At 62.3% G+C, this 57,218-nt stretch carries 54 protein-coding genes (2 of these 54 cut by a window edge); 25 read left to right on the top strand and 29 right to left on the bottom strand.

What is annotated here, in order from left to right:
- The 4 genes from ACPWR9_RS17070 to purH all read left to right on the top strand — a co-directional run.
- Positions 1-180 carry the final stretch of a UbiH/UbiF/VisC/COQ6 family ubiquinone biosynthesis hydroxylase gene (locus ACPWR9_RS17070; protein ID WP_426299544.1) on the top strand. 1,200 nt of this gene lie to the left of the window's left edge, so only the last 180 of its 1,380 coding nucleotides appear in the window; its start codon lies beyond the left edge, outside the window; the stop codon is at positions 178-180.
- 78 nt (positions 181-258) lie between these two features.
- Positions 259-1,287 carry a tRNA dihydrouridine synthase DusB gene (gene dusB / locus ACPWR9_RS17065; RefSeq protein ID WP_426299542.1) on the top strand — a complete coding sequence of 343 codons (1,029 nt, stop codon included), beginning with the start codon at positions 259-261 and terminating at the stop codon, positions 1,285-1,287.
- A complete protein-coding gene (locus tag ACPWR9_RS17060; RefSeq protein ID WP_058376120.1) occupies positions 1,284-1,517 on the top strand; it encodes a Fis family transcriptional regulator in 234 nt (77 codons plus the stop codon). Before dusB ends, ACPWR9_RS17060 begins: the two co-directional genes overlap by 4 nt.
- Before the next feature lie 148 nt (positions 1,518-1,665).
- A complete protein-coding gene (purH, locus tag ACPWR9_RS17055; protein ID WP_426299540.1) occupies positions 1,666-3,231 on the top strand; it encodes a bifunctional phosphoribosylaminoimidazolecarboxamide formyltransferase/IMP cyclohydrolase in 1,566 nt (521 codons plus the stop codon).
- 401 nt (positions 3,232-3,632) lie between these two features.
- Here purH and ACPWR9_RS17050 read toward each other — a convergent pair whose 3' ends face one another.
- The 12 genes from ACPWR9_RS17050 to ACPWR9_RS16995 form a co-directional block, all read right to left on the bottom strand.
- Positions 3,633-4,688, bottom strand: a complete 1,056-nt coding sequence (locus ACPWR9_RS17050; protein ID WP_426299538.1) for a porin — start codon at positions 4,686-4,688, stop codon at positions 3,633-3,635.
- 79 nt (positions 4,689-4,767) lie between these two features.
- Entirely contained in the window at positions 4,768-5,763 is a 996-nt protein-coding gene (locus tag ACPWR9_RS17045) for an XdhC family protein (RefSeq protein ID WP_426299536.1), read from the bottom strand.
- Positions 5,763-7,997, bottom strand: coding sequence for a molybdopterin cofactor-binding domain-containing protein (locus ACPWR9_RS17040; RefSeq protein ID WP_426299935.1), 2,235 nt, complete (start codon positions 7,995-7,997; stop codon positions 5,763-5,765). The genes ACPWR9_RS17045 and ACPWR9_RS17040 overlap by 1 nt, the downstream gene beginning before the upstream one ends.
- A gap of 61 nt (positions 7,998-8,058) precedes the next feature.
- Positions 8,059-8,502, bottom strand: a complete 444-nt coding sequence (locus tag ACPWR9_RS17035; RefSeq protein WP_150680989.1) for a (2Fe-2S)-binding protein — start codon at positions 8,500-8,502, stop codon at positions 8,059-8,061.
- A gap of 209 nt (positions 8,503-8,711) precedes the next feature.
- Positions 8,712-9,653, bottom strand: coding sequence for an AraC family transcriptional regulator (locus ACPWR9_RS17030; RefSeq protein ID WP_426299534.1), 942 nt, complete (start codon positions 9,651-9,653; stop codon positions 8,712-8,714).
- A gap of 181 nt (positions 9,654-9,834) precedes the next feature.
- Complete coding sequence (locus ACPWR9_RS17025) at positions 9,835-10,458, bottom strand: HutD/Ves family protein (RefSeq protein ID WP_426299532.1); 624 nt, start codon at positions 10,456-10,458, stop codon at positions 9,835-9,837.
- A 15-nt stretch (positions 10,459-10,473) separates the two neighbouring features.
- Positions 10,474-11,742 (bottom strand): glutamate-5-semialdehyde dehydrogenase, encoded by a 1,269-nt coding sequence (locus ACPWR9_RS17020; RefSeq protein WP_426299530.1) that lies wholly within the window; start codon positions 11,740-11,742, stop codon positions 10,474-10,476.
- Between the two features lie 13 nt (positions 11,743-11,755).
- Positions 11,756-12,823, bottom strand: a complete 1,068-nt coding sequence (gene holA / locus ACPWR9_RS17015) for a DNA polymerase III subunit delta (protein ID WP_426299528.1) — start codon at positions 12,821-12,823, stop codon at positions 11,756-11,758.
- A gap of 29 nt (positions 12,824-12,852) precedes the next feature.
- On the bottom strand, positions 12,853-13,368 hold the full coding sequence (lptE, locus tag ACPWR9_RS17010) for an LPS assembly lipoprotein LptE (protein ID WP_426299526.1): 516 nt from the start codon (positions 13,366-13,368) through the stop codon (positions 12,853-12,855).
- A gap of 82 nt (positions 13,369-13,450) precedes the next feature.
- Entirely contained in the window at positions 13,451-16,042 is a 2,592-nt protein-coding gene (leuS, locus tag ACPWR9_RS17005) for a leucine--tRNA ligase (protein ID WP_426299524.1), read from the bottom strand.
- A gap of 305 nt (positions 16,043-16,347) precedes the next feature.
- Positions 16,348-17,145 (bottom strand): 4-hydroxy-tetrahydrodipicolinate reductase, encoded by a 798-nt coding sequence (gene dapB / locus ACPWR9_RS17000; protein ID WP_426299933.1) that lies wholly within the window; start codon positions 17,143-17,145, stop codon positions 16,348-16,350.
- A 28-nt stretch (positions 17,146-17,173) separates the two neighbouring features.
- Positions 17,174-17,887 (bottom strand): outer membrane protein assembly factor BamE, encoded by a 714-nt coding sequence (locus ACPWR9_RS16995; RefSeq protein ID WP_426299522.1) that lies wholly within the window; start codon positions 17,885-17,887, stop codon positions 17,174-17,176.
- A 164-nt stretch (positions 17,888-18,051) separates the two neighbouring features.
- On the opposite strand from ACPWR9_RS16995, the gene fur reads away from it, so the two are divergent.
- Positions 18,052-18,483, top strand: coding sequence for a ferric iron uptake transcriptional regulator (gene fur, locus ACPWR9_RS16990; RefSeq protein ID WP_023594193.1), 432 nt, complete (start codon positions 18,052-18,054; stop codon positions 18,481-18,483).
- A gap of 166 nt (positions 18,484-18,649) precedes the next feature.
- Positions 18,650-19,519 carry a hypothetical protein gene (locus ACPWR9_RS16985; protein ID WP_426299520.1) on the top strand — a complete coding sequence of 290 codons (870 nt, stop codon included), beginning with the start codon at positions 18,650-18,652 and terminating at the stop codon, positions 19,517-19,519.
- A gap of 108 nt (positions 19,520-19,627) precedes the next feature.
- Here ACPWR9_RS16985 and gap read toward each other — a convergent pair whose 3' ends face one another.
- Complete coding sequence (gene gap / locus ACPWR9_RS16980) at positions 19,628-20,638, bottom strand: type I glyceraldehyde-3-phosphate dehydrogenase (protein WP_426299518.1); 1,011 nt, start codon at positions 20,636-20,638, stop codon at positions 19,628-19,630.
- A 28-nt stretch (positions 20,639-20,666) separates the two neighbouring features.
- Entirely contained in the window at positions 20,667-22,679 is a 2,013-nt protein-coding gene (gene tkt / locus ACPWR9_RS16975; RefSeq protein ID WP_426299516.1) for a transketolase, read from the bottom strand.
- 23 nt (positions 22,680-22,702) lie between these two features.
- On the opposite strand from tkt, the gene ACPWR9_RS16970 reads away from it, so the two are divergent.
- From ACPWR9_RS16970 to ACPWR9_RS16955, 4 genes are all read left to right on the top strand, one after another.
- Positions 22,703-23,818, top strand: coding sequence for a hypothetical protein (locus ACPWR9_RS16970; protein ID WP_426299514.1), 1,116 nt, complete (start codon positions 22,703-22,705; stop codon positions 23,816-23,818).
- 110 nt (positions 23,819-23,928) lie between these two features.
- Positions 23,929-24,351 (top strand): VOC family protein, encoded by a 423-nt coding sequence (locus ACPWR9_RS16965; RefSeq protein WP_426299512.1) that lies wholly within the window; start codon positions 23,929-23,931, stop codon positions 24,349-24,351.
- A 216-nt stretch (positions 24,352-24,567) separates the two neighbouring features.
- Entirely contained in the window at positions 24,568-25,305 is a 738-nt protein-coding gene (locus ACPWR9_RS16960) for a 16S rRNA (uracil(1498)-N(3))-methyltransferase (protein WP_426299510.1), read from the top strand.
- A gap of 47 nt (positions 25,306-25,352) precedes the next feature.
- The gene (locus tag ACPWR9_RS16955) at positions 25,353-25,991 is read left to right on the top strand and encodes a YidB family protein (protein WP_426299508.1); all 639 of its coding nucleotides are present in this window, start codon (positions 25,353-25,355) and stop codon (positions 25,989-25,991) included.
- A gap of 145 nt (positions 25,992-26,136) precedes the next feature.
- On the opposite strand, the gene ACPWR9_RS16950 is transcribed toward ACPWR9_RS16955, so the two are convergent.
- The 3 genes from ACPWR9_RS16950 to ACPWR9_RS16940 form a co-directional block, all read right to left on the bottom strand.
- Positions 26,137-26,685 carry a barstar family protein gene (locus ACPWR9_RS16950; RefSeq protein ID WP_150681004.1) on the bottom strand — a complete coding sequence of 183 codons (549 nt, stop codon included), beginning with the start codon at positions 26,683-26,685 and terminating at the stop codon, positions 26,137-26,139.
- A 7-nt stretch (positions 26,686-26,692) separates the two neighbouring features.
- On the bottom strand, positions 26,693-27,088 hold the full coding sequence (locus ACPWR9_RS16945) for a ribonuclease domain-containing protein (protein ID WP_426299931.1): 396 nt from the start codon (positions 27,086-27,088) through the stop codon (positions 26,693-26,695).
- A gap of 305 nt (positions 27,089-27,393) precedes the next feature.
- Positions 27,394-29,697, bottom strand: coding sequence for an NADP-dependent malic enzyme (locus tag ACPWR9_RS16940; protein WP_426299506.1), 2,304 nt, complete (start codon positions 29,695-29,697; stop codon positions 27,394-27,396).
- Positions 29,698-30,050: 353 nt separating this feature from the next.
- Here ACPWR9_RS16940 and thiL point away from each other — a divergent pair, with 353 nt between their 5' ends.
- Genes thiL through ACPWR9_RS16925 form a run of 3 tightly spaced genes read left to right on the top strand, consistent with a single transcriptional unit; the run spans position 30,051 to position 32,142 of the window.
- Positions 30,051-31,064, top strand: a complete 1,014-nt coding sequence (gene thiL, locus ACPWR9_RS16935) for a thiamine-phosphate kinase (protein ID WP_426299504.1) — start codon at positions 30,051-30,053, stop codon at positions 31,062-31,064.
- Positions 31,061-31,582 (top strand): phosphatidylglycerophosphatase A family protein, encoded by a 522-nt coding sequence (locus tag ACPWR9_RS16930; RefSeq protein ID WP_426299502.1) that lies wholly within the window; start codon positions 31,061-31,063, stop codon positions 31,580-31,582. The genes thiL and ACPWR9_RS16930 overlap by 4 nt, the downstream gene beginning before the upstream one ends.
- A gap of 56 nt (positions 31,583-31,638) precedes the next feature.
- Entirely contained in the window at positions 31,639-32,142 is a 504-nt protein-coding gene (locus ACPWR9_RS16925) for a CinA family protein (protein WP_150681008.1), read from the top strand.
- Positions 32,143-32,310: 168 nt separating this feature from the next.
- On the opposite strand, the gene pyrF is transcribed toward ACPWR9_RS16925, so the two are convergent.
- Both pyrF and corA read right to left on the bottom strand, forming a co-directional pair.
- Complete coding sequence (gene pyrF, locus ACPWR9_RS16920; RefSeq protein WP_426299500.1) at positions 32,311-33,123, bottom strand: orotidine-5'-phosphate decarboxylase; 813 nt, start codon at positions 33,121-33,123, stop codon at positions 32,311-32,313.
- Positions 33,124-33,221: 98 nt separating this feature from the next.
- The gene (corA, locus tag ACPWR9_RS16915) at positions 33,222-34,184 is read right to left on the bottom strand and encodes a magnesium/cobalt transporter CorA (RefSeq protein ID WP_426299498.1); all 963 of its coding nucleotides are present in this window, start codon (positions 34,182-34,184) and stop codon (positions 33,222-33,224) included.
- 232 nt (positions 34,185-34,416) lie between these two features.
- Between corA and ACPWR9_RS16910 the strand changes: the two genes are divergently transcribed.
- Positions 34,417-35,271 carry a mechanosensitive ion channel family protein gene (locus ACPWR9_RS16910; RefSeq protein ID WP_426299496.1) on the top strand — a complete coding sequence of 285 codons (855 nt, stop codon included), beginning with the start codon at positions 34,417-34,419 and terminating at the stop codon, positions 35,269-35,271.
- Positions 35,272-35,334: 63 nt separating this feature from the next.
- On the opposite strand, the gene mtgA is transcribed toward ACPWR9_RS16910, so the two are convergent.
- The 7 genes from mtgA to mpl all read right to left on the bottom strand — a co-directional run bounded on the left by mtgA (position 35,335) and on the right by mpl (position 43,417).
- On the bottom strand, positions 35,335-36,078 hold the full coding sequence (mtgA, locus tag ACPWR9_RS16905) for a monofunctional biosynthetic peptidoglycan transglycosylase (RefSeq protein WP_426299494.1): 744 nt from the start codon (positions 36,076-36,078) through the stop codon (positions 35,335-35,337).
- Positions 36,079-36,087: 9 nt separating this feature from the next.
- Entirely contained in the window at positions 36,088-36,987 is a 900-nt protein-coding gene (aroE, locus tag ACPWR9_RS16900; protein WP_426299929.1) for a shikimate dehydrogenase, read from the bottom strand.
- 91 nt (positions 36,988-37,078) lie between these two features.
- Positions 37,079-37,975, bottom strand: a complete 897-nt coding sequence (gene lpxO / locus ACPWR9_RS16895; protein ID WP_426299493.1) for a lipid A hydroxylase LpxO — start codon at positions 37,973-37,975, stop codon at positions 37,079-37,081.
- Positions 37,976-38,047: 72 nt separating this feature from the next.
- Entirely contained in the window at positions 38,048-39,028 is a 981-nt protein-coding gene (locus ACPWR9_RS16890; protein WP_426299491.1) for an energy transducer TonB family protein, read from the bottom strand.
- Complete coding sequence (locus tag ACPWR9_RS16885; protein ID WP_426299489.1) at positions 39,022-41,226, bottom strand: ribonuclease catalytic domain-containing protein; 2,205 nt, start codon at positions 41,224-41,226, stop codon at positions 39,022-39,024. The genes ACPWR9_RS16890 and ACPWR9_RS16885 overlap by 7 nt, the downstream gene beginning before the upstream one ends.
- A gap of 130 nt (positions 41,227-41,356) precedes the next feature.
- Positions 41,357-41,968: a YqiA/YcfP family alpha/beta fold hydrolase gene (locus ACPWR9_RS16880; protein ID WP_426299487.1), complete on the bottom strand. Its 612-nt coding sequence runs from the start codon at positions 41,966-41,968 to the stop codon at positions 41,357-41,359.
- Positions 41,969-42,034: 66 nt separating this feature from the next.
- The gene (gene mpl, locus ACPWR9_RS16875) at positions 42,035-43,417 is read right to left on the bottom strand and encodes a UDP-N-acetylmuramate:L-alanyl-gamma-D-glutamyl-meso-diaminopimelate ligase (protein ID WP_426299485.1); all 1,383 of its coding nucleotides are present in this window, start codon (positions 43,415-43,417) and stop codon (positions 42,035-42,037) included.
- 215 nt (positions 43,418-43,632) lie between these two features.
- Here mpl and ACPWR9_RS16870 point away from each other — a divergent pair, with 215 nt between their 5' ends.
- From ACPWR9_RS16870 to ACPWR9_RS16825, 10 genes are all read left to right on the top strand, one after another.
- On the top strand, positions 43,633-44,280 hold the full coding sequence (locus tag ACPWR9_RS16870) for a UDP-N-acetylmuramate--alanine ligase (RefSeq protein ID WP_426299483.1): 648 nt from the start codon (positions 43,633-43,635) through the stop codon (positions 44,278-44,280).
- 16 nt (positions 44,281-44,296) lie between these two features.
- Positions 44,297-44,821 (top strand): TlpA family protein disulfide reductase, encoded by a 525-nt coding sequence (locus ACPWR9_RS16865; RefSeq protein WP_426299481.1) that lies wholly within the window; start codon positions 44,297-44,299, stop codon positions 44,819-44,821.
- A gap of 155 nt (positions 44,822-44,976) precedes the next feature.
- Positions 44,977-45,423: a type II 3-dehydroquinate dehydratase gene (gene aroQ, locus ACPWR9_RS16860; protein WP_150681019.1), complete on the top strand. Its 447-nt coding sequence runs from the start codon at positions 44,977-44,979 to the stop codon at positions 45,421-45,423.
- A 70-nt stretch (positions 45,424-45,493) separates the two neighbouring features.
- Positions 45,494-45,952, top strand: coding sequence for an acetyl-CoA carboxylase biotin carboxyl carrier protein (gene accB, locus ACPWR9_RS16855; RefSeq protein ID WP_426299479.1), 459 nt, complete (start codon positions 45,494-45,496; stop codon positions 45,950-45,952).
- Positions 45,953-46,058: 106 nt separating this feature from the next.
- Positions 46,059-47,420: an acetyl-CoA carboxylase biotin carboxylase subunit gene (accC, locus tag ACPWR9_RS16850; protein ID WP_150681021.1), complete on the top strand. Its 1,362-nt coding sequence runs from the start codon at positions 46,059-46,061 to the stop codon at positions 47,418-47,420.
- 29 nt (positions 47,421-47,449) lie between these two features.
- Entirely contained in the window at positions 47,450-48,343 is an 894-nt protein-coding gene (gene prmA, locus ACPWR9_RS16845) for a 50S ribosomal protein L11 methyltransferase (RefSeq protein WP_426299477.1), read from the top strand.
- A gap of 23 nt (positions 48,344-48,366) precedes the next feature.
- Positions 48,367-49,482: a DUF3426 domain-containing protein gene (locus ACPWR9_RS16840; protein ID WP_426299475.1), complete on the top strand. Its 1,116-nt coding sequence runs from the start codon at positions 48,367-48,369 to the stop codon at positions 49,480-49,482.
- A 33-nt stretch (positions 49,483-49,515) separates the two neighbouring features.
- Positions 49,516-50,016: a thiol peroxidase gene (gene tpx, locus ACPWR9_RS16835; RefSeq protein WP_426299473.1), complete on the top strand. Its 501-nt coding sequence runs from the start codon at positions 49,516-49,518 to the stop codon at positions 50,014-50,016.
- A 125-nt stretch (positions 50,017-50,141) separates the two neighbouring features.
- Complete coding sequence (locus ACPWR9_RS16830; protein ID WP_426299471.1) at positions 50,142-51,077, top strand: carbohydrate kinase family protein; 936 nt, start codon at positions 50,142-50,144, stop codon at positions 51,075-51,077.
- 16 nt (positions 51,078-51,093) lie between these two features.
- Positions 51,094-51,573, top strand: coding sequence for a hypothetical protein (locus ACPWR9_RS16825; RefSeq protein WP_426299469.1), 480 nt, complete (start codon positions 51,094-51,096; stop codon positions 51,571-51,573).
- A gap of 286 nt (positions 51,574-51,859) precedes the next feature.
- Here the strand turns inward: ACPWR9_RS16825 and ACPWR9_RS16820 are convergent, their stop codons facing one another.
- Together ACPWR9_RS16820 and ACPWR9_RS16815 are read right to left on the bottom strand one after the other, a co-directional pair.
- Positions 51,860-52,486, bottom strand: coding sequence for a histone H1-like DNA-binding protein (locus ACPWR9_RS16820; RefSeq protein WP_426299467.1), 627 nt, complete (start codon positions 52,484-52,486; stop codon positions 51,860-51,862).
- Positions 52,487-53,191: 705 nt separating this feature from the next.
- Complete coding sequence (locus ACPWR9_RS16815; protein ID WP_426299465.1) at positions 53,192-54,334, bottom strand: ribonucleotide-diphosphate reductase subunit beta; 1,143 nt, start codon at positions 54,332-54,334, stop codon at positions 53,192-53,194.
- A 560-nt stretch (positions 54,335-54,894) separates the two neighbouring features.
- Here ACPWR9_RS16815 and ACPWR9_RS16810 point away from each other — a divergent pair.
- Complete coding sequence (locus ACPWR9_RS16810) at positions 54,895-55,866, top strand: hypothetical protein (protein ID WP_426299463.1); 972 nt, start codon at positions 54,895-54,897, stop codon at positions 55,864-55,866.
- A 108-nt stretch (positions 55,867-55,974) separates the two neighbouring features.
- Here ACPWR9_RS16810 and ACPWR9_RS16805 read toward each other — a convergent pair whose 3' ends face one another.
- Positions 55,975-57,218, bottom strand: the 3' portion of a protein-coding gene (locus ACPWR9_RS16805; RefSeq protein WP_426299461.1) for a ribonucleoside-diphosphate reductase subunit alpha. The gene runs 1,711 nt beyond the window's last position; only the last 1,244 of its 2,955 coding nucleotides appear in the window; its start codon lies off the right edge, out of view; its stop codon occupies positions 55,975-55,977.

Here is a 57,218-nt window from a genome sequence, read left to right as displayed (position 1 = left end):
CGCCGCCGCCGCGCCGACCGGGGCATGACGATCCGCATCACCGACCTGCTCCCTCGCGTATTCGGCATCGACGCCACGCCCGTGGCCGTGCTGCGGGGCATGGCGCTCGCCAGTCTCGACCTGGTGCCACCGCTCAAAACGGCGTTCGCGCGCCAGATGATGTTCGGGCAACGCGGGTAACTCTGCACATTTTTTAGGCGACGGGGACCGGTTTTCGCAGTAAAATGCTCGTTTTTTCCCCCGGCATTTCCCTGCATCGTGCGTATTGGTCCCCACGAACTCCGCAATAACCTCTTCGTCGCGCCCATGGCTGGGGTGACGGATCGCCCATTCCGCCAGTTGTGCAAACGGCTGGGGGCGGGTTATGCCGTCTCGGAGATGGTGGCCTCGAACGCGCAGCTCTGGAAAAGCGAGAAGACCATGCGCCGCGCGAACCACGCCGGCGAAGTCGCGCCGATTTCCGTGCAGATTGCCGGGGCAGACCCGGCCATGATGGCCGAAGCCGCCCGCTACAACGTCGAGCGCGGCGCGCAGATCATCGACATCAACATGGGTTGCCCGGCCAAGAAGGTCTGCAACGTGGCCGCAGGTTCGGCCTTGCTGCAAAACGAGCCGCTGGTCGCGCGCATCGTGTCGGCCGTGGTCGGCGCAGTGGGCGATGTGGTGCCGGTCACGCTCAAGATCCGCACGGGCTGGGATCGCGAACACAAGAACGCGCTGACGGTTGCGCGCATTGCCGAAGACTGCGGCATCAGCATGCTGACCGTGCACGGACGCACGCGCGCCGACCTGTATCACGGCGACGCCGAGTACGAGACGATTGCCGCCGTGAAGGCTGCCGCGCGCATTCCGATCGTCGCCAATGGCGACATCGATTCGGCGCAGAAAGCCAAACACGTCCTCGAAGTTACGGGGGCGGACGCCATCATGATCGGCCGCGCCGCACAGGGCCGGCCGTGGCTGTTCCGCGACATCGAGCTGTTTCTCACGACGGGCGAGATTGCCTTGGCACCGCGCGTCGACGAGATCCAGCAAATCATGAACGAACACCTCGAAGACCACTACGAGTTCTACGGGGAGTTCACCGGGGTGCGAACCGCGCGCAAGCATATTGCGTGGTATTCGCGCGGGCTGCCGGGGGCGGCCACGTTCCGCCAGCGTATGAATACGCTCGACAGCACGCAGGACCAGTTGGCCGCGGTCAACGAGTTTTTCGAACAGCAGAAGGCGCACTCGGACCGTCTCTGCTATGAACAAGAATCGCCGAGGGAGCTATTAGCCGCATGAGCAAAACAAACATAGAACAATGCGTACGCGACAGTCTGGATTCGTACTTCCGCGATCTGGACGGCGCCGTACCACACGATGTCTACGATATGGTTGTCACCGTCGTTGAAAAGCCGCTGCTCGAATTCGTACTAGGCAAGGCCGATGGAAATCAGTCGCTCGCCGCAGAATATCTGGGGATCAACCGCAACACGCTGCGCAAGAAGTTGCAGCAGCACGGCCTGCTGTAGTCGCCCGCGAGGACAGGCGGCCACGTCGATGTGCGCGCCTGTTCTGCCCCGCCGGGGCGTGCGCGTGGAAGGCTCGGTTCGCTGAGATACGTCCCATCGTTTCTGCCCGCCCTATTTGTCCGTTTTTGCCGCTTCACTACCGTCCGTCATGATCAAGCAAGCTCTCATCTCCGTCTCCGACAAGACCGGCATCGTCGACTTCGCCAAGTCGCTCGCTGCACAGGGCGTGTCGATTCTCTCCACTGGCGGCACCGCCAAGCTGCTGGCTGACGCCGGCGTCAAGGTGACCGAAGTGGCCGACTACACCGGATTTCCGGAAATGCTCGATGGGCGCGTGAAGACCCTGCATCCGAAGGTGCACGGCGGCATTCTGGCCCGTCGCGACCTGCCCGAGCACATGGCTGCGCTCGATCAGCACGGCATCCCGACGATCGATCTGCTCGTGGTGAATCTGTACCCGTTCGTGCAGACGATCGCCAAGGACGACTGCTCGCTCGAAGACGCCATCGAGAACATCGACATCGGCGGCCCGACGATGCTGCGCTCCGCCGCGAAGAATCATCGCGACGTGACCGTCGTGGTCGACCCGGCCGACTACGCCGTGGTGCTCGACGAGATGAAGGCCAACAACAACACCATCGGCTACACCACCAACTTCCGTCTGGCGACGAAGGTGTTTGCGCACACGGCGCAATACGACGGCGCGATCACCAACTACCTGACGAGCCTGGGCGAATCGCTGCGTCACAGCGAGCGCACGGCTTACCCGGCGACGCTCAATCTGGCGTACACGAAGGTTCAGGACATGCGTTACGGCGAGAACCCGCACCAAAGCGCGGCGTTCTATCGCGACATCACCACGCCGGCCGGCTCGCTCGCGAACTATCGCCAGTTGCAAGGCAAGGAACTGTCGTACAACAACATCGCCGACGCCGATGCCGCGTGGGAATGCGTGAAGACGTTCGACGCGCCCGCCTGCGTGATCATCAAGCACGCCAACCCGTGCGGTGTGGCCGTGGCGGCAACGCCGTCCGAAGCGTATGCCAAGGCATTCCAGACCGACCCGACGTCGGCCTTCGGCGGCATCATCGCGTTCAACCGCGAAGTCGACGAAACGGCCGCACAAGCGGTGGCCAAGCAATTCGTCGAAGTGCTGCTGGCCCCGTCGTTCACGCAAGGCGCCAAGCAAGTGTTCGCTGCGAAGCAAAACGTCCGTTTGCTGGAAGTACCGCTGGGCGACGGCGTCAACCAATACGACTTCAAGCGTGTGGGTGGCGGTCTGCTGGTGCAATCGCCGGACGCGAAGAACGTTGCCCCGCATGAACTGCGCGTGGTGACCAAGCGTCATCCGACGCCGAAAGAAATGGAAGACCTGCTGTTCGCATGGCGCGTGGCGAAGTACGTCAAGTCGAACGCCATTGTGTTCTGCGCAGGCGGTATGACGCTGGGCGTGGGTGCGGGTCAAATGAGCCGTGTGGATTCGGCACGTATCGCCAGCATCAAGGCACAGAATGCCGGTCTGTCGCTGAACGGCTCGGCCGTGGCGTCGGATGCGTTCTTCCCGTTCCGTGACGGTCTGGACGTGGTGGTCGATGCAGGCGCGACCTGCGTGATTCACCCGGGCGGTTCGATGCGCGATGACGAAGTGATCGCCGCCGCCGACGAACGTAACGTTGCCATGCTGATGACGGGCACGCGTCACTTCCGTCATTAATCACGACGCGGGGTCTCGCATCCCGCTTCGCTGACGTATCAAAGCAAAAGGCCGCTTCGGTTTCGAAGCGGCCTTTTGTTTATGGCGTATGACCGTCATTGCATCGGGTCATCTTACTGAAACAGCGGTGCGGCGGACGAGAGCAGAATCAGACCTTGGAAGGCGTATTCGGCGGCGAGCATGAGGGCGACGGGCATGGTGTTTCTCCTTGTGTTTGGCTTAGCGCGGTGTTGCGTGAGCCGGTGAAAGAAGTATCTCCGTTACGCTCTTTTGCCGAAACTGTGATTAATACAAGTCGGCTTCGCGCCCGGTGCGGTGCCTGACACCGGGCGCGTCCGACACTTCCCGCGCCGCCATCCCCCCGGATTGACGGCGCGCGACGAGACGGTGACGGTGCCGCCTCAGAAGTAGTGTGCGAGGCCAACCGCCACGCCGACCTGATTGCTCCCTGGCACGATGCTCAGCCCGTATCCGGTCACGCCGAGGTTCGAGTTGTTTTGATTGCGCGAGAAGCCGATTTCCGCGAAGAGTTGCGTGCGCTTGGACAACAAGTACGCCGCGTTCGCCGCAAGCAAATACGGGTGCTGATTCGCCGACGTGATGTTGTTGTAGTAAATCGCGCCCGAGAGGATGACCTCCGTCACGGGGCGATATTGCAGCCCGGCGAAGTACAACTCGTTGCGCCCGGCCACCCCCGGCACATTGCTCAGATACCACTGGTAGCCGACGTACGGTTTGAAGTTGCCGATGGCATAACTCGCGCCCGCGGCCACACGTTGCGTTGTGGCGCCTTGCGTCGCGACCGACGTACCCTGCTGCTGGTCGTACACAAGCGAGACGTTGAGCGGGCCGTTGCCATAGCCGACCGACACGCTGTACTCCTTGCCCACTCGCCACTCGCCCGGCACCTGCGCACCGTTGGCAATGGTCGCGTCATATCCGGTCGAGAAAAGCCCACCCACCTTAAAGCCGTTGAAGTTGCCCGCGTACTTGATCGAGTTATCGGCACGGCCAGCGAATTGCGCATCCATCGCAGGCAATGAGTAGCTGTAGTACGACAGCGGATCGAGTTCGAGGAAGGCATCGTAAATGAGGTTCTTCTGGCGGCCGATCGTCACCGCGCCCCACTCGTTCTGAAGCCCCACGTAAGCCTGCCGACCGAACATGCGTCCGCCCTGCTGCAATTGCCCCGTGTCGAGATTGAAGCCCGCTTCGAGTTGCATGATGGCTTTGAGTCCGCCACCCAAATCTTCCGAGCCCTTGAAGCCGAATCGGTTCGGCGCCTGCGAGCCATTGCTCACGCGAAACAACGACGACTTGCTGCCGCTCGAGCTAACGCCCGCGTTGGTGAGGTATTCCAGGCTGTTGTCCAAAATGCCGTAGATCTGCAAACCATCCGCCTTGGCGCAACCCGCCGCAACGGTGAGTGCCATTGCCATCCAAACTTTGTGCTTCATGACATTCCCTATTTTTATGTTGGATTCCAAACTACCTATCCGTCATTTGCTACGAACGAGTGCTGCGGGGGGATTGAATTCACACGCTCGGGGGAAGCGTGCCAAGCGCGACGCACGTGCCATTACGAAGCGCCGTGATCTCGGCAAGAATGGCCAGCGAAATTTCCGGTGGCGTTCGTGCACCGAGGCGCAAACCGACCGGGCCGCGTAAGCGATCGATCTGCGGGGGCGTCAGATCGAACAAGGCCAGACGCTCGCGGCGCAACGCCTGATTTCTGTGCGACCCGATCGCGCCGACGTAGAAGGCCTCCGACTTGAGCGCTTCGAGCAATGCCATGTCGTCGAGCTTCGGGTCATGAGTAAGCGCCACGATGGCCGTGTTGCCGTCCGGGCGCAGTCGCACGATGAGATCGTCGGGCATCTCGCTCACTCGCGTGACGTGCGGTGTCGTCGTCATGGCATCCGGTGTGTCGTCGGTAAGGTCGTGAATGTCGCGTGGGTCGCAGATCACAACCTGATAACCCAACGGCACAGCCATTGCCGTGAGATGCCGCGTGAGTTGCCCATCGCCGATGACGATGATTCGCCAGCGCGGGCCGAACGGAACACTAAGCCGCTCTGGCGTGTACGAGAAAGCTGCTGGCTGCGCGGCGCGCTGAACGCACGCCTGTCCGGTGCGCAGATCTAACTCACGCGTGCCGAGTTGCCCCGCGTCGATCGCAGCACGCATCGCATCGAGCGCGCTGTGCCGGGTCACGGATTCGAGGATCAGTTCGAGCGTGCCGCCACATGGCAAGCCGAATCGATGCGCTTCGTCGGCCGTGAGGCCATACGTCTGCACATGCGGGCGTACTCCCGGGCGAAAGCCATTCGCCACTTTGGCAAGCAGATCGTCCTCGATGCAACCGCCCGATACCGAGCCAGCCACCCGGCATCGTGCGGTAAGCGCCATCATTGCGCCAACGGGCCGTGGAGCCGAACCCCACGTGCGCGCCACGGTCGCGAGCAACACGTCGTCGCCCTGCGACTGCCAGCGCGAAACCGCATCCAGCACCTCGGCATCGAGGACATCCATTACGCGCTGCCTTTGCTGTGGGCGGCAGCGGCACCGCCGAGTGCACGGGCTTGTGCCACGGTTTGCGGCAGCGGCATCGAGCGGGGCCGTACGCCGGTGGCTCGCTTGATCGCTTGCGCGACGGCGGGTGCCATCGGCGGCAACGACACTTCGCCACATCCCTGCGGCGGACGATCGCTCGGCACGATCACGGTTTCGATCTTCGGCATCTCGACGAGATACAGCAGCGGGTAATCGCCGAAGTTGCTCTGTTCGACGCCACCGTTCGCAAACGTAATTTCGCTCTTAAACGTGTTGGTGAGTGCGAATCCGATGCCGCCCTCGATGTTGGCGCGAATCAGATTCGGATTGATCGCACGCCCGCAATCGACGCCACACACCACGCGCTCGATCTTGAAGCGATCGCCAACGATGCGCATCTCGACGGCCACCGCCACATAGGTGGAGAACGCGGCACCGCGCCCGGTGTAGGTGCAATAGCCGAAGCCACGATAAACGCCGGGCTTGGCATTCGTCTGCCAGCCCGCGGCTTTGACGGTGGTGTCGATCACGGCGCTCGCGAGTGCATCGTGACGGAGCAGTCGCTTGCGATACGCGATCGGGTCGCTACCAGCCGCCTCGGCCATTTCGTCGATGAAGCTCTCGAGGAAGAACACGCTCGACGTCGAACCCACGGAGCGCATGAAGCTCACGGGAATATTGGGCTGCGGCACGTCGACACCTTCGACGCGCAGGTTGGGCACGGCGTAGGCCAAGTCGTACAGCCCGTCGAGCATCGTCTCGTCGTAGCCCGCTTTCTCGTAGTTCTCTTTCTTGATGACGTTGTAGAGCGACTGCCCCGCGACGCGAAGATGCATGGCGCGCGGCAACCCATCGCTGCCGAGCACGGCTTGGAAGCGGCCCGACGCGCACGGCCGATAGAAACCGTGCTGCATGTCGCCTTCTCGCGAGCGAATCACTTTGACGGGACGGCCTACCGCAGCGGATGCCACCGCCGCGTGAATCACGAAGTCAGGTACGTACTTCCGCCCGAAGCTACCGCCGAGGAAGGTGGTGTGTACCGTGACTTTGTCGGGTGGCAATTTGAAGATGCCACCGAGCGCCCAACGCACTTTGTCCTGCCCTTGAATCGGCCCCCACACCTCGATTTCGCCGCGATCCTTGCGCACGTGCACGGTGGCATTCACCGGCTCCATGGTCGCGTGCACGATGTAGGGCGTGTGGTATTCGCCGGTGACGACCTTGCCGCCTGCGGCAATTAACGCAGGTGCGTCGCCGATGTCGGTCGCGATGCCAGGTTTGCCGCTGATCAGCGCAGCACGACGTTCGGCAAGAATGGTGGCGCTGTCGGCAGCGGCCCCGGCCTTCCATTCAACGTCGAGGGCATCGCACGCCTTTTTGGCACGCCAATAATCGTCGGCCACGACGATGACGGCGTCCTTGGCGATGACGACGTCATGCACGCCTTTACGCGTTTTGATCGCTTCGCGATTCTTGACGGCGATGGGCGTGCCGCCGGTGGTCGGTGCCATACGCACGGCACCGATCAGCATGCCCGGCACGTTGACGTCGATGCCGAAGACAGCCGACCCGTCGACTTTGGACGGGGTATCGAGGCGCGGCATCGGTTTGCCGATCAACGCGTGCGCCGCTTCGTTTTTCAGATGCGGGTGCGGATTGAGTGGCACTTTCGCCGCGTCCGCCGCCAACTCGCCATAGCCGATCGAGCGGCCCGATTGCGGGTGAATCACGCGGCCTTCTCGGGTGATGCAATTGGTCGTGCGCACACCGAGCCGCTGCGCCGCCACGCTGACAAGCGCTTCGCGCGCCTGCGCGCCCGCCACGCGCAGGCGCTCGTAGAAGAGCGTCACGCTCATCGAGGCACCCACGAACTGCTGTAACGCCTCATTGGCCGCGGCCGTACGGTACGCATCGCGCGCGGTCACGAACTCGACGCGCACCCGCCGCCAGTCGGCGTCCAGCTCGTCGGCAAGCACTTGCGGCAAACCGGTGTACACGCCCTGTCCGACCTCGCATTGCGACAAACCCAACACGGTGGTGCCGTCGGCGTCGATACGAATCCAGTCGTTGATTTCAATGAGACGACCCGTAGCGCCTTCACTCGCTGCGCGCGCCTGCGGGCTGGTCAGCCACGAGGCCGAGAGGGGAATCACCAGACTGCCGGTAGCAATCGCCATGCCCTTGAGCCAATGACGACGTGACGGCGACGCCATCCCGCCTTGCGTTTCGTGCGTTTCGTGCATCTCACGAGCGCGCGACGCGGCGTGCTCAACCTCAGCGTTTTGCAGCGGCATGGATCGCCTCCCGAATGCGGTGATACGTGGCGCAACGGCACAGATTGGTCATGGCCTCGTCGATCTGCGCGTCCGTCGGATGCGGGTGCTTATCGAGCAACGCGGCAGCGGCCATCACCATGCCGGACTGGCAGTAGCCGCATTGCGGCACGTCGTTGGCAATCCATGCCTGCTGGATGGGATGCGAGCGCGTGGGCGACAGCGCTTCGATGGTCGTGATGCGCTTGCCCGCGACGGCAGAGACCGGCAGCACGCAGGTGCGCGTGGCGACACCCTCGAGATGCACCGTGCATGCGCCGCAGGCGCCGATACCGCATCCGTATTTGGTGCCCGTAAGCCCCGCGGCATCGCGGATAACCCACAGTAGCGGCGTGTCGTCTTCTCCCTCGAAAACGAACGGTCGCCCGTTGAGCTGGAATTCCATTGACTCTCCCGTTGTGACTGACTCACTCGCAGCAACGCGTTATCGCGCGTTGTCAGATGACGAGTGAATTCTCACTACGAGAAAATTGCCGAACAACGGCCAGCCGACCCGAAAAGGTCGCCGTTCGTCCAGAGCGGGGAAAACCCCTGTGGGACGCCGTGTGCGTGCGCATGTGCGTGCGAGTGCGCGCGACGGCCTGTGTGACGCGGCTAGTTGCCTAGCTCGCAACTGCGCAGATACTCGCGTGGCGGGAGGCCGTAACAGCGGCGGAAGGCTCTCGTGAAGGCCTTTTCCGACGCGTATCCGACGGCGTCGGCGACGTCCGAGATTCTTGCGCCAGCGCCCGCCAAACGCTCCGCCGCCAGATACATCCGATGCGTCGTCAGGTACGACATCGGCGACTCTCCCACCAACTCGCGGAAGCGTAGACAGAACTTCGAGCGCGACATGCCCGCGATGCTCGCCAAGTCCGCCACCGTCCACGCGCGTGCCGGTGCCTCGTGCATCGACGCGATGGCGCGGCCCATCTGCGGGTCGGTCATGCCTCGCATCCAGTGCGTACTCATGCCCCCGCTCGATGCGAGATAGGCACGCAATATCTGCACAAACAACACGTCGGCCAATCGTGCCACCGCCACCCGCCACCCCGGCCCACGCTGCATCGATTCTTCGATGAAAGCCGCCAGCGTCGTGGTCAGTAACGCGGGCACCGCGGGGTCACCCGCGCGGATGTGAATCAGCGGCGGCAGCGATGCCAATAGCGGGTTTCTCACCCGCTCCCGGAACATCACCACGCCGGTGTACAACTCGCTGACCTCACCGTTGCCGCCGGCACGAAACGCCAAGGGCGTGTCGAGCCTCGGCTCGATCCCCTGCGCCGACATCATTTGCTCGAACACGACGGGCGTCTCGTCCAACGACGAACACATCACGTGCTCGTGCCCGTGGGGGAGCAGCACGCAGTCGCCCGGCTCGATCCGCACTGGCGCCATGCCCGCCACCAGCAGGTAGAACGGTGCGCCCAGTGCCGTACGGAACGGCACCCCCTCCAACGCTGGCTTTCGCAACGACCACGGCGCGCCAAACGTGAAGCGGCCCGTGACAACGGCGTCCGCCCGCACATCGCTCAAGACGTCACTCAACGGATCCATGGCGCAGGACCTCGCAAGGACAGAGAGAATGATTGTTTCATAGGTGGAACTTTGATTTATAGGCGGACAAATCAAAGTATGCCGTTTCGCTCGCCGGAAAAGTATCCGGATCGGCCTAGGGGAAGTACGGGGGGAGGACGGCGGGGGACGGGCTGGCAAACCGCCAGCCCAAGGGAAGCGATTAACGCGGCGTCAGGCAGGTGAGGAAGACGTCGCTCGACGGTCCATCGGCGCGGAGTTGGCAGGCCGCGTCTGCGGTGTCACGGATATCGTCGAGACGCAGCGCGTGGCCGGACGGCACTTTCACCGCCTCGCCAGTGGCGAGCGTCGCGGTAACGGCGCCCTCGGCGCAGTAGAGGAACGCGACGCTGTTGGCTTGCGTCGGCAGCGCCCACGTCACGCCGTCGCTCGTCAGGCGGTGCTGCACCAACGTGTGCTGCCACTCGGTGCGGCGCGTCATGACATTGAAGTCGTCGATGGGCACGCCGTCGACGTCGAGCGCCGGGGTGCTGCTCACGGCAAGCTCGCCACCGAACGCGTAGGCTGGCGTTTGCGTCGTGAGCGTCACGTCGTCGCGGCCCTCTACGTTCAATGTGAGCGATCCGCCGCGCACGATCGCCAGCGAACGGTCGATGCCCGCGAACACCGAGAAAGGCCCCGGCACGGCCACCGTTGCGGTGCTGATGCGCCAATCAAAACCGTCTTCGCCCGGTCGGCGCGCCACGGCCAGTTCGGTCGTCACGCCCAAGCCGTTCTTCCACGGCATTTTCAGAAAATCGGCCGGGCCGAGTACCTGCACTTTCATTCGTCGATCACTCGCTTACTGACGCACTTCGCCATGACCGAACACGACGTACTTGAGACTCGTCAGTCCTTCCAGCCCCACCGGACCACGGGCGTGCAACTTGTCGTTCGAGATGCCGATTTCCGCGCCCAGTCCGAATTCGAAGCCATCGGCGAATCGCGTGCTCGCGTTAATCATCACGCTGGCCGAATCCACTTCGCGCAGAAACTGCATTGCCGCGCTGTAGTCCTCGGTCACGATCGCGTCGGTGTGATGCGAACCGAAGCGGTTGATGTGTTCGATGGCAGGCGCCATGCCGTCGACGATCTTGATCGCCAGCACGGGCGCCAGATACTCGGTCGACCAATCTTCCTCGGTGGCTGCCACAACGCCGGTGATGCCCGCTTGCGTGAGCGCCGCCACGGTCCGTTCGCAGCCGCGCAGCTCGACCTGCTTGTTCTGGAACATGCGCGCGATGGCGGGCAGTTGATCCACGGCGGCTTGATCGACGAGCAGCGTCTCCATCGTGTTGCAGGTGCCATAACGATGCGTCTTGGCGTTCTCGCAGATGGCCAACGCTTTGACGGGATCGGCAAGACGATCGACATACACGTGGCAAATGCCATCGAGATGCTTGATCATCGGCACGCGCGCATCCTGCATCAATCGGGCGATGAGGCTCTTGCCGCCACGCGGCACGATCACGTCGACATACTCGGTCATGGTGATCAACTCGCCCACCGCTGCCCGGTCGGGCGTGCTCACCACCTGCACCGCGTCGCCCGGCAAACCGGTGGCGGCGAGTGCTTCGGCAATGAGTGTCGCCAGCGCGGTATTGCTTTCGATAGCTTCGGAGCCACCACGCAGAATCGTCGCGTTGCCCGACTTCAGGCACAGCGCGGCCGCATCGATGGTCACGTTCGGACGCGACTCGTAGATGATGCCGATCACGCCCAAAGGCACGCGCATCTGGCCCACCTGAATGCCGCTCGGTTGCACGCGTACGTTGCTGATCTCGCCAATCGGGTCCGACAGACCGGCGATCTGACGCAGGCCTTCGATCATCGTGCGCAGCGCCTTATCGGAGAGCGTCAGACGGTCGATGAAAGCGGCGTCCTGCCCATTGGCACGGGCGCGCTCAAGATCTCGCCGGTTCACTTCCTGCAATTTCGTACCGTCGCGCTCGATGGCGTCGGCAATGGCCAGCAAGGCGCGGTTCTTCGCAGCGGTGTCGGCACGTGCCATGGCGCGGGACGCCGCACGGGCACGTTGGCCCAGCGACTGCATGTAGGCTTTGATATCCATTTCGTTGCTTTGGTCAGTTCGGTCGATTCGATCGGGGCGGTCGGGGCGGTCGCTCGCCCACGAGCAACAAGCCGAGTTGCAACATGCCGTCCCACGGGTCGCCCGGCAACCCGTCGGCGCGCAAACCTTTGACCTGACGGTCCAGGCGTGCGGCCAGTTGGAGCGCTTGCGCGAGCATGGTCGGCGTGGCGCGATTGGCGGCCTGCTCCATCAAACGCTCGCGAGGGCCCCACACACGGTATTCGCGCAACAGCATCGCGAGCGGCTTGCCCGCAGCCATGCCACGCGTGATCTTGGCCAGCGTGCGGACTTCTTCCGTGAGCGCCCAGAGTACGAGCGGGGCCGCTTCGCCCTCGCCGCGCAAGCCGTCGAGCATGCGCACGAGACGCGGTGCATCGCCCGCCAGCACCGCCTCGCTCAGCTTGAAAACGTCGTAACGGGCGACGTTCAGCACGGCGTCCTGCACCTGCTCGAATTCGAGCGTGCCTGCGGGGTACAACAAGCCGAGTTTCTGAATTTCCTGATGCGCCGCGAGCAAGTTGCCCTCGACCCGGTCAGCGATGAATTGCAGCACCCGGCGCCCGGCCTCTCCTGCCGCCACGCGTTGTCCTTGTGCCGCCAGACGCTGTGCGATCCAGTCGGGCAAGCGCGCACGATCCACGGTATCGATCTTCACGGTCACGCCCGCACGATCGAGCGCGGTGAACCAGTCGGATTTGGAGGCCGCAGCATCGAGACGCGGCAGCGTGATGATGGTGAGCACGTCGCCGCTGGCGGCTTCGGCATGCACCTTGAGTGCTGCGCCGCCCTCTTTGCCAGGCTTGCCGCCGGGAATTCGCAACTCGATCAGTTTGCGATCGCCGAACAGCGACATCGACTGCCCCGCGTTGGCCAACGCCCCCCAATCGAAACTGCGCTCGACCGACAACACATCACGCTCGGTAAAGCCGCCGGCGCGTGCTGCCGTTCGCACACGATCCACCGCTTCTTGCACCAGCAGACTCTCGTCGCCGTAGATCACGTAGATCGGCGAGAGGGTCTTGGCAAGATTCGCGTCAAGCGCGTCGGGGCGCAGTTGCATGGCCTATGGGTTCGGTGCGCTGAATTGGCTTAGTGATCCGCCGTCGGCGTCGGCATGGCCTTCACCGCTTCCATGCGGCGAATGATCTGGTCGACGGCGTCTTTCTCCATGTCGCGATTGAGCAGCGCCGCCTCAGTATCGCGAGCAGACGCTTCACTGTCGCTATACGGCAAATTACGCGACAGGCGAATCGTACTCTGCGGGATGATCGCTGTTCCGTCCGGGGTGACAAGCTGGAATACAAACGTGCTACGCATCTCGTACTCACGCGCCTGCCCCGAAGAATCCAGACTCACTGCCGTTCGCGATGACGTTTGCCCCAAGAGCTCCAGACGTGCGTCGGCATCTTTGGGCGCATCCACGACAACGGTGTCCTTGCTGCCATAGCGGATATAACGCTTGATATCGGTGGCCATCTGGCCACCGCCGGAGATGTACAGCCGCCTGAAGGCGTACTCGCTCGCACCGCGAAGTTGGAAACCGCACGCCGACAAGGTCAGCGCGCAGCTCAGCAGCGCGATCCAGCCGAAAATCCTGCGCGTCATGCCCGCGCTGCGTTGCCCGGATGTCATTTGCACGTGATGTGCCCTCTTCTCACCAAATCATGGATCGGCAGTCGATGCCGGCTCAGACCACCACGTTCACGAGACGTCCCGGCACGATGATGACCTTCTTGACCGGCTTGCCTTCGCCGAACTTGATCGTCATCTCATGCGCCAGTGCTGCCTGTTCGATGGTTTCGCGCGAAGCGTCCTTGGCCACGAGAATCGCGCCGCGGACTTTCCCCGCCACCTGCAACACCAGTTCGATCTCGTCTTGCACCAACGCCGCTTCGTCCACTTCCGGCCACGAGGCGTCGAGCAGGTCGCCCGACTGCGCTGCATAACCCAGGGCGTCCCACAGGCCGTGCGTCACGTGCGGCACCACCGGGTAAAGCACGCGCAGCAAGATGCCGTAGCACTCGCGCACAGCGCCCGCGCCCGCAGCGCCCTTGTCGTTCTCGATGGCGTTGAGCATCTTCATCGCCGCCGACACCACCGTGTTGTACTGCACACGCTGGTAGTCGTAGTTGGCCTGCTTGAGCACGCCATGCACCTCGCGGCGCAATGCTTGCGCTGCGGCATTGGAGGTCTCGATGGCAGCATCCGCCTGACTCAGCATCGCGGCTTGCGACTGGCCGAAGCCCCACAGACGACGCAGGAAACGGCTAGCACCTTCGACACCGGCCCCCGACCACTCAAGCTGTTGTTCCGGGTGTGCCGCGAACATCACGAACAGACGTGCCGTGTCGGCACCGTACTGGTCGATGAGCGATTGCGGGTCGACACCGTTATTCTTCGACTTCGACATCTTTTCGATGCCGCCGAGGATCACATCACCGCCGTCGGCCTTCGACGTTGCACCCAGCGGACGGCCCTTGTCGTCGAACTGCACCTGCACGTCGAGCGGGTTGAACCACGTCTTCTTGCCGGCGTCGTCTTCGCGATAGAACGTCTCGTTGAGCACCATGCCTTGCGTGAGCAGGTTTTGCGCCGGTTCCTTGAAGGTCACCAGCCCCAGATCGCGCATGACCTTGGTCCAGAAACGCGAATACAACAAGTGCAGAATCGCGTGCTCGATGCCGCCGATGTACTGATCCATCGGCATCCAGTAGTCGGTACGGGCGTCGACCATGGTCTCGGCGTCCGGGCAGGCGTAGCGCATGAAGTACCACGACGAGTCGACGAACGTGTCCATCGTGTCGGTCTCGCGACGCGCCGGCTTGCCGCACTTCGGGCAATCGCATTTGAGGAACGCTTCGGACTTGGCCAGCGGGTTACCCGTGCCGTCCGGCACGAGGTCTTCCGGCAACACCACCGGCAGATCTTTCTCCGGCACCGGCACCGCGCCACACGTGTCGCAGTGGATGATCGGGATCGGCGTGCCCCAGTAACGCTGGCGCGAAATACCCCAGTCGCGCAGACGGAACGTCACCTGCTTGTCACCGACTTCCTGTGCCTTGAGGTCGGTGGCGATCGCGTCGATGGCCGCAGCAAAGTCCAGGCCGTCGTACTTGCCGCTATTGATCAGCGTGCCCGACTTTTCGCCGTACCAGGCTTGCCAGGCGTCGGTCGAGTACGTCTCACCTGCGACTGCGACCACTTGCTTGATCGGCAGACCGTACTTGCGCGCGAACGCGAAGTCGCGCTCGTCGTGCGCGGGCACGCCCATCACGGCGCCTTCGCCATAGCCCATCAGCACATAATTGCCGATCCACACTTCGACCTTGTCGCCGGTAATCGGATGCGTGACGAAGAAGCCCGTCGGCATGCCCTTCTTTTCCATCGTGGCGATATCGGCCTCGGCCACGCCGCCTTGCTTGCACTCGGCAATGAAGGCTTGCAGGTCGGGACGCTCGGCAGCCAGGCGCGTGGCGAGCGGATGCTCGGCGGCAATCGCGCAGAAGGTCACGCCCATGATCGTGTCGGCACGCGTGGTGAACACGCGCAGCAGCTTGCGCTCGCCATCGAGTTCGTACGGGAACCCGAAGTTCACGCCAAAGCTCTTGCCGATCCAGTTCTGCTGCATCACCTTCACGCGCTCGGGCCAGCCGAGGTCGTCCAGATCGCCGAGCAACTCATCGGCGTAGTCGGTGATGCGCATGTAGTACATCGGAATTTCGCGCTTTTCGACGAGCGCGCCCGAACGCCAGCCGCGGCCGTCGATCACTTGCTCGTTGGCGAGCACGGTCTGATCGACCGGGTCCCAGTTCACCGTCCCCGTCTTCAGGTACACGACGCCCTTCTCGAGCATCTTGAGGAAGAGCCACTGATTCCAGCGGTAGTACTCCGGCGAGCAGGTGGCGACTTCGCGCGACCAGTCGATCGCCAGCCCCATCGCCTGCATCTGCTTCTTCATGTACGCGATGTTGTCGTACGTCCACTTCGCGGGCGGCACGTTGTTGGCCATTGCCGCGTTTTCCGCCGGCATGCCGAAGGCATCCCACCCCATCGGCATGAGCACGTTGTAACCGCGCATGCGCATCTGACGGTACATCACGTCATTGATGGTGTAGTTGCGCACGTGGCCCATATGCAGCTTGCCCGACGGATACGGCAGCATCGAGACGCAATAGAATTTCTGCTTGTCCGCGCGCTCGGTGGTCTTGTAGGCATCGATGGCCTGCCAGTGCGACTGGGCGGCGGCTTCGACGTCGGCGGGAACGTATTTTTCTTGCATGATGGGTCGGCGGATAGGATTCGGCTCGGCTTTGCCCTGCCGGTGTGCGGCCAAGGGCGCAGCACACGGTAACGTGGGGCAGATCCGGGGAAAACGATGATTATAACGCCGCCGGGTGCGGATTCGGCGCGATGGCGGCGGGCGTCGCAACCTTCAGATCGAAGGGCTGCCAGCGGGGTTCACAACTTCGCCCCATCAGGTGCTGGCAATGCGTCAATGCGTACCGGCGAGACCGCCGGAAAGCGAAAGGGCAGGGATCACGACGCCCATCACAAGCACGTCGAACTCCCCGCCCCGGCAGGCGCTTAGCGTAGGCCTAGCACGTCCTGCATGTCGAACAGACCCGTCTGGCGCTCGACGAGAAAACGCGCGGCGCGCAACGAGCCCTGTGCGTACGACAGACGGCTCGACGACTTGTGCGTGATTTCGATACGCTCGCCGATGCCGGCAAACAGCACCGTGTGATCGCCCACGATATCGCCACCACGCACGGTCGCGAAACCGATCGTCGACGGATCGCGCTCGCCGGTCACGCCTTCGCGACCATAGACGGCACATTCCTTGAGATCGCGCCCAAGCGCCTCGGCCACCACTTCACCCATACGCAAGGCGGTACCCGACGGGGCATCGACCTTGTGACGGTGGTGCGCTTCGATGATTTCGATGTCGTAGCCGGTATTCAGAATCTTCGCCGCGATTTCGAGCAGCTTGAATGTTGCGTTCACGCCGACGCTCATGTTCGGCGCAAAAACGACAGCTACCTGCTTGGCACCTTCAGCCAAACGCGCTTTCTCGTCTTCCGAGAACCCGGTCGTGCCGATGATCATCTTCACGCCGTGCTTCTGGGCAGCCGCCAAATGCAGCAGCGTGGCTTCCGGACGCGTGAAATCGATCAGGAAGTCGGCATTGGCCAGGGCAGCGTCGAAATCGGCGGTGATGTTCACACCGGTCTCGCGGCCGAGGAAAGCACCGGCGTCATGACCGAGTGCCGGGCTGCCTTCGCGATCGAGCGCGCCCACGAGCTGCGCATCGTCGGCAGCCAGCACGGTTTCAATCAGCATCCGGCCCATACGGCCGGACGCACCGGCAATCGCAATCTTCATCATGGTGAGTCTTTGGGTTTCTGTGCGCTTACTGGGGTGCCGTGAACAAGCCACCGCCGGAGGTCACACGCGGCGAAGGCACCAGGCCCGTACCGGTGGCCGTACCGGCGCCCAGGCTGCTGGTGCCGCCAGTGGAGAGCCCGGCGCTGGCGCTGGCGCTGGAGGTGGTGGTCGTTGCGCCACTGGTCGTCGCGGCGTCGGTAGACACCGTGGCAACGTCGTTCGCTGCCGGTGCGGCAGCAGCCGTCGGCGCTGCTGCGGCGGCATCAGGCGACGGCGCTGCGGCTTCTGCCGCGGCCGCACTCGCGGTCGACGGGGCCGGCGCCTCGGTCTTCACAGTCTTGCCCTTCTGACCGTCGATTTCCTGCACCAATTGATATTCGGTCGGCAGGTTCTCGCCACCTTCCCAACGGGCCAGCGTATCGCTCTCGAAATACAGCTTCAGATGGCGCTCTTGCACCACCGACGCGTTGCCGCGTTTGAAATAGAAGACGTAGTCCCAGCGATTGGCGTGGAAGATATCGGTGAGCAGCGGCGTGCCGAGCAGTTGGCGCACTTGGTCGCGCGTCATGCCGGGCTTGAGCTGGTCGTAGGCTTCCTTCGAGACGAAGTTGCCTTGCACGATATTGATTCGATACGGCGTCACGACGCCGATCACCTTGTCGGTCACGCTGTCGTACGTGGAACAGCCGGCCAGTGCCAGCAATGCTGCGGCAGCATACAGGGAGAGATAACGACGCAAATCTGACTCGCTTTCAAAAAAATCGAACTTGACTCCGGCACGCCGGGCGCGCCGCCACATCGCCCCCGTTGACGGCTAAACCGTCCCGTTTGCGCCGGTTTGCGCCGGGCAAGGCAAAAAGGCATTATTATTGGGGCTGTATTGTACTCTAGGGACGTAGAGCGATGCCGAATCCCGCCGATCTGAAAAATATCGGACTGAAAGCCACGCTTCCGCGCCTCAAAATTCTGGAAATCTTCCAGAACAGCGAGGTGCGCCATTTGACCGCCGAAGACGTCTATCGTCATCTTCTCGGCGAAAACCTCGACATCGGTCTGGCGACGGTCTACCGCGTGTTGACGCAATTCGAACAAGCCGGACTATTGTCGCGCAGTAACTTCGAGTCCGGCAAGGCCGTATTCGAACTCAACGAAGGCCATCACCACGATCACTTGGTGTGCCTGGATTGTGGTCGCGTCGAGGAATTTTTCGACGCAGAAATCGAACGCCGCCAGAAATTGATCGCCAAAGAACGCGGCTTCGCACTTCAAGAACATTCCCTCGCCATGTACGGGAGCTGCACGAAGGATCCGTGCCCGCACCGGCAGAAGAATTAATTTCACTTCCTTTCCATTTCGTTGCCATCCCGGAGGCCAGGTCCGGGAGATGTCCTCAAAGTCGGTAATTTGGAACATATAGAGCGTTCACCCCATCAAATGGTGAACCCTTCTCGTGCAAGGCATGCGGCCATCCCGGCCACGTCTCGACGTTCGATTCCATCCGATGAATAACGATAAAACGCTCAACGAAACGACATCTGAAGAGCCGGCCGACATTTCACTCTCAGACGTACTGAACTTCTTGCGAGCCAATGCTACTTGGATCGCGGGCCTCGCCATCTTGGGCGGCGCCATTGGCGTCGGCAGCACGTATCTCCTGCAAAAACAATGGGAAGGCAAGCTAACCCTGCAGGTGGGCCGCGCCGCTGGCTCCCCAGCGAGTGGCCCCGATGGCCCGCTCATCGAATCGGTACAGCAGACGGTGGGGCGAGTTGGCCTAAACACCTTCCGTGACGATGTCGCCGGCAATGTGCTCCCTGAACTCAAGGGAAATCAAGAAGCACTCCACGCCGCCGTGGTCTGGAAGTCAATCAAGGCGCGTGCAATTCAAGGCACCTCGTACATTGAAATCACCGCGCGGGGCACCTCCGAGCAACAGGCGGCGAAAGCGCTCGACGATGCTGCACAACTAATTATGAGTGAGCATGCCTCGATTCTGGAGAAGGCACGCGATTTGCCGAAACAGCAGTTGAGTGTCATCGACGCAGCCATCGAAGCAAACACCAAAGCCCAGGCCGACCTCAGCTCAGCATTGGCGCACTCCAAATCGACGGACTCTGTGATGGCACTCAGCGCCTTGCAGAGCAGCCGCACAGAACGAGCGGCGTTAAACGACAGTCGATACCGGGTTTCGCAGATGTTGGCGCCCGACCAGTCCTATAACACCCGCGTTGTCAGCGCCACACAGGTTGACGATCACCCGGTATTCCCGCGCAAGTCGTATTTCGGTGGCGCCGGCATCGTAATCGGCGGCATCCTCGGCGTCCTTATCGGACTAATCCGCATGATCTCCTTGGGCCGTCGACCCGGCTGACGCTGGTCACGGCGACCGATGACTTCTAGGCCGATTCGTCTACGCCATAAACGAAAAAACCGCTGCCTCTCGACAGCGGTTTTTTTACTTCACTACCAACGCAGCAGCTTACTTAGCCGACATCAGCGCGACGGTCGTGTCGAGCATGCGGTTCGAGAAGCCCCACTCGTTGTCGTACCACGACGTCACCTTCACCAGGCGACCCGAAACCTTGGTCAGCGAGCCGTCGAAGTTCGACGATGCCGGGTTGTGGTTGAAGTCGACCGACACCAGCGGTGCCGTCGTGTACGTGGCGATCGCCTTCAGCGGACCTTCAGCGGCTTCCTTCAGGATCGCGTTGACTTCGTCGACGGTCGTGTCGCGCTTGGCGATGAACGACAGGTCGACGATCGACACGTTGATCGTCGGGACGCGAATCGCGAAACCGTCCAGCTTGCCATTCAGTTCCGGCAGCACCAGACCAACGGCCGAAGCGGCGCCGGTCTTGGTCGGGATCATGCTCATCGTGGCCGAACGGGCGCGACGCAGGTCTTCGTGATAGACGTCGGTCAACACCTGGTCGTTGGTGTAGGCGTGCACGGTGGTCATCAGGCCCGTTTCCAGACCGATCTTTTCATGCAACGGCTTGACCAGCGGTGCCAGGCAGTTGGTCGTGCACGAAGCGTTCGAGATGACCGTGTCGGTCGACTTGAGCACGCCTTCGTTCACGCCGAACACGACGGTAGCGTCCACATCCTTGCCGCCCGGGGCCGAGATGATGACCTTCTTTGCGCCGCCCTTCAGGTGCGCACCGGCCTTTTCCTTCGTGGTGAAGAAGCCCGTGCACTCGAGCACGACGTCCACGTTCAACTCGCCCCACGGCAGTTCTGCCGGGTTGCGGTTGGCCAGCACGCGAATCTTGTCGCCGTTGACGATCATGTAATCGCCATCGACCGTCACCGTGCCCGGGAACTTGCCGTGCGCCGTGTCGTACTGCGTCAGGTGAGCATTGGTCTGTGCATTGCCCAGATCGTTGATAGCGACGATTTCGATATCGTGCTTCTTACCACCTTCGTAATGGGCACGCAGTACGTTGCGGCCGATACGGCCATAGCCGTTAATAGCGACGCGAATGGTCATGGGGGTTTCTCCGTAAGGTCTAACGAAATCAGCCAAGCACGGACTTGACCGTCGCGACCACGTGGTCGACGGTGAAGCCGAAGTGTTTGAACAGCACGCCGGCCGGGGCCGACTCGCCAAAGGTGTCAATGCCGACCACGCCGCCTTCCAGGCCGACGTACTTGTGCCAGAACGCCGTCACACCGGCTTCCACGGCCACACGCGGCACGCCGCGCGGCAGCACGCTTTCGCGGTACGCCTTGTCCTGACGGTCGAACACGTTGGTCGACGGCATCGACACAACGCGCACCGCAATGCCCTCGGCTGCCAGTGCTTCGGCGCCCTTGAGGGCCAGATCCATTTCCGAGCCGGTCGCGATCAGCACGATCTGCGGATTCGCCACATCGCGCAACACGTAGCCGCCGCGACGGATATTGGCGATCTGCGCGTCGTCGCGCGACACGAACGGCAAGTTCTGACGGCTGAGCACCAGGCTCGACGGGCCATCGTGACGCTCGACGGCAGCCACCCAAGCGCTTGCCGTTTCGGTCGTATCGCACGGACGCCACACGTCCATTTGCGGAATCAAACGCAGGCTCGAGACATGCTCGATCGACTGGTGCGTCGGGCCGTCTTCGCCCAGACCGATCGAGTCGTGCGTGAACACGAAGATCGAGCGCAGCTTCATGAGCGCGGCCATGCGCAGCGCATTACGGCTGTAGTCGGAGAACGTCAGGAACGTGCCGCCGAACGGAATGTGACCACCATGCAGCGCCAGGCCGTTCATGATGGCGCTCATGCCGAACTCGCGCACGCCGTAGTTGATGTGGTTGCCGTACTGCACGCCGTCGGCGTTCGCACGCACCGGCTTGCTGGCCTTCCAATTAGTCAGGTTCGAGCCAGTCAAGTCGGCCGAGCCGCCCAGGAATTCCGGCAGCACCGCAGCAAGCCCTTCGATCGCCAGTTGCGACGCTTTGCGCGTTGCCACTGTCTCGGCCTTTTCATTGGTCTTGGCGATCAGCGCGGCAGCGGCCGACTTGAAGTCGCCCGGCAACTCGCCCTTCATGCGGCGCTCGAACTCGGCGGCTTCGGCCGGGAACTGGCCACGATAAGCGGCAAAACGCTCGTTCCATGCAGCTTCGGCCTGTTGACCTGCGGCCTTGGCATCCCACGCGGCATAGACTTCGGCCGGCACTTCGAACGGCGGCAGGGTCCAGCCCAGCGCAGCGCGCGTCGCGGCGATTTCGTCGGCGCCCAGCGGAGCGCCGTGCACATCGTGGCCGCCCTGCTTGTTCGGGGCGCCCTTGCCGATCAGCGTCTTGCAGCAGATCAGCGTCGGACGATCCGACGTCTTAGCTTGCGCGATGGCGGCGTCGACAGCGTCGACGTTGTGACCGTCCACGTCGCGAATCACATTCCAGCCATAGGCTTCGAAACGCTTCGGCGTATCGTCGGCGAACCAGTATTCGACGTCGCCGTCGATCGAGATGCCGTTGTCGTCGTACAGCGCGATCAGCTTGTTCAGACGCAGCGTACCGGCCAGCGAACACGCTTCATGCGAGATGCCTTCCATCAGGCAACCGTCGCCGAGGAACGCATACGTGTAGTGATCGACGATATCGGCGCCCGGACGGTTGAATTCCTTGGCGAGCAGCGCTTCGGCCAACGCGAAACCGACAGCGTTCGTGATGCCCTGACCCAGCGGGCCGGTCGTCGTCTCGACACCCGGGGTGATACCCACTTCGGGGTGACCTGGCGTCTTGCTGTGCAGTTGGCGGAAATGCTTGAGTTCTTCGATCGGCAGATCGTAGCCGGTCAGATGCAGCAACGAGTAGATGAGCATCGAGCCGTGGCCGTTCGACAGCACGAAGCGGTCGCGATCGAACCAATGCGGATTGACCGGGTTGTGCTTGAGGTGACGCCCCCAAAGCGCGACCGCGATATCGGCCATGCCCATAGGTGCGCCAGGGTGACCGGAGTTGGCCTGTTGAACCGCGTCCATGGAGAGGACACGAATGGCGGAGGCCATCAGGGCAGCCGTTGCAGTAGAGGAGTTCGTCATGGTGACCAGCCGGAATAGCGGGCGTGCCCCGTTGCCGCGAGCTGCCGCGCGAAATCAAATGCAGGAGAAAGATCGCGATTTTATCAGATACGGCACCTTCCCGGGTCGCTTGCCGCGAACTTCCCCAAATGGCGAGAACGTGGAATGATGCCAAAAAGTGGCGCAATCGCCGCAATTTAGAGGAAGTTGTCACAACAATGCCTGTCATACGCGACGTCACCCCAGACGATTCCGAATCCGCACAGTCGTCTTTCTCCGCCCCGCTCGGGCCTTCGGCGACCTACGCCTTCGCCGGACGCTCGGTGGTACAGGTAACTTCGCCCTATCAGCACATTGAAATCGTCGATCTGCCCGCCTTTGGCCCGCTTGGCCGCGCCTATCGGCTCGATGGCCGGTTCATGGCCAGTCTCGCAGACGCGCATATCTGCCACGAATGCATGGTCCACCCCCTGCTGCTCGCGCACGGGGACGTCAAGCGGGTGCTCGTGATCGGGGGAGGCGATGGCGGCTCGGCACGTGAAGCGTTACGCCACGCCGGCGTAACCGAGGTCGTTGTCGCCGAACTCGACGCCCAAGTGCCGACGACCGTCCTGCAACATATGTCGTTACTTGCGGACGGGGCCTTCGACGACCCGCGCACGACACTCGTCATCGGCGATGCACGCGATTTCGTCGAGGCCGCCCGGATCCATGGCGAACAATTCGACGCCGTGGTCTTCGACCTCACCGAAGCCGATGGCATTGCGGGCCCACTGCATGACGCTGCATTTTTTGCACAGGTTCGCGCCATTCTGACGCCGCGCGGGGGCATCGCCGTGCAACTCGGCGCGCCTTGGTTTGCGCCAGCGCAGGTGCGGCGCATGCTCGACGCGCTGCGCTCGGTCTTCACGCATGTGCAGCCAATGACGGCTTATGTGCCGCTCTATGGTTCGCTCTGGGCGCTGGCCATCGCGAGCGACACGCTCGATGTGCGTGCGGCGGATCCGAGCACATTGCAGGCCGCCGCGCGCGCGGCGTCGCCCGATGCCTTGCGCGGATTGCGACACTACGCCGTGTCGCGCCACGCAGCGCTATTCGACCTTGCCCCGGATCTGATTGAAATCCTGAATAATTCCGACACCGCCCCTGAGACGAGATGACGCGTCCCGGGTGAACATCACACACGTTCCTTGTATATTGGATGCTCGTCACGAATGTCGGCCCTGCGGCGTAAGCGCCCGATTGCCGACAGCAATCACGGAGGCATGTCATGTCTGATCCCCGCCCGTCCCACGTGCCATGGTTGACGCCCTATTTGACCGTGCGCGACGCCAAGGCGGCCGCTGCGTTCTACGAGCAGGCGTTCGGCTTTACCGTGCACAACACGGTGGACGACGATGGTGCCGTGATGCACGTAGAAATGTTCTATCAGGGTCAGTTGATCTTGATGTTCGCCCCGGAAGGCGGTTTCGGCAGCACCGCGCGCTCACCGCGCACATCGGGCGTGGAAGCACCGCAAAGCTTTTACGTCTTCACGGAAGATGTCGACGCACTGTATGCACGCGCGACCGCCGCAGGCGCCAAGGGATTGATGCCGCCCGAAGACCAGTTCTGGGGCGACCGCTTCTGCCAACTCGAAGACATCGACGGTTATCGCTGGGGGTTTGCGCGTCCAGTCGCATCGCGAGGATAAGCGGCGCCGGCGAGCGATGCGATTGTTAGGGCCGTCGAATGACGCCAATGCAGTCCGCTGGTCGCCAGCGTATCGCGAATGACGCCCTCCCCGCGCCCGCCCTTCCCCCATGCGGTATGCTTGCGCCCCTAACCGCTCATCTGGCCGAGCCCACGCCGAAAGCGTCGACAAAGTGTCGTTCGCCGACAGAACTGATCCTGCCCCATCCCGATTCGTATGCCCCGCTTCTTCGTTGACGCGCCATTGCACAGCGGCGCCCTGCTCGATCTTCCCGACGCCGTCGTGCGTCATGTTCAGGTATTGCGCCTTAAAGCGGGCGATCCGCTCACGCTATTCAACGGGACTGGTGGCGAATATCCGGCCGAGTTGACGAGTCTGGAAAAGCGGCACGCCACTGTGCAATTGGGCGCGCATGATACCCGGGAGGCTGAAACGCCCTATCGGGTCACGCTCGCGCAAGGCATTGCCGGCGGCGACAAGATGGACTGGCTGATCGAGAAGGCCATCGAGTTGGGCGTCACCGACATTCAGCCGCTCGCCACCGAGCGCTCGGTCATTCGACTCGATGGCGAGCGGGCCGCCAAACGGGTTGCCCACTGGCAAGCACTGGCCCAAGCGGCGTGCGAACAGTGCGGACGAAACCGCGTGCCGCAAATCCTGCCGATCCGGCCCATTTCGGCGTGGTTACGTGACCCGAACACGGTTACGAGTTACGCATGGCGTGTGCTATTGTCACCTAGAGGGGACAGCGGCTTTGATTCGTTATTGCCGCAAGCACCGGCACAGCCTGGCGTGCTGCTCTTCGGCCCGGAAGGCGGGCTCACACCTCAGGAAGACACCCTCGCGCGCGACGCCGGTTTCGAGGCCATTCGCCTCGGAGAACGGATCCTTCGCACGGAAACGGCGGGCATTGCAGTCCTTGCGGCACTTGCCGCACGCTGGGGGGGTTGGTAAGGCATCGTGATTGGCAACGGCCTAGCAGGCCTTAAGGAGAAATCGTCATGGGTATTCTCGATTCCATTCTCGGCGGTGCGGCCGGCAACCCCGCAGGCGGCAATAGCGGCGGTGGCAATACGCGCATGCTGCTGTTGATGGGCCTGCTGGCGATGATCGCCAGTCGCACGGGCAAATCGGACGGACAGGAAGGCGGTGGCGGTCTGCTGGGCTCACTCGGTGGCGCGCTGGGTGGCATGCTGGGCGGCGGCGCCGCAGCCGGCGGTGCGGCAGGTGGACTTGGCGGTTTGCTCGGTGGCCTGCTCGGCGGTGGGCAAGCGCCCCAGCCCGGCGGTGCCGGTGCACCGGCCACCTCGCCGACCGACCTGATCGGCGCACTCGGTGGTCTTGGCGGCCTGACGCAAGTGCTGGAGAGCGGTGGACTCGGCGACGCGGTGCGCTCGTGGGTCGGCACCGGTGGCAATCAACCGGTGTCTCCCGATCAAGTCGCGCAAGCCCTCGGCCCGGGCGGCCAGCTTCAGCAGTTGGCCAACACGGCGGGCGTGAGCCAGGATGAAGCGGCACAGCAGTTGTCGTCGATTCTGCCGGAAGTCATCAATCACCTCACGCCGAACGGCGACGTCCCGCAGGGGCAGTTCGATCTGGCCGGTCTCGCGCAGAAGTTTCTGGCCGGGCACACGTCCTGAACGACGCATCGAATCGGCGCCCGATGTTCCGGCATCGGGCCCAAAAACAAGAAAAGGTCCGCGATTGCGGACCTTTTTCTTTGCTACCTGACGTGAGACTTAGCGGCAAACGCCGAGAAATTCACGCCAAATCACGGCACGATGCTTACGCGAACGAGTAGAACACGCGGAAGCTCACGCGCCGTTCACCCCAGAATTCAGCGGCGTCGCGGAATACATCGAGCAGCGTTTCGCGGGCATCTTTGTCGAACTTCGTCGCCACCGGCAGCCCTTCGAGTACCACCACAAACCCCGGTTGCGCCCCGCTGCGGCTGACGAGATCGGTCAGGCAGTCGTGCAAGGCGTCGAAATTCTTGCCGAAATGCTTCGGGAACAGGAATGATGTAGCGATCGTTTCGAGCACTTCGGCCTTGCTCTGCGCCTGTGCACAGTTGGCATAAAGGAAGTGCTGCCCCAGTCGCTCAGCCTCGTCAGCCAGCTCCGGCACACGGAAGGCGCGGATCGACTGCACGATATTCGGCCTGACGGTCTTGAAAAGACTCATATCTCCCTCTTCCGATAAGGTATGGCGGCGGCCAGCCCGCGCAACAGCATGCAGGCCCAGCACCTGCTTGAACAAGTTGCCATCGCCCGCACCGAATGGATCTGCCATAAGATCTTTCCCGCGTTCCTGTGCGAAAACCGGCTCACTCATACTGCTGTCATTCCCTTATGCGTCTAAAGCTGTTGTAGTGATCTTGGGTGTAGTAACAAGGATCGACTGCACGTTGATCACCGCCACAGATGATGCGCCTGGCACCTCTATTGCGGGCACCGGGAGTCGGCACCGTGTATTCATGGTAATAGCCGCGCGGCATTTTGGGCAGGCGCTTTTCGTAGTTCCCGAACACAATGCCATCTTTGGCATAAGGGAACGGCCCGCCCTGGGCAATCAGCGACAGCGTGCGCTGCGCTTCGCGGGGCAACTCGGTAGCGGATACCGCTGCCGTTTGATCCGTGACATATGGCGCGGTTTCGCGCGCCACGGTATTGCCCCCCAGAAAAACACTCCCAGCCGCCGTCAGCGCCACGATGCTCCGGTGAAGCCAACGTGCCATTGTCATAGCTAGGTTGTCGGCCTGCGCGGTTTTGCGCTGCGGGCCCGTTCTGGTGGGTGAAGCCGTAAGGGTATCGCTATTACTCCCCAGAATCAATGTCGGCTTACATTTCGCAACTAATTCAGTCAACAAATTCATGAAAACAAAGAGTTTTTCACGAAAGTAAGCGCACACATTTCAATATACGATACGGGAAAAGCGTCGTCAAAATGACAAAACGCCGCCCGGGCAGGTGCGGCGTTTTGTCGTTAACGTGAGCCGAACGGCGGCGAACCGCCAATCGGCCCCAACCCATCAGCGCAGGGTTAGCGCGTTTCTTGTTGCGCCGCCGCATCGGCGACGACAAGGGCGACCATATTGATGATGCGTCGCACCGTGGCCGATTCCGTGAGGATATGTACCGGCTTGGCGGCACCCAGCAAAATCGGACCAATCGCCACGTTGTTACCGGCGGCCGTCTTGAGCAGGTTGTAGGCAATGTTGGCCGCATCGATATTCGGCATGACCAACAGGTTGGCCGCACCGGTCAACGTCGATTCCGGCATGATGCGTGCACGCAATTCCGGGTCGAGCGCGCAATCGCCGTGCATTTCGCCGTCAACTTCAAGTTCCGGCGCACGCTCTTGCAGAATCGCCAGCGTTTCGCGCATCTTGCGTGCGCAACTCGCATCGCTCGTCCCGAAGTTCGAGTGCGAGAGCAACGCCACCTTCGGTTGAATGCCGAAGCGGCGAATTTCTTCAGCGGCCATCAATGTGATTTCCGCCAACTCTTCCGCGCTCGGATCCTGGTTGATGTGCGTATCGACCAAGAAGATCTGACGATTCGGCAGAATCAACGCATTCATCGCGCCATAAACATGTCCACCTTCGCGCTTGCCGATCACACGATCGATGAAGTGCAGGTGACGGCCCGGCGTCGACACCGTGCCGCAGATCAAGCCATCGGCCTCACCCTTGCGCACCAGCATGGCCGCGATCAGCGTGGTACGGCGGCGCATTTCCACGCGGGCGTACGATGCCGTCACCCCCTTGCGGTTGGTCAACTGGTGATAGGTCTCCCAGTAGTCGCGGTAGCGCTCGTCGTGCTCGGGGTTCACAACCGTGAAGTCGACGCCGGCGGTCAGACGCAGGCCGTACTGTTGAATACGATGTTCGATCACGGCCGGGCGACCGACCAGAATTGGCGTGGCAACGCGCTCATCGACGAGAATCTGTACCGCGCGCAGCACTCGCTCTTCTTCCCCTTCGGCAAACGCAATGCGCTTCTTGTCGGCAGGCACGCTGCGTGCGACCGAGAAGAGCGGCTTCATCAGGCCACCGCTGTGATACACGAACTGCTGCAACGACTGCGAGTACGCATCGACATCGGCGAGCGGACGTGTCGCGACGCCGGCGGCCATCGCGGCTTCGGCCACGGCGGTCGCAACCTTCACCAGCAGACGCGGATCGAAAGGCTTCGGAATCAGGTACTCGGGACCAAACGACAGGTTCTTGATGCCGTAGGCCGATGCGACGATATCGCTCTGCTCCTGACGCGCCAGTTCCGCGAGTGCATTCACGGCGGCGATCTCCATCGAGCGCGTAATCGTCGTCGCGCCCACGTCGAGTGCGCCGCGGAAGATGAACGGGAAGCACAGCACGTTGTTGACCTGATTCGGATAGTCGGTGCGGCCCGTGGCCATCACGCAATCCGGACGCACTTCCTTCGCGAGTTCCGGCGTAATTTCCGGATTCGGGTTAGCGAGCGCGAAAATCAGCGGCTTGTCGGCCATCGTCTTGACCATTTCCGGCTTGAGCACACCCGCAGCCGACAACCCGAGGAACACGTCGGCGCCGCCGATCACGTCAGCCAGGCCGCGCGCGTCGGTTTTCTGCGCGAAGCGAATCTTCTCCGGGTCCATCAATTCGGTGCGGCCCTCGTACACCACGCCGGCCAAGTCCGTCACCCAGATGTTCTCGATCGGCAGGCCCATGTCGACGATCAGGTCGAGACACGCGAGTGCGGCAGCGCCTGCGCCCGACGTCACCACCTTCACCGACTTCAGATCCTTGCCAACCACCTTCAATCCGTTAATGAGCGCCGCCGCGACCACAATGGCCGTGCCGTGCTGATCGTCGTGGAAGACGGGAATCTTCATGCGCTCGCGCAGCTTGCGCTCGACGATAAAGCACTCGGGTGCCTTGATATCTTCGAGGTTGATGGCGCCAAACGTCGGCTCGAGTGCAGCGATGATGTCGACGAGCTTCTCGGGGTCCTTCTCGTCGATTTCGATATCGAACACGTCGATATTGGCGAACTTCTTGAACAGCACGCCCTTGCCTTCCATCACCGGCTTGGACGCGAGCGGGCCGATATCGCCAAGACCGAGCACGGCCGTGCCGTTCGAGATCACGCCGACGAGATTGCCCCGCGCCGTGTAACGCGAAGCGTTGAGCGGGTCGATGACGATTTCCTCACACGCGGCGGCAACGCCCGGCGAGTACGCTAGCGCGAGATCGCGTTGGTTCAGCAACTGCTTGGTCGGCGCGATGGCGATTTTGCCGGGGGTGGGGAATTCGTGATACTCGAGCGCAGCTTCGCGCAGTTTCGGATCGATCGGCGTGGGCATGAGGGAAAGCTCTTAACGGACAAAATGGCTCAAATTTTCTATGCGAAGTGTAACCCCATTTATTCACGCCATTTATGCAAAAAGCGGATAAGGGCTGCACCTTTTTCCCGATGATCGTCGCGAAAAAACGGCGCAAATTCAACGCTGCATCGCACCATATGCGCTTTTTTCGGACCACGGATGAAACATCGGTAAGGCACAGTCCGAGAGGCGGCTAGGCCGTCCTCCGAAATCGCCCGGACTCACCACGAGACCATTGGGAAAACCCGGCGAGCCTCGTAAAATGCGCTACCGGGTATGCGTTTGTCGCGAACCCAGCCACTGCGCTATCCACGACCAGGCCTTCCGCATCCATGTCTGCACCGTCAACATCCTTATCCGAGTTCTCGCTGATCGATCGCTTCTTTACCGGCGCGACACGGCAGGGCGACCAGGTGACGCTCGGCATCGGTGACGATTGCGCATTGCTGCGCCCGCCGGCGGGCGAACAACTCGCCATATCGACGGACATGCTGGTGGAGGGCCGCCATTTCTTTCCCGACGTCGACCCTCGCGCCTTGGGTCACAAGACGTTGGCGGTCAATTTGTCAGACTTGGCCGCTATGGGCGCCAAACCGCTCGGTTTCACGCTTGCGCTCGCATTGCCCGACAGCGACCCGGCATGGCTCGCGCCCTTCGCCGAAGGATTGGCTGCGCTTGCCGATCGCTACGATTGCCCGCTGGTGGGAGGCGACACGACGCGCGGGCCGCGCAACCTCTGCGTGACGGTCTTCGGCGCGGTGCCGGGCGCGCACGCGCTGCGGCGCGACGCTGCGCAACCCGGTGACGATATCTGGGTGTCCGGCACCGTCGGCGATGCGCGTTTGGCGTTGGGGGTTTTGCGCGGAGAATGGCAGATCACCGGGGCAGCCAATACGGCTGCCGAGAGTGGATTCGAACAAGTCCGCCGGGCGATGGATTGGCCTGAGCCGCAGATCGCGCTCGGCATGGCGCTGCGCGGCGTGGCGCGCGCGGCACTCGACATTTCCGATGGCCTGCTCGGCGATCTCGGGCACATTCTCAAGCGCTCGGGCGTCGGTGCGCGGATCAACGTCGATGCCGTGCCCCGCTCGACGATACTTGCCGCACAATCGCCGGCGATCCAGCGACTTTGCACGCTCGCCGGTGGCGACGACTACCAGTTATGTTTTTGCGCCGACAGTGCGCAACGCGACCGAATTTCCGCCATCGGCAACGAACTCGGCCTGCGCGTGACGCGTATCGGTACAATAGCGCTTCCTGATGCACGCCAGGCCCCGCTGCAATTACACGATGATACGGGCGCGCCTGTCGCTGCCGACTTCAAAAGTTTCGACCATTTCCAATGAGTACTGACCAAACGGCCGCCCTCAATCCGGGCAGTGGCCCGCGCCGGCCGAACACGCGTTTCCTGTTCTCGCACCCGGCCCATCTGTTTTCGCTCGGCTTCGGCACCGGAATGTCGTCGCTCGCCCCCGGCACTGTGGGCACGCTCTTCGGCTGGGCGTCGTATCTCGTACTCAATCTGTATCTGACGGTCACCGGCTGGGCGACGTTGATTGCGCTTTCGGTCGTCGGCGGCATCTGGATTTGCGGCTTCACCGCGCGCAAGCTCGGCACGCAAGACCCCAGTTCGGTGGTCTGGGACGAAATCGTCGCCTTCTGGATCGTGCTGTTGCTCATCACGCCTACGAGCTTCGTCGGACAACTGGTGGCGTTCATCCTGTTCCGGTTCTTCGATGCCGTGAAGCCGCCGCCGATTCGCTATTTCGACCGGACTTTCAAAGGCGGGCTGGGCATCATGCTCGACGATCTCGTCGCTGCGTTCTGCACGCTGCTCGTCATTGCGCTGTGGCGCTCGATCTGAGTTTTCGAGCGACGCAGCGAAACGCATCTACCCATCCTTTTTGAAGGCGCCGTCCCGTGGTCTCCCAACAATCTCTTCTCGCTCAACTGTCGGTAAAAGTCGGCAATCGTCTGCGTGACGAGCGTCTGATGCTGACCACGGCAGAGTCGTGCACGGGAGGACTCGTGGCCGCGGCAATCACAGACATCTCGGGCAGCAGCAACTGGTTTGAACGTGGCTTTGTGACGTACTCGAATCAGGCCAAGACCGAAATGATCGGTGTGCCCGCCGAGCTCATCGAGAAGCACGGTGCGGTGAGCGAGCCCGTGGCACGCGCCATGGCCGAGGGCGCGTTGTTCAACAGCCGCGCGCAGATTTCGCTGTCGATTACCGGTGTCGCCGGTCCGGGCGGCGGCAGTGCCGAAAAACCGGTGGGCATGGTGTGCTTCGGCTGGAGCAATCGTGTAAAAACGGTTGTCGAGACGAAACACTTCAAGGGCGACCGCACGCAAGTGCGCAGTCAGGCGGCACAACACGCGCTGCGCGGCGTCATCGAATTGCTCGATACGGCCGAGTCTTAACTCACCTCGTTCGTCTGGCCCGCCTGCGGCACGGCAACCGACAGACACAAAAAAAGCGCCTTGCGAATTTGCAGGCGCTTTTTTTGTCGATGGCGTCGACGCTATTGCTTAACCGCTGTGCAACGAAACGCAGCAACCGCATCCGCCACAACACGCACGATCGTTAATTTACCGATACGCGTTGATACTATCGCGCGTTTTCTGCGCAGCAACCGCAGCGGCAGCGGCGAATTGCTCATCGCGTCCGGCGTAAATGATGGCGCGCGACGAGTTGATCATCATGCCCGTGCCATTTGCCGTACGACCGGCTTTGACCGTCGCTTCCACATCACCACCCTGTGCACCGACACCCGGGATCAGCAGCGGCATGTCGCCGACGATGCCACGCACCGTGGCAATTTCCGCCGGGAACGTCGCGCCCACCACCAGACCAATCTGCCCGCTCGTGTTCCACGGGCCTGCGGCCAGGCGCGCCACGGTTTGGTACAACGGCTTGCCGTCGACATCGAGAAACTGAAGATCGCTACCGCCCGGATTCGACGTGCGGCACAACACGATCACACCCTTGTCCGAGTGCGCCAGATACGGCTCCAGCGAATCGAAGCCCATGTACGGGTTCACCGTCACGGCATCTGCACGATAGCGCTCGAACGCTTCACGCGCGTACTGCTCGGCGGTGCTGCCGATGTCGCCGCGTTTGGCATCGAGAATCACGGGGAGTCCCGGATGATCGGCGTGAATATGCGCAATCAGACGCTCAAGCTGTTCTTCGGCGCGATGCGCAGCGAAGTAAGCAATTTGCGGCTTGAATGCGCACGCATACGGGGCCGTGGCGTCGACAATCTCGCGGCAGAATTCGAAAATCGCGTCCGGGCGACCTTGCAGATGCGCCGGAATACGCGACGGTTCGGGGTCGAGGCCGACGCACAACAGCGAGTTGTTGCGGGTCCAGGCCGAGCTGAGGGCTTGCGTGAATGTCATGACGGTTTTCCAGCGGTGTTCCGATTCGAGGCCGCTATTTTACCTGCTTGCCGTGCACGCCCCGCCGGAACCGATTTTCCAGTGCGAGGCACGCCCGCTCAATCGAGCCAGCCGCGATGACGGAAGTACAGGAATGGCGCGATCGCCGACAAGATCATCAGGCCAACCGCAAACGGATAGCCCGCCTCCCATTGCAACTCCGGCATCATCTGGAAGTTCATGCCGTAGATACTCGCGATGAGCGTCGGCGGCAGGAATGCGACCGCAGCCACCGAGAAAATCTTGATGATCTTGTTCTGGTTGATGTTGATGAAGCCGATCGTGGCGTCCATCAGAAAGTTGATCTTGTCGAACAGATACGCCGTGTGATTGTCGAGCGACTCGATGTCACGCAGGATCTGCTTGCCTTCCTGATATTGCTCGTCCTTGAGCATGCGAGTGCGCATCAGAAACGACACGGCACGTCGCGTATCCATCACGTTGCGCCGGATGCGACCGTTCAAGTCTTCCTCAGCCGCGATGCTCTCAAGCGCCTTCGCCGCGTCCGCGTCGGTGAGATTCTTGCCTAACACGCGCCGGCTCACCTCTTCGAGCGCCGCATACACCCCTTCGAGCGAATCGGCCGAATACTCGGCATCGGTCGAGTACAGGTCGAGCAGCACGTCCATCGCATCGCGCACCGAACCGGGCCGAATGCGCGCACGCATCCGCACGAGCCGGAACACCGGCAGATCTTCGTCGTGAATGGAAATCAGCAAGTCTTTGAGCACCACGAACGCCACCGGCACGTTGCGCGATTGCTCTTCTTCGTCGAGTAGAAAATCGGTGCGTACGTGCAACACGCCGCCATCGTCTTCGTAATAGCGTGCCGAAGCTTCGATATCGGTGAGTTCATCACGCGTGGGCAACTTCACTCCGTAGGCCTCTTCGACCCAGCGGCGTTCGTCTTCCGATTCACTGTGTAGGTCGACCCAAACCGGCGAAACACTCGCCAAATCGCTCGGTTGGTCGCAAGTCACCTGTTGCAGGCGACCATTATGGATGACGAAGGCATTGATCAAACGAAGTTCTCCCTGCTACGCGGCGACGCCAAGTGTACAGGCACGCGACAGGCACGCCAAGAGCGGCCAAGCGTGTCAGCGGATGCCGCACCAACGCGTAGGATTATTCTCAAAATCGATGAGTTTGCTGCTTCCCATAGTCACTCGCGTCACACTTCGAGAACCAATCAACGCACTTTGCGTCAATTTTGATATCGACGTTTCGAGACGTCTGCTGACAGGGAGTTCCGAAATGACAGAAGTCACCACCCCACTCGCCTCTTTCGATGCCGTGATGGGGTTTCTAACTGCGAATGCGGTGAGCTACGGCTTGTCGTTCGTTCAAGCCGTGCTGATTCTGCTGATCGGCTTCTGGATCGCTGCGCGTCTGGGTAATTTCGTACGCAAGACGCTCGGTCGATCCCCGAGCTTCGACGCGACGCTCAAGCCGCTGGTCGCGTCGATCGTGCAATGGTCGGTACGAATCATCACCGTCATTGCCGTGCTCGCACAGTTCGGTGTGCAAACGGCCAGCATCATCGCAGTGCTCGGTGCCGCAGGTCTCGCCATCGGTCTGGCGCTGCAAGGCACGTTGCAGAACATTGCGGCCGGCACCATGCTGCTGCTCCTGCGGCCATTTCGGATCGGCGACTACATCACTGCGGGCAGCAACGTCGCTGGCACGGTCGAAGAGATTGGGCTGTTCACCACCACGCTCACCAATGCCGACGGCATTTTCGTATGCGTGCCGAACAGCCAAATCTGGGGCCAGCCGGTGACGAACTACAGCCGCAACGCGACGCGTCGTATGGAGATCACCGTGGGCATTGCACTCGACGACGATCTCGATGCCGCCATGAATGCCCTTCGCGAGCGTGTGCAGCAAGACGAGCGCGTGATCGACAAGCCCGCACCGGAAATCATGGTCAAGCAGGTGAGCGACAGCGCCGTGATCGTGAACGTGCGCGTGTGGTCGCTGCTGAGCAACTATTGGGGGTTGTATTGGGACCTTCAGCGTGGCGTGAAGGAAACGGTCGAGGGCGTGGGTTGTTCGCTGCCGTATCCGACGCGCACCGTCGTACAAATCCCGGCAGATATGCCGCGTTGAGACCTCGGGACCAGCGCTCTCGATGCTGTGACGGCAGCGCTGGTTCCGCGAAATCCCATGCCGCTACTGCGGCAACTCCGCCGCCCCCATGCGCCGTGCGATCACGCCGGCGCGTTGCGCAAGATACGGCGAGTTGCGATGCGTATCGAAATAGCGCGGCCTAGGCAGCATCACCGCCAATCGTGCGGCCTGCCACGGCGATAGCTTCGACGCGGGTATGCCGTAGTAATAGCGAGACGCCGCCTCGGCACCGAACACCCCTTCGCCCCACTCCACCGAGTTCAGATAGATCTCATAGATCCGCTGCTTGTCCATCCAGAACTCAAGCATCCATGTGATCGTGAATTCTTCCGCTTTGCGCAGATAACTCTTCTCGCTCGACAGAAACAGATTCTTCGCGAGTTGCTGCGAGATCGTCGAACCACCGGCGACGATGCGCCCCTTCTTCTGATTCTTCTCCCACGCGCCGAGCATCGCATCGATCTCGTAGCCGTCGTGATTGACGAAGTTGGCGTCTTCGCTCGCGATAATCGCGCGCTTCAGATTGCGTGAAATCTGGTCGTACGGCACCCAGTCGTGTTTGAGCGCGGCTTTCGGATCCGACTCACGTAAACGCTGTTCAGCCGCACGCATGAACGCCGTCGATTGCGGATTGAAGCGCACCCACCAGCCGATTTGCAGGAAGTAATAAAGCTGCGTGGCGAGGATGCCCACGATCAGCAGTGTGACGACGTAGGCCGTCCATTGCCACGGCCCCCACCGACGTTTGCGGGCACCGCGCGGTTGGCGACGTTGAACGGCACTCATGTGATGCGATCAGCCCTTGGCCACGAGCCGGGCACGCAGCGCCGCCCGCACAGCCTGCGTCGTTTGCGACGACGGGCGCACGCCACGCCAAACCGCAAAGGCTTCGGCCGCTTGCTCCACCAACATGCCCAGGCCATCGGCCACTTTCGCGGCACCGTGCGCGCTGGCGTGTGTCATGAAAACTGTCGGGTGTGCGCCGTACATCATGTCGTAGGCCAGCGCCCCAGACGCATACACGCCTCGGGGCAGCGGCGGCACGTCGCCCTGAAGACTGCCAGCCGTCGCGTTGATAACGACATCGAAATTCGTCGGCACAGCTTCCCAGCCACCGCCCGCGAGCGTGACGCCCGCCTGCCCCGCGGCATCGGAGAAGCGAGCCACGAGCGCCTCGGCACGCGCCACCGTGCGATTGGCGACGAACACCAGCGACGGCTTGGCCGCGATCAACGGCAGCAACGCCCCACGCGAGGCGCCACCCGCACCGAGCAACAGCACGCGACGCGCGGCGAGCGACACGTCGAGCGCCCCTTCGATATCGCGCACCAGTCCCACGCCGTCGGTGTTATCGCCCGTGATGCCGCGTGCGTCGAACACCAGGGTGTTCACGGCGCCCGCGGCTTGCGCACGCTCGGTCAGATGATCGGCCAGCGCGTGTGCCTCCAACTTGAACGGCACGGTCACGTTGGCGCCTCGCGCACCGCCGTCGATGAACGCACGCACGGTTGCGGCAAATCCATCGAGCGGCGCCAGCAGACGCTCATACGTCAGATGCTGGGCCGTCTCCCGCGCGAATTCGGCGTGAATGTAGGGCGACTGGCTGTGTTCGACCGGGTGGCCGATCACGGCGTAGCGATCGGCAGGTGTTTGTCCGGTAGCCTCGGCGGGCATGGCTGGCGTGTGGTTTGTCATGGTGGTCAAAGACGCGGCGCCTGGCTTTCGCACAGGCGCCGCTTGGAAATTGCTTCGCATCGTACACCGCGGGCACGTCAGCGACCGTCGCTCAGAAAAAGATCCAAAGCGCGATACCCCCGAACAGCGCCCACTTCACCGCATAGTACACATAGCGGTTCAATGCTTTAAGGCGTTTGCCGACAAGTCGGATCGAGTAAATATACTTGAACACCTTGTTCAGCCCGCCGGTTTTGTCGCCCGCTTCGTTCGGGGAAGCGGCCGCGCCCACCAGATGACGCCCGAGCCAGCGGTTCACTCGCTGCGTCCAGCGGTACTTCATCGGCCGCTCCACGTCGCAGAACAGAATGATCCGGTTCTGCCCGCTCTGATTCTCGGCGTAGTGAATGTAGGTCTCGTCGAACACCACGCCTTCGCCGTCGCGCCAGCTGTAACGCTGCCCATCGACATCGATATAGCAACGATCGTCGTTCGGCGTCACTAACCCGAGGTGATACCGCAACGACCCGGCGAACGGATCGCGATGCCGCACGAGCCGACTGCCGTGCGGCAATTCGGCAAACATCGCTGCCTTGATCGTGGGGATGCGCTGTACGAGGCTCGTCGTCACCGGACACAACGTGTGCGCCGACGGATGCGCCTCGTCATACCACTTCAGATAGAAGCGTTTCCAGCCGCTCTTGAAGAACGAATTGAAACCGACGTCGTTGTATTTTTCCGAAGCCCTGATGCGACGAGCTTCGAGAAGTGCAAGGGCTTCCGTGCGAATGGCTTCCCAGTTCTGGCGCAATGGTTCGAGCTCTGGGAAATTGTCCGTCTTCAGATACGGTGTCGTCGGTACGCGTGAAAACGTGTACATGAACACGTTCAGCGGTGACAGAAACGTCGAGTGATCGGACAGTTGGCGGAAGAATTTATGGCGGACCTTACCTCGCAGGTGTACATACACCGCGCATGCAGCAAAGATCGCCAGGAGGACCCATTTCATGGCGGACTTTCCAGTCATTCGGGAAAACATCCGAATTATAAAAAGGTTTGGAAAGTTTTTCCGTGCAGACGCTCAGGGTGCCGCTTTGCCGCCCGTCGTGTCCGCCGCCGACGCCGGTAACGCGAGGGTCTCGGCTTGTACGCCCTGCCGTGAGAACGTCATTCGCGTGACGATCTCCAGAATGTCGTAACGTTGTTTCATTTCAGGCGAGAAATCGCCGAACGGTGCACTCGCCTGCACGATCGCGACGGCGCGCCGGTCGAGGTCCTTGTTGCCCGAGCTACGGGTGATTTCCACCCCTTGCACGTCCCAGCCGTCCTTGTGATAGCCGAGCCCGCCGCGCTGATTGACGTTCAGTGTGACGATCAACTCGCCGTACAGGCGGTCGTTGCCCACTTGCGGGAAGTGGTCGGTGCCGTATCGCTCGATGCGATGACGCAGCGTATCGAAGTAGCGCGCATAGGCCACTTCACGCGTATTGGCCGTGACCTGACCGCGCTTTGGACGCGTCTGGTAGGCCCGCAATTGCTTGTCGATCTCGGCCTGCAACCGGGCAATCTGCTGGTCGACCGTCTGGTCGTCCTGTCCGCGCCCGTTTTGTGCGGCGTTGCTCCGGCTGCGCTGCGACTCCGGCACAGCGGCGTACTGGCTACGCAGTTGCGATAGCAGCTTCTCCTGCACGGCTTCCAGTTCGCTCACATTGCGCTGAATCTGGGCGACGGGCGCCCCGTCGCGCTCGACGGCGCGCGATGGCAGCGGCGAGGTCGCGCGTTCGCCATCGTGCTCACCGCCGCCCACCAGATTCGCCTGTGCGAGCGCGGTGGCTTTCTCGGGCGCGTTAGCCGACTTTGCGTTGACGAGAACGACTTCGAGCGGGGTGTCGGCGCTATGCAACCGGAAGCTGTCGGGGGCGACGAAGTGCACGGCCAGCGCAATCAAATGCACGATGGCCGAGATCACGAGTCCCGTGGCGAGCGGATGCTCGCGCACGAGCGCCCAGCCGCGGCGGCGAGCCGCGGCCAGATCGCCGGACGCGACAGCCGGTTTCAGCACGCAGCGTTCGCCGAAGCGTTGGCAGCCCCCGCGGCCATCAGCGCCGCACCGAACGGGGACGGTTCCGTGACTGCGGTGGCGTCGGTCGCAGCGGCGGCACGCTCAGCGCGTTCGTCGCTATCGTCGGTGCCGGTGTCGTCGTCGCGTTCGGCGTCATCGGTGTCATCAGCGTCATCGACATTGCCACCGTCGTCGTTACCTTCGATGCCACCCTCGGCATCGGCGGCACCGTCGGCACCGTTACCACTGTCCTGACCGCCTTCACCACCGTCGCCGTCGTCTTCGTCGTCGGCCAGCAGCGACTGACTTGCGTCGAGCACTTGCGACACGCGCACCGAAATACCGAGCGTGACAACGTCGAGCGAGAGCACGTCGAGCATGATTTGCGTGCCGCGCGCGTGCGGCGCGAGGCCCGGCACGACCAGCGTGAGCGGCACATCGTTCAGACGCACGGTGTCACCCTTGAGTACGCTCGCCTGCACCTGCGACTTGTTCTCCTGAAGCAGCCAGCGCAGGCACCAGTAGCGTTCCATTCGGCTCTGATGCTCGGCATACGCGGCGTACGCGGCTTCGAAGCTCGACACCGTGACGTAGAGGTCAGCATCCTTCGGTTTGAACGGCGCCGCCAGCTTGGCCGTGACACCGTGACGGACACAGGCGAGCAACTGCCATTGATTCACCAGATCGACGTAGCGACGCAGCGGCGAGGTGCTCCACGCGTACTGCTCCACGCCGAGCCCTTCGTGCGGCGCCGGCGACGTCTGCATGCGAGTACGGTTCACGCCATAGGCGCGCTGCGCGCGATAGATGCCGGGCACGCCGCAGTCGGCCAGCAACCGGCCCCAGCGGCTATTCGCCAGAATCGCCATTTCGGCCACGATCAGATCGAGCGGTGCGCCGCGCATGCGCTGCTTGATCGTGACGTGTTCGCCGTCGACGTAGAAATTGAAGTCGGTCTTGTTCTGCACTTCCGGGCGCAGGCCGTAGCCCACGCGCGCCGCCTGACGCTTGTCGTACAGCGATTGGGCGAACGGCCACAGCAAGCGCAGTTCTTCCTTATGCGGATACTCGCCGCTGCCGTCGGCCAGCGTTTCGGCCGTGATGATCGAATCGAGTTCGTTATGGCGCAGATTGGCGGAGATCGGCACCATTTCGGCACGCGTCTCGGTCGTGACGATCTCGTACGTATCGGCCTTGACCACCACATACAGCGAGAGCGCCGGACGCGCGCCGCCTTCGGCGAGCGTATAAGCCTCGACCACAGAGTCGGGCAGCATCGTGATCTTCTCGCCCGGCGCGTAGACGGTCGAGAGACGCACGCGCGCGATTTCGTCGATGGCGTCGCCACGGGCGATGCCGAGTGCCGGTGCAGCAATGTGAATGCCTACGCGCAGCAAGCCGTCGGGCAGCACTTGCACCGACAGCGCATCGTCGATTTCCGTCGTCGTGGAATCGTCGATGGAGAACGCCTGCACGTCCGCGAGCGGCAAATCTTCGGTCGGCACCGGCGGCGCACCCACATCGGGGAAGCCCGTGCCACGCGGGAAGTATTCATATAGGAACGCCGCTTCGTGATAGGCGCGTGGCGAGGCAATGCCACCGCAGGCCAGCATCACTTCAGCCTGCGTCTTGCCCAGCGCACTGGCGGCCGCGTCGAGGGCCTTCCATTCGATGGCGTTCTTGTCCGGGCGGAACAGCAGTTGCAGTTCCTTGCCCTTGAGCGCGTCGGGCAGCGTGCCCGCGATCATCTGCTCGGCATAACTCGCTTGCAACTCGGCCTGCTGTTGCTTGCGGGCGAGACCGGCGAGCGCTGCCTGAATCTGCTCTTGCGGTGCGCGTTGGTATTGACCACGGCCCTTACGGCGGAAGTAGATCGGCGAAGCTTGCAGCGCGAGCGCGAGGCCCGCTTGCTGCGCCACGCTCGCGCCTTCGCCGAAGTACTCGGCCGCGAGCACCGGGAACGCGAATTCCTCGGCCGGCGCGCATTCCCACAGGAAGCTCATGTCGATATCTTGCGACGCCGCCTGTGCCTGCACGATCAGCTCGGCCGGCGCGGGGGACTCGAAGCGCAAGAGAACGTCGCGTCCCTTGATCTTGCTGCGGCGTCCGCCCGGCAGCTCCACCTGATACGACTCGCCCTGCTGCGACAACACCGTGCCGGCTTTGAAGCCGCCGGATTCCTCAAAAAAAATGTTCATGAAACAGCCATCGATCGCAATAGGCGACATTGTAGCCCGCCGACGTGCGGCGGTTTAGGGCAGAAGGGGAACGCGCGTGTCGTCACGGTCGTCGGCAGCGCTTGCCACCGCCCGTCGTCGACGCGAATCATTATTCCCCGGCAAAAGCGGCCGACGTGCCGATGGGCGTAGGCACATCGATGCCGGCGAAACGCAGTACGTCGTCCATGTAGTCGACGAAATCAGAAATCCCGTGGTCGCTGCCTTCGATCAACGTCAGTTTGGCCCCCGGGAATTTCGCGACCATGTCGCGGTAGTCGAGCGTCTGATCGCCGGTCGCTGCCACCAGGTAGTAACGCTCGGGACGCGTGATCTGCGCCACGTCGATCATGCGCAACTCGTCGAGATGACGGGGCTCCACGACGATGGTGCCGCCACCGTGCCACATCGGCTGCTCGCCGAGCCACTTCCCGAGGTCGTCGTACGGGCGCGTGGCCGGATTGAGCAGCACGGCGCGGCAGCCGAGCTTCTCGGCCAGATACGTCGCGTAGTAACCGCCGAGCGAGCTTCCCACAATGGTCAGTTCGTCGGGGCTCACGCCGGTGAGTAGTCGCTGAGCGTCGACGACCGCCGCCAACGGCGACGGCGGCAGTTGCGGGCACGCCCATACGTGACCCAGCCCGAGCTTGTGCATGCGGGCGGCCATCAACTGCGCTTTGAACGAACGCGGCGAGGAACGGAAGCCGTGCAAATAGAGAATCATGTAAGGCTCCGGAAAACTTGTGTGTCGGTAATACAGGCGGCGATCGAGGACGTCATGAATCCTAGATTAGGCGCGCGCCGCGAGCGCATCGAGTAATTTCTGATGAATGCCGCCAAAGCCGCCATTACTCATCACCACCACCTGATCGCCCGGTTGCGCCGCCGCGACGACGGCACGCACCAGCCCGTCGATCTCGCTGAACGCCTGGCCGCGCGCCCCCAGGGGCGCGAGTGCCTCGGCCAGATTCCAGCCAAGCGAATCCTTACCGCTCGGCGCGCCGTAACCGAACACCAGATCGGCATCGGCCAAACTTGCGGGCAACTGCGCTTTCATCACGCCGAGCTTCATCGTGTTCGAACGCGGTTCGAGCACGGCCAGAATGCGAGCTTCGCCAGCGCGGCGGCGCAGTCCGGCAAGCGTCGTCTGAATCGCGGTCGGGTGATGGGCGAAGTCGTCGTAGACGGTCACGCCGTTGGCCACGCCGCGCACTTCCATGCGGCGCTTCACGTTTTCGAACTTGGCGAGCGAGGCCGCGCCTTGCTCGGGCGGCACCCCGACATGACGCGCCGCCGCGATCGCAGCCAGCGCATTCATCCGGTTGTGTTCGCCTTGAAGCGCCCACTTCACTTCGCCTGCGGCGGGCTGGCCGTGATGTACCCAGAACGCTTCCTGTCCGGGTGCCAACGTCTCGGTCGCCTGAGCGACGTGCCAGCCGTCGGCAACACCGAATCGCTCGACTTCGCTCCAGCAGCCACGCGCCAGCACGCGCTCGAGTGCCGGTTCGCGGCCGTTGACGATCAGACGGCCCTGCCCCGGCACAGTACGCACCAGATGATGGAATTGCGTCTCGATGGCAGTCAGATCCGGGAAGATGTCAGCGTGATCGAATTCGAGGTTATTCAGAATGGCCGTGCGCGGGCGGTAGTGGACGAATTTCGAGCGCTTATCAAAGAAGGCCGTGTCGTACTCGTCCGCCTCGATCACGAAGAAGTCGCTTTCCGTCAGACGGGCCGAAATGCCGAAGTTCATCGGCACGCCGCCGACGAGAAAGCCCGGGTTGTAGCCCGCGTCTTCCAGAATCCACGCCAGCATCGACGTGGTCGTGGTCTTGCCGTGCGTACCGGCGACCGCCAGCACCCACTTATTAGCCAGCACATGCTCGCCCAGCCATTGCGGCCCCGAGGTGTAGGGAAGATTCCGGTTCAGGATCTCTTCCATGAGCGGGTTGCCGCGCGAGACCACGTTACCGATCACGAACAGATCGGGCTTGAGCGAGACCTGATCCGCGTCGAAGCCCTCGATCAACTTGATGCCCTGCGCCTCGAGCTGGGTGCTCATCGGCGGATAGACGTTGGCGTCGCAACCGGTGACGGTGTGACCGGCCTGACGCGCCAGAACCGCCAGGCCGCCCATGAACGTGCCACAGATGCCAAGAATATGAATATGCATGGATGGGGAGCAGATGAGGACGGGCCATGCCCGTGCGGGAAATGGGAGTGCGGATAACCGAGGGCTACATTGTACCTGCCACGCGAGGCGGGTGGCCCGCCCGAGCACGTCCCCGTCCTTGTGCGGGTGTTGGCTTGGCGTTGCTCCGTCGTTGTCCAATACAGCCGTCGCGCCACGCAGGCGGGCGGACACGCCTTTCGGGTATCATCGGCCGCATGACACGTAAATCCTGGACCGATGCCCAACGCCTGCGCGAAGAAATCGCGCTCGCGGCCGCTCGCCTTATCGCCGAGGAGGGGGCCGATTACGCCACCGCCAAGCGCAAGGCGGCCAAGCAGGTGACGGGCGAGACACGTATTGCAGGCGAATTGCTGCCGGATAACGACCAGATCGAAGCGGAAGTGCGCGAGTACGTGCAGACGTTTATGTCGGACACGCAGCCCGCCGAGCTGGCGCACCTGCGCGGTGTGGCACTCAATGTCATGGACGAGTTGGCTCGCTACCGTCCATATATCACCGGAGCGGTCTACAACGGCACTGCCACGGCGTTATCCGATATCTATTTGCAGGCATTTTGCGATAACCCCAAGGAAGTCGCCATCGATCTCCTGAACCGGGGTATCGACTACGAAGTCTCCGAGTCGCGCCATTTCAACGGCCGCGGCATGGTCGAGACGTTAAGTTTCCTGTGGCGACAGCGCGGGCAGCGCGGCGATCCGGCCGGTGTCCACCTCGTGCTCTATTCGCTCGACGACATGCGCGGCGCGCTCAAGGCCACCGACGGCAACGGCCGTCCGGCCCGTACCGACGCAAACGGCTTGCGCGCCCTGATGGCCGCGACGCCAGTGCCCACTCAAGCTTGATTTCCCTTTTCCCGTCATGACAAAACGCATCGTCATTCTGGTGATTCTGGCGCTCGTAGGGCTGTCCGCCGGCTTCTGGCTGGGCCACCGCAACCAAGAGGCTGCCGATACCTCCGACGCCGCTGTCGCCCAACTGCTCGCGACCCGGCTGCCCGACCTCAAGGGCACGGAACAAGCCGTGTCGCAGTGGCGCGGGAAGACGCTCGTGGTCAATTTCTGGGCACCGTGGTGCGGCCCCTGCGTAGAAGAAATGCCGGAATTGGCGGCCCTCTCCCATGAATATGCAGCGAAGAACGTGCAATTCGTCGGGATCGGCATCGATACCGCGCAGAACATGATTGCGTTCGAACAGAAGGTAAAAGTCGATTACCCGCTGCTGGTCGCGGGCTACGCGGGCACCGACCTTGCCCGGGCGCTAGGCGACAAGGCGGGCGCCCTGCCGTTTACCGTGGTGGTCGACGCCCAAGGACGCATGCACTATCAGAAGCTCGGCCGCATTACGTCCGACGAGGTGCACGCGGCGCTCAAACCGCTTATCTGACCCCACTTGTACGGGGTGTTTCGGTGGGCGGCGCCCGCCTAACATAGCCAGACACCCCGGAAACCCGCGTATTACGGTGCCGATTTTCGCCCTACTGGACAAAATCCACCAACTGGCGTTTAATTGCGCCCAATTTCGTGAAATTTGATTCGCCGATGCCTCACCGCATTCTCGTGCTACACGGCCCTAACCTGAACCTGCTCGGTACTCGCGAGCCGGAGGTGTACGGTCGCACGACCTTGGCCGACATCGACAATGCCCTGCTGGCTCAGGCCCAGGCAGCCGGTGCCGAACTGGCGACGTTTCAAAGCAATCACGAAGGCGCACTGGTTGACCGGATTCAGGCGGCGCGCGGTGAATCGATCGATTTCATCGTGATCAACCCTGCGGCCTATACCCATACGAGCGTGGCAATTCGCGACGCGCTGGCGGGTGTTGGCATCCCGTTCGTCGAAGTTCACCTCTCGAACGTGCATGCCCGCGAAGCCTTCCGGCATCACTCGTATTTTTCCGATATTGCGCAAGGTGTGATCTGCGGCCTGGGCTGGCGCGGGTATACCTACGCACTCGATTTTGCCCTGCACCGGCTCACCGGCGGGTAGTCCTCTCATCCCCAATTTCCCATCGCGGGACGCTGTTCCCGCGTCGATACCGAATCAAGGAGCTTCCTTCATGGATTTGCGCAAACTCAAGACGTTGATCGACCTCGTCGCCGAATCGGGTATTTCCGAGCTCGAAGTCACCGAAGGCGAAGGCAAGGTCCGCATCGTCAAGGCACCGCCGCAAGTGATCGCCGCCCCGATGCAAATGGCCATGCCGGCAGCCCCGCAAATGAGTGCGCAACCCGCCGCTGCCGCCCCCGCAGCGCCGGCCCCGGTGGCCCCGGCCGTGCCGCAAGGTCACATCGTGACCTCGCCGATGGTCGGCACGTTCTACCGTGCCCCGTCGCCGGGCGCCGACGCGTTCGCGCAAGTGGGCGACTCGGTCAAGGAAGGCCAGACGCTGTGCATCATCGAAGCGATGAAGCTGCTCAATGAGATCGAGTCGGACAAGGCCGGCGTGATCAAGGAAATCCTCGTCGAGAACGGTCAGGCCGTGGAATACGGTCAGCCGCTGTTCGTGATCGGCTAAAGCCAGTTGCCGGACGCGCGCGCGTTGCTGCGGCTCTCGGCTTTGCCGTGCCGCACCGCCGGGTGCCCGGCCCCGCTCCTTACCCCTACGGGCAGGACTGCACATAATGTTTGAAAAAATCCTCATCGCCAATCGCGGCGAAATTGCCCTGCGCATCCAGCGTGCGTGCAAGGAAATGGGCATCAAGACGGTTGTCGTCTACTCCGAAGCCGACAAGGAAGCGAAGTACGTCAAGCTCGCCGACGAAGCCGTGTGTATCGGCCCGGCACCGTCGCAGCTCAGCTACCTGAACATGCCGGCGCTCATCAGCGCGGCAGAAGTGACCGATGCTCAAGCGATTCACCCGGGCTACGGTTTCCTCTCCGAGAACGCCGACTTCGCCGAGCGCGTCGAGCAATCGGGCTTCACGTTCATCGGTCCGCGCCCCGACACCATTCGCCTGATGGGCGATAAGGTCTCGGCCAAGCAGACCATGATCAAGACCGGCGTGCCGTGCGTGCCGGGTTCGGAAGGCGCGTTGCCCGACGATCCGAAGGAAATCGTGCGCATTGCCCGCCAGATCGGGTATCCGGTGATCATCAAGGCCGCTGGCGGCGGCGGTGGCCGCGGCATGCGCGTGGTGCACACCGAAGCGGCGCTCGTGAACGCGGTCAACATGACGCGCGAAGAAGCCGGCCGGGCGTTTAACAACCCGGAAGTCTATATGGAGAAGTTCCTCGAGAACCCGCGCCATATCGAAATCCAGGTGCTCGCCGACAAGCACAAGAACGCCATCTGGCTGGGCGAGCGCGACTGCTCCATGCAGCGCCGTCACCAGAAGGTGATCGAAGAAGCGACCGCACCGCTGATTCCGCGCCGTCTGATCGAGCGTATCGGCGATCGTTGCGCCGACGCCTGCAAGAAGATGGGTTACGTCGGTGCCGGCACGTTCGAATTCCTGTTCGAAAACGGCGAGTTCTACTTCATCGAAATGAACACGCGCGTGCAGGTCGAACACCCGGTGACCGAAATGATCACGGGCATCGACATCGTGCAAGAACAGATTCGCATTGCCGCCGGCGAGAAGCTCGCTCTGCGTCAGCGTGACATCCAGTTCCAGGGTCACGCGATCGAATGCCGTATCAACGCCGAAGATCCGTACAAGTTCACGCCGTCGCCGGGCCGCATCACCGCCTGGCACATGCCCGGTGGCCCCGGCATCCGCGTCGACTCGCACGCTTATAACGGCTACTTCGTGCCGTCGAACTACGACTCGATGATCGGCAAGCTGATCGCCTACGGCGCCACGCGCGACCAGGCCATCCGTCGTATGCGTGTGGCGCTGTCGGAAATCGTGATCGAAGGGATCCAGACCAACATTCCGCTTCACCGCGAAATGATGCTCGACGCCAAGTTTGTCGAAGGCGGCACGAGCATTCACTATCTGGAACACAAGCTGGCGCAGAAGACTGCCGTCGGCGGCAATTAAGTCGTTTTATCTGTAAGGAAGTCGTCGCCATGTATCGCGAACTCGTCGTGGAAGTTGCCCGCGCCCAAGCTGAGGCCCTGTCGGACACCCTGATCGATCTGGGCGTCCTGTCGGTCTCCGTGGAAGACGCGGATGCCGACACCCCCGACGAGCAACCGATGTTTGGCGAGCCGGGTCTCACCCCGCCGGACACCGCGTGGCAGCGCTCGCGCGTGGTGGCCCTGGTGGGGGAAGATCAGGACGCCGCCGTGCTGCTCGCGGCGGCCGTCAACGAACTGAACCTGCCGGAGTCGCCGACGTTCACGCTGCGCGATGTGGAAGAACAGGATTGGGTACGTCTGACGCAATCGCAGTTCGAACCGATGCAGATCGGTCAGCGCATCTGGGTCGTGCCGTCGTGGCACGACGCGCCCGATACCGACGCGTTGATTCTCGAACTCGATCCGGGCCTCGCGTTCGGCACGGGGAGTCACCCGACCACGCGCTTGTGCATGGAGTGGCTCGAACAGCACGTGCAACCGGGGCAATCGCTGCTCGACTACGGTTGTGGCTCGGGCATTCTGGCCATCCTCGCGCGCAAGTGCGGCGCCGATCCGGTCATCGGCATCGACATCGATCCGCAGGCGGTCGAATCGGCACGCTATAACAGCGAGCGCAATCACGCGCCGGTCGAATACGGCCTGCCCGACGATCTGCGCGACGGTCAATTCAATATCGTGGTCGCCAACATTCTGTCGAATCCGCTCAAGTTGCTCGCGTCGATGCTCACGTCGCGCGTGGCGCCGGGCGGCCGGCTTGCGCTCTCAGGTGTGCTGGAACGACAGGCCGACGAGGTGATTGCGGCTTACGCGCCCTATATGAAGATGTCGGTCTGGCGCGCACACGATGGCTGGGTCTGCCTGCACGGGCAGGCCGCCGGTTAAATCCACATAACGCGCCGAGTCCTATGACCCCATCCCCGCGCGTTCTGGCCACCCGCTGCCCCCACTGTCATACCGTCTTTCGCGTCGTCGCGGATCAGCTCAAGCTGCGCGACGGCCTAGTGCGTTGCGGGCACTGCCGCGAAGTGTTCGACGGGCGCGCCTATCTTTGCGAGCCGCCGAAGGAAGATGGCGACGCACAAGCTTCCTCCGATACGAACTCGGCGCCAGACAACATCGCGGCAACCGATCGTTCGGAGAACACCGACGCGGCACACACCGCATCGTCTTCCGCTGCGCCTTCGGTCCCGGCGCTTTTTAGCGAACCTCCCGCTCATACCTCGGATGCCGACACGGCAACGCCGCGTGCACCGGTGCCCGAGATGCTCACGCCGACGGCCATTGCGGCACTGCTCGGCACGCCTGACGAGAGCCGTGCGCAGATGCAGCACGGCCCGGGTCGCTATATCGACGACGAAGATGCCACGGTGTTGCCTGCACCGACGTCCGCGCCAGCAAGCGCAGCGCGTGCAGGCGCACCGGCTACCGAACCCAACGAGAAACGCCCAGGTGCCGCGCGTGTCGTCTGGCGCGTGTTGATGGTCTTGGCGATCGTCGGCCTGCTTGCGCAGTGGGCTTGGCTCGAACGCGCTGCGGTCGTCGATCGATTCCCGGCATTGCGCCCCGCTTTCGCTGCGCTCGGCCGTCCGCTCCACATCGCCGTGGCGCCGCCGCGTCAGCCCGACGTGCTGCAACTCTCAAGCGTCACGCTGGTGACGGATGACGGCAGTACTGCCGCAGACGCCTCAGGCACGACCAGCGCCGCGACGACCACGACCGCCACACCGGCGAGCGGTGCCTCGGCAGACGCCGTACCGCCCGACAGCGTGCCGATGACGCTGACCGTCTTCATGCGCAACGATGCCGGGCACGCGGTGGCATGGCCGTCGCTCGAACTCACGCTCTCGGACATCGACGGCAAGCCGGTGGTGCGTCGCGTTTTCGCCGCCGCCGATTACGTCGCCGATGCCCCGTTGCGCGATGCTGGCCTTGCACCGCACAACGAACGCACGATTCGGTTACGATTGTCGGCGCAAGCAGCGCTTGCCAGTAACTATCGGGTACTCGCGTTTTATCCCTGATAGCGCTGCCGCACTCAACACTAGGAGATATCGATGTCCCAAGTCACCCTCGGGGGCAACCCCATCGAAGTCGACGGCCAGTTCCCGCAGAAGGGGCAGACCGCACCGGCGCTCAAGCTGGTCAATGCCAAATTGCAGGACGTCACGCTCGATGACTTCGCTGGCAAACGCAAGGTTCTGAACATCGTGCCGAGCCTCGACACGCCGACCTGCGCCACCTCGACCCGCAAGTTCAACGAAGCCGCCGGTAAGCTCGAGAACACCGTCGTGCTCGTGATCTCGGCCGACCTGCCGTTCGCCATGAGCCGCTTCTGCGCGACCGAAGGCCTGAACAACGTTGTTACGCTCTCGACGATGCGTGGCCGCGAGTTCCTGAAGGACTACGGCGTAGCGATCGCCACCGGCCCGCTCGCTGGCGTGACCGCCCGCGCCGTGGTCGTGCTCGACGCCGACAACCGTGTCGTGCACGCCGAGCTCGTGCCTGAAATCAAGAACGAACCGAACTACGACGCTGCGCTGGCTGCCTTGGCGTAATTCGCAAGTTCATCGGCCACGTTAGCGTGTGGCCGACTGCATGACCTGTGCCGGCGTCCGCGCCGGCACATTGCCGTCCGGCCACCTGCCGCCGTGCCCTCTGACTACTAGTAAGGAATCATCTCGTGACTACCGTGATCTGCGGCTCGCTCGCCTACGACAACATCATGACGTTCGAAGGCCGCTTCGGCGAGCACATTCTGCCCGACCAGGTGCACATCCTGAACGTGAGCTTCCTCGTGCCGACCATGCGCCGTAACTTCGGCGGCTGCGCCGGCAACATCGGCTACAGCCTGCATCTGCTCGGCGGTTCGCCGACGGTGATGGCAACGGTGGGCGAAGACGGCGGCGCGTACCTCGAGCGCTTTGCGTCGCTTGGGATGTCGACCGAGTTCGTGCGCACGGTGCCCGACTCGATGACGGCCAACGCGATGATCACCACCGATCTGGATAACAACCAAATCACCGCTTTCCACCCGGGTGCGATGATGTTCTCGGCACAAAACCGCGTGAGCGATGTGAAGGGCGCGACGCTCGGTATCGTGGCCCCCGACGGCCCCGATGCGATGCTCGCCCACGCCGAAGGATTCGCCGCTGCGGGTGTGCCGTTCGTGTTCGATCCGGGCCAGGGCCTGCCGATTCTCTCGCCTGAGACACTGCGTCGCATCGTGGAACTCGCCACTTATCTGGCGGTCAACGACTACGAAGCCAAGCTCCTCGCCACCAAGACCGGCTGGTCGCTGGAAGATCTCCAGTCGCGTGTCGAGGCACTGATCGTCACGCGCGGAGAACACGGGGCCCTGATTTTCGCCGACGGTCAGCAACACGACATTCCTGCCGTGAAAGCCAAGCGAGTCGTCGATCCGACCGGATGCGGCGATGCCTTCCGTGGCGGGTTGCTCTATGGCATCGAAAAGGGTCTCGACTGGCCGACCACTGGCCGACTGGCCAGCCTCATGGGTTCGCTCAAGATTGCCGAGCAGGGCCCGCAGACCTATGCACCGACGCGCGCCGACATCGACGCGCAATATGAAGAAGCGTTCGGCCACCGCTTCGAATGATTCCAGGATATTAACGATGGCACGACTGACCACACCGCTCATTCTTACCACTGTCACGGCATCGCTCCTGCTGTCCGCCTGCACGGCGTTCGGCCCGAGCAATTCCGCCAGCGTCTACGACAGCCGTCAGGCGCAACGCGAACAAGTTGTCCGTATGGGCACTGTCGAATCGGTGCGTCCGGTGACGATCGATAGCAGCAACGGTGACCCGGGCGTGCTCGGCGTCGTCGGCGGCGGCGCACTCGGCGCGATCGGCGGCAGCGCCATCGGTGGCGGTCGTGGCTCGATCGCGACGGGCATCATCGGCGGCCTGCTCGGCGCCGTCGCCGGGCAAGCGGTCGAGAATCGCATGAGCAAGAAGGCCGGTCTGGAAATTACCGTGCGACTCGACAACGGCGAACTGCGTGCGATCACGCAAGATGCCGACGACGCGTTCCAGCCGGGCCAGCGCGTGCGCTTGCTCTCGAGCGGCGGCGTGACGCGTGTGACGCACTAAGCACGCTAAGCACGATATCCGAGCGCCGCGATGGCGCTCAGGACAGCACACAGCGGGCGGCCATCGGTCGCCCGTTTTCATATCCACGCATGGGCAGCAAAGACGAGCGCTGCCGCAAAGCACGATGGCGCCGAGTGCGTCACCGGTCTCGACGCGTCACGAGTGAAAACCATTCGCCCATGAAAAAACCCGCTGTGACGACTCGCATCACAGCGGGTTTCTGATCGGGTAGGACTACTCGATCAAAAGACACCTAAGTGTCTAGGGTCCTGCGTCAGCACTCGAATTACGGACGGCTGCCGGTCGGGAACGGCCATGCCGCTGCCGGATTCAGAGCCGTCTTCGGTGCTGCTGCCGGCGCAGCTGCGGGAGCCGCAGCAGGCTTGGCAACCTTCTTCACTGCGGCCTTCTTAACAGCAGGCTTCTTCGCAGCGGCAGGCTTTTTGGCAGCGGGCTTCTTCGCCGCAGCCTTCTTCGCAGCAGGCTTGGCAGCCGGCTTCTTAGCAGCAGCCTTCTTCACTGCGGCTTTCTTCGCGGCCGGCTTCTTAGCAGCGACTTTCTTGACGGCGGCTTTCTTAGCCACCGGCTTCTTCGCTGCAACCTTCTTCACTGCGGCTTTCTTAGCCACCGGCTTCTTGGCTGCAACCTTCTTCACCGCTGCCTTCTTGGCAACCGGCTTCTTCGCAGCAACCTTCTTCACTGCGACTTTCTTGGCGACCGGCTTCTTAGCGGCAACCTTCTTTGCTGCCGGCTTCTTAGCGGCAACAGCCTTCTTCGCGACCGGCTTCTTAGCAGCAGCAGCCTTCTTCGCGACCGGCTTCTTGGCAGCAACTGCCTTCTTCGCAACCGGTTTCTTGGCAGCAGCTTTCTTCGCTGCCGGCTTCTTGGCAACAGCCTTCTTAATCGTAGCCATCACATTGCTCCTTAACGTAAGAGATCACTCAAACGAAACTACCTGAGAAGGAAACCCGACCACCGCACGGCGAACCGCCGGCGAGCGGGCTATTCATCGGCGTACGCATCGGACATCGACGGCTTACGCTAATGAATTCGGCGCTGCGCGCACGACGCTTACCATGAGTGGTCGCGCGCGCAAAAAAATTGCCGACGACATCGCCGTCAGCAATTCGATTGTCTTGAGATGGGAGATTCGCCAGATTCTTCGGGGGGTAGCTTGCCTGTCCCGTCATCGGGATGGAGGAGATTGCGATAGCGGATAAGCGATACTGCTTGCTATGCACCAAGGTTTTTACGCTCCGTAACTACCAGCTCTCTGTCGCGGGAGGAAAGCAATGTGCTTTCGTGTGTTCATCGAGACTGCAATTTATTTGAGCGAATAATAATTCTTTTGTGATGCGATGTTAATACTTTGTGCATAAAAAAGCGCACATCAATCGCAGCGAAGAAGTCAATCTGTTGTATTTGATGCACATCGCACTCGCGCTTCGACGTCGTCGACGCACTCGCGAGTCTGCGATGACGAGGATGATGTGCGTGACGAGCGCCTTCTCTTCTGCTTCTCTTCACACTCATCACACGTGCTTCGCACGCACACACCACCCTCTCGAAACCCGCATGGATGCTTGCTTTGCAGCGAGCACCCATTTTTACTTCGCGCTTAGTCCCAGCTCAACGCGCCACCGGTTTGATACTCGATCACTCGCGTCTCGAAGAAGTTGCGCTCCTTCTTCAAGTCGATCATCTCGCTCATCCACGGGAACGGATTCTCTTCGTTCGGATAGAGCGCTTCGAGACCGATTTGTGCGCAGCGACGGTTCGCGATGAAGCGCAAATAGCTCTTGAACATGGCGGCGTTCAGACCCAACACACCACGCGGCATCGTGTCTTCGGCGTAGCGATACTCCAACTCGACGGCCTTCTTGAACAGCTCGCGAATCTCTTCGCGGAACTCCGGCGTCCACAGGTTAGGGTTTTCCAGCTTCACTTGATTGATCAAGTCGATGCCGAAGTTGCAGTGCATCGACTCGTCGCGAAGGATGTACTGGTACTGCTCGGCAGCGCCCGTCATCTTGTTCTGGCGGCCCAGCGCGAGGATCTGCGTGAAGCCGACGTAGAAGAACAGACCTTCCATGATGCAGGCGAACACGATCAGCGAGCGCAGCAGCTTCTGGTCGTTCTCTTGCGTGCCGGTCTGGAACGACGGGTCGGCAACGACTTCGATGAACGGCAGCAGGAACTCGTCCTTGTCGCGAATCGACGGCACTTCGTGATACGCGTTGAAGATCTCGCCTTCGTCCAGCCCCAGGCTCTCGACGATGTACTGATAGGCGTGCGTGTGGATCGCTTCTTCAAACGCCTGACGCAACAGGAACTGACGGCACTCCGGCGCGGTGATGTGGCGATACGTGCCGAGCACGATGTTGTTCGCGGCGAGCGAGTCGGCCGTCACGAAGAAGCCGAGGTTGCGCTTGATGATGCGGCGCTCGTCTTCGGTCAGACCGTTCGGGTCTTTCCACAACGCGATGTCGCGCGACATGTTGATTTCCTGCGGCATCCAGTGGTTCGCGCAACCCGCCAGATACTTTTCCCATGCCCACTTGTACTTGAACGGCACCAGTTGGTTCACGTCCGTCGTGCCGTTGATCACGCGCTTGTCGGAGGCGCTCACGCGGCGTGTCGACTGCGAGGCGATCACGCTCGGCGTGTCGGATTGCGTGCCGAGAATGTTCGGCTCCGGCGAGAACGTGGCAGCCGGGGCGGCGGGTTTGGCGGTGGAGGTCTCTTCTTCCCAGTTCAGCATAGGGTCTCAGTCCGTTCAGGTTGATGCGGTGCACACAAACGCGTGCATCGCCGAAGTGGCAGATCTAGCGGATCAGTCGATCACTCGCGTACCGCATCAGCGGTAAGCGGCGAAAAATCCGCAGGGGTGAATACGGTGTTTCGGGGGCTTGTCAGAAGCGCTTTCGCACTGTCTTGAAATACTTCGCGAGCGGGGGAGATGGCTTGCTTCACTTGCAACATCACGACCTCCCGACGTCGAATTGAATGACTCCAATTTAGCACAATTACGTCACGCATTCCAGCACTCTCACACTATATATAGTGTCGCAGTCCGTCCAGACCACTATACCTAGTGTTCGGCCATATCTCGCGCGAGATGCCCGCCAAGCCCCGCGGGACCGGCATGTTGCCACGATTCGCGTGTCAAAGGTAGGGCCTGTTCTCCCTAAGCGCAGTGCCTGTCGGCGTGACGGCATCGGGCGTATGCTATGCGTCACGCGTCACCCGCGCAGCGAACCCGAACGTCAGATTTGGGCGCGCGCCAGCCACGACGCGCAGGAGAAGAAGGAGATACCGACAATGACTTCCCATGGTGCCGACAACACAAGTCCAGCACGCCCCCTATCGACACATCCCGCGGGCCCCACGCCCCTCACCCTCACCCCGGGCAAACCGCTCCGGCTGTCCGCCGGCTCACTGATCGCTGACGTACAACCGGGCTGTGGCGGGCGGCTCGCGAGACTGGCACGGCGCGACACGCGCGGCGATCTGTTCGACTATCTCGTACCGCTCGGCAACGAACCGTTCGCGTCGGATGAATGGCCGAAAGCCGGTGCGTTTCCGATGCTGCCGTATACCAATCAGTTGCGCGACGACACGCTGCACTGGCAAGGCCGCGACATCGTGGCGCGCGAAGCGCCCGCCGCATCGAGTTCGTTGCACGGCTGGGGGCTGCGCCGCGCGTGGGAAGTGGTCGACGAGAGCGCCCACTGCTGCGTGCTGCAACTCGACAGCCCGGCACAACCCGAGTGGCCTTGGCACTATCAAGCGTATCTGTCGATATCGCTCGATGCGCAAGGTATCGACATGCAGCTCTCGCTCACCAATCTCTCGGCAGGCAACATGCCCGCCGGGCTCGGTCTGCACCCATACTTCCGCTGGCCTGCCGGTGCGCGCCTGACGTTCGAAGCAGAGTCCATCTGGCGCTCGCCTTCGGAGGACATTCGCTGGCCGAGCGAGCAGCGCATTCACGTTGGCGCCATCGAAGTGGTGTCGGTCGGCGGCGGACTCGATAGTAAAGGCCGGTCGACGTGGTTCGCGGAAGTGCCCGAAACCGGACGCTTCGACGCGCGCATCGACTACGCGGGCGGTCTGCGCTCGGCCACCGTGCGCAGCGACGACGCGGCGTGGCTCGTCGTGCACTCGCCCGCCGGACGCCCCTATCTGTGTCTCGAGCCGTCGACGCATCGCGTGGGCGACTTCGATCACGATCATGTCGCCGTACCCCATGGCGAGACGCTCAACCTGTCGATGCGGATCGATCTGGCCTGACTCCGGCGGCATCGGAAGGCACCCAAGAAAAAACCCCGTCGTCCTTGCGGACCGACGGGGTTTTTTCTGAGCCGCCGGCACCATCGCTGGCCCCGGCATTCACTCAACTTACTGGCAAGCTTCGCACTCGTCGAAGCCAGGGTCGCCCGGACGCATCGTGCAGACCGCGCCTTCGGCTTCCGGCATCGGTTGCGCCAACGGCGAGGTCGGCTCGGCCGAGAAGCTGCTGCTCGGCGACACGCCACCCGAGCTCACTGCGTTCAGCGCGCCATGGCTCACCGTCGACTTCTCGACGTGCGTGGCTGCCATCGTACGGAGGTAGTACGTGGTCTTCAGACCGCGCGTCCACGCCAGCTTGTACGTCTCGTCGAGCTTCTTGCCCGATGCGCCAGCCATGTAGATGTTCAGCGACTGCGCCTGATCGATCCACTTCTGGCGACGCGACGCGGCTTCGACCAGCCACTTCGGTTCGACTTCGAACGCCGTGGCATAGATCTCGCGCAGGTCGGCCGGCACGCGGTCGATACGCGAGAGCGAGCCGTCGAAGTACTTCAGGTCGGCGACCATCACTTCGTCCCACAGGCCGCGCGCCTTCAGGTCACGCACCAGATACTCGTTGACCACCGTGAATTCGCCCGACAGGTTCGACTTCACATACAAGTTCTGGAACGTCGGCTCGATGCAGGCCGACACGCCGATGATGTTCGAGATGGTCGCGGTCGGTGCGATCGCCACGCAGTTCGAATTGCGCATACCGTGCGAAGCGATGTGCTTGCGCAGGCTGTCCCAATCCATCGTCGCCGACTGGTCGACTTCGAGGTAACCGCCGCGCTCTTCCGCCAGCAGCTTGAGCGAATCTTGCGGCAGGATGCCACGATCCCACAGCGAGCCCTTGTACGACGAGTACTGACCGCGTTCCTTGGCCAGCTCGGTCGACGCCCAGTAAGCGTAGTAGCACACGGCTTCCATCGAACGGTCGGCGAACTCGACGGCGTCGTTCGAGGCATACGGCGTGCGCAGCAGGTGCAGGCAGTCCTGGAAGCCCATGATGCCCATGCCCACCGGACGGTGATGCAGGTTCGAATTACGCGCCTTGGTCACGGCGTAGTAATTGATGTCGATCACGTTGTCGAGCATGCGCATTGCCACGCGAATGGTGCGCTGCAACTTCTCGTGGTCGAGCTCGTAGCCGTTGGCCGTCTGCTTCAGGTGCGCCACCAGGTTCACCGAGCCGAGGTTACACACGGCGATTTCGGTGTCGCTCGTGTTGAGCGTGATTTCCGTGCACAGGTTCGACGAGTGCACCACGCCCACGTGTTGTTGCGGCGAGCGGATGTTGCACGGATCCTTGA

Source organism: Pandoraea pneumonica, from assembly GCF_049918595.1.
GTDB lineage: Bacteria > Pseudomonadota > Gammaproteobacteria > Burkholderiales > Burkholderiaceae > Pandoraea > Pandoraea pneumonica_A.
Note: the sequence above shows the minus strand (reverse complement) of the source record. Positions and strands in the feature narration are given on the sequence as shown.

What these genes read in the sequence shown, in the direction of transcription:
- aroE (WP_426299929.1), bottom strand. Translation starts at nt 36,987, where the DNA reads ATGACAAACCACACGCCAGCCATGCCCGCCGAGGCTACCGGACAAACA.
- mpl (WP_426299485.1), bottom strand. Translation starts at nt 43,417, where the DNA reads ATGCATATTCATATTCTTGGCATCTGTGGCACGTTCATGGGCGGCCTG.
- lpxO (WP_426299493.1), bottom strand. Translation starts at nt 37,975, where the DNA reads ATGAAATGGGTCCTCCTGGCGATCTTTGCTGCATGCGCGGTGTATGTA.
- ACPWR9_RS16930 (WP_426299502.1), top strand. Translation starts at nt 31,061, where the DNA reads ATGAGTACTGACCAAACGGCCGCCCTCAATCCGGGCAGTGGCCCGCGC.
- lptE (WP_426299526.1), bottom strand. Translation starts at nt 13,368, where the DNA reads ATGACGCGCAGGATTTTCGGCTGGATCGCGCTGCTGAGCTGCGCGCTG.
- ACPWR9_RS16870 (WP_426299483.1), top strand. Translation starts at nt 43,633, where the DNA reads ATGACACGTAAATCCTGGACCGATGCCCAACGCCTGCGCGAAGAAATC.
- aroQ (WP_150681019.1), top strand. Translation starts at nt 44,977, where the DNA reads ATGCCTCACCGCATTCTCGTGCTACACGGCCCTAACCTGAACCTGCTC.
- ACPWR9_RS16815 (WP_426299465.1), bottom strand. Translation starts at nt 54,334, where the DNA reads ATGCTGAACTGGGAAGAAGAGACCTCCACCGCCAAACCCGCCGCCCCG.
- ACPWR9_RS17025 (WP_426299532.1), bottom strand. Translation starts at nt 10,458, where the DNA reads ATGAAAGTGCAGGTACTCGGCCCGGCCGATTTTCTGAAAATGCCGTGG.
- ACPWR9_RS16955 (WP_426299508.1), top strand. Translation starts at nt 25,353, where the DNA reads ATGGGTATTCTCGATTCCATTCTCGGCGGTGCGGCCGGCAACCCCGCA.
- ACPWR9_RS16880 (WP_426299487.1), bottom strand. Translation starts at nt 41,968, where the DNA reads ATGATTCTCTATTTGCACGGCTTCCGTTCCTCGCCGCGTTCGTTCAAA.
- holA (WP_426299528.1), bottom strand. Translation starts at nt 12,823, where the DNA reads ATGCAACTGCGCCCCGACGCGCTTGACGCGAATCTTGCCAAGACCCTC.
- ACPWR9_RS16940 (WP_426299506.1), bottom strand. Translation starts at nt 29,697, where the DNA reads ATGCCCACGCCGATCGATCCGAAACTGCGCGAAGCTGCGCTCGAGTAT.
- ACPWR9_RS17020 (WP_426299530.1), bottom strand. Translation starts at nt 11,742, where the DNA reads ATGGATATCAAAGCCTACATGCAGTCGCTGGGCCAACGTGCCCGTGCG.
- fur (WP_023594193.1), top strand. Translation starts at nt 18,052, where the DNA reads ATGCCGAATCCCGCCGATCTGAAAAATATCGGACTGAAAGCCACGCTT.
- thiL (WP_426299504.1), top strand. Translation starts at nt 30,051, where the DNA reads ATGTCTGCACCGTCAACATCCTTATCCGAGTTCTCGCTGATCGATCGC.
- ACPWR9_RS16810 (WP_426299463.1), top strand. Translation starts at nt 54,895, where the DNA reads ATGACTTCCCATGGTGCCGACAACACAAGTCCAGCACGCCCCCTATCG.
- accB (WP_426299479.1), top strand. Translation starts at nt 45,494, where the DNA reads ATGGATTTGCGCAAACTCAAGACGTTGATCGACCTCGTCGCCGAATCG.
- ACPWR9_RS17050 (WP_426299538.1), bottom strand. Translation starts at nt 4,688, where the DNA reads ATGAAGCACAAAGTTTGGATGGCAATGGCACTCACCGTTGCGGCGGGT.
- accC (WP_150681021.1), top strand. Translation starts at nt 46,059, where the DNA reads ATGTTTGAAAAAATCCTCATCGCCAATCGCGGCGAAATTGCCCTGCGC.
- ACPWR9_RS17045 (WP_426299536.1), bottom strand. Translation starts at nt 5,763, where the DNA reads ATGGATGTCCTCGATGCCGAGGTGCTGGATGCGGTTTCGCGCTGGCAG.
- tpx (WP_426299473.1), top strand. Translation starts at nt 49,516, where the DNA reads ATGTCCCAAGTCACCCTCGGGGGCAACCCCATCGAAGTCGACGGCCAG.
- ACPWR9_RS17040 (WP_426299935.1), bottom strand. Translation starts at nt 7,997, where the DNA reads ATGGCGTCGCCGTCACGTCGTCATTGGCTCAAGGGCATGGCGATTGCT.
- mtgA (WP_426299494.1), bottom strand. Translation starts at nt 36,078, where the DNA reads ATGAGTGCCGTTCAACGTCGCCAACCGCGCGGTGCCCGCAAACGTCGG.
- ACPWR9_RS17060 (WP_058376120.1), top strand. Translation starts at nt 1,284, where the DNA reads ATGAGCAAAACAAACATAGAACAATGCGTACGCGACAGTCTGGATTCG.
- purH (WP_426299540.1), top strand. Translation starts at nt 1,666, where the DNA reads ATGATCAAGCAAGCTCTCATCTCCGTCTCCGACAAGACCGGCATCGTC.
- ACPWR9_RS17035 (WP_150680989.1), bottom strand. Translation starts at nt 8,502, where the DNA reads ATGGAATTCCAGCTCAACGGGCGACCGTTCGTTTTCGAGGGAGAAGAC.
- ACPWR9_RS16840 (WP_426299475.1), top strand. Translation starts at nt 48,367, where the DNA reads ATGACCCCATCCCCGCGCGTTCTGGCCACCCGCTGCCCCCACTGTCAT.
- prmA (WP_426299477.1), top strand. Translation starts at nt 47,450, where the DNA reads ATGTATCGCGAACTCGTCGTGGAAGTTGCCCGCGCCCAAGCTGAGGCC.
- tkt (WP_426299516.1), bottom strand. Translation starts at nt 22,679, where the DNA reads ATGACGAACTCCTCTACTGCAACGGCTGCCCTGATGGCCTCCGCCATT.
- leuS (WP_426299524.1), bottom strand. Translation starts at nt 16,042, where the DNA reads ATGCAAGAAAAATACGTTCCCGCCGACGTCGAAGCCGCCGCCCAGTCG.
- ACPWR9_RS16950 (WP_150681004.1), bottom strand. Translation starts at nt 26,685, where the DNA reads ATGAGTGAGCCGGTTTTCGCACAGGAACGCGGGAAAGATCTTATGGCA.
- ACPWR9_RS16985 (WP_426299520.1), top strand. Translation starts at nt 18,650, where the DNA reads ATGAATAACGATAAAACGCTCAACGAAACGACATCTGAAGAGCCGGCC.
- ACPWR9_RS16825 (WP_426299469.1), top strand. Translation starts at nt 51,094, where the DNA reads ATGGCACGACTGACCACACCGCTCATTCTTACCACTGTCACGGCATCG.
- ACPWR9_RS16910 (WP_426299496.1), top strand. Translation starts at nt 34,417, where the DNA reads ATGACAGAAGTCACCACCCCACTCGCCTCTTTCGATGCCGTGATGGGG.
- ACPWR9_RS16885 (WP_426299489.1), bottom strand. Translation starts at nt 41,226, where the DNA reads ATGAACATTTTTTTTGAGGAATCCGGCGGCTTCAAAGCCGGCACGGTG.
- ACPWR9_RS17030 (WP_426299534.1), bottom strand. Translation starts at nt 9,653, where the DNA reads ATGGATCCGTTGAGTGACGTCTTGAGCGATGTGCGGGCGGACGCCGTT.
- gap (WP_426299518.1), bottom strand. Translation starts at nt 20,638, where the DNA reads ATGACCATTCGCGTCGCTATTAACGGCTATGGCCGTATCGGCCGCAAC.
- dapB (WP_426299933.1), bottom strand. Translation starts at nt 17,145, where the DNA reads ATGAAGATTGCGATTGCCGGTGCGTCCGGCCGTATGGGCCGGATGCTG.
- ACPWR9_RS16960 (WP_426299510.1), top strand. Translation starts at nt 24,568, where the DNA reads ATGCCCCGCTTCTTCGTTGACGCGCCATTGCACAGCGGCGCCCTGCTC.
- ACPWR9_RS16865 (WP_426299481.1), top strand. Translation starts at nt 44,297, where the DNA reads ATGACAAAACGCATCGTCATTCTGGTGATTCTGGCGCTCGTAGGGCTG.
- ACPWR9_RS16945 (WP_426299931.1), bottom strand. Translation starts at nt 27,088, where the DNA reads ATGGCACGTTGGCTTCACCGGAGCATCGTGGCGCTGACGGCGGCTGGG.
- ACPWR9_RS16820 (WP_426299467.1), bottom strand. Translation starts at nt 52,486, where the DNA reads ATGGCTACGATTAAGAAGGCTGTTGCCAAGAAGCCGGCAGCGAAGAAA.
- pyrF (WP_426299500.1), bottom strand. Translation starts at nt 33,123, where the DNA reads ATGACATTCACGCAAGCCCTCAGCTCGGCCTGGACCCGCAACAACTCG.
- ACPWR9_RS16965 (WP_426299512.1), top strand. Translation starts at nt 23,929, where the DNA reads ATGTCTGATCCCCGCCCGTCCCACGTGCCATGGTTGACGCCCTATTTG.